The organism is Rhodanobacter denitrificans, assembly GCF_003335105.1.
Lineage (GTDB): Bacteria > Pseudomonadota > Gammaproteobacteria > Xanthomonadales > Rhodanobacteraceae > Rhodanobacter > Rhodanobacter denitrificans_A.
Map to the genome: position 1 here is coordinate 447,422 of NZ_QFWQ01000005.1, position 57,671 is coordinate 505,092.

At 61.5% G+C, this 57,671-nt stretch carries 49 protein-coding genes and 3 pseudogenes (2 of these 52 running past the window's edge); 35 read left to right on the top strand and 17 right to left on the bottom strand.

Translation table 11 applies throughout. The features are described 5' to 3' along the window. On the bottom strand, positions 1-1,430 hold the 5' portion of the coding sequence (locus DEO45_RS09315; protein ID WP_223250833.1) for a hypothetical protein. 817 nt of this gene lie to the left of the window's left edge; the window shows 1,430 of its 2,247 coding nt (coding positions 1-1,430); the start codon lies at positions 1,428-1,430; the stop codon falls past the left edge of the window. 791 nt (positions 1,431-2,221) lie between these two features. On the opposite strand from DEO45_RS09315, the gene DEO45_RS09320 reads away from it, so the two are divergent. The 7 genes from DEO45_RS09320 (at position 2,222) to prsT (ending at position 12,270) form a co-directional block, all read left to right on the top strand. Further along, positions 2,222-2,911, top strand: coding sequence for a phosphatidylserine decarboxylase (locus DEO45_RS09320; RefSeq protein WP_114342846.1), 690 nt, complete (start codon positions 2,222-2,224; stop codon positions 2,909-2,911). Beyond that, the gene (locus DEO45_RS09325) at positions 2,908-3,111 is read left to right on the top strand and encodes a hypothetical protein (protein WP_114342848.1); all 204 of its coding nucleotides are present in this window, start codon (positions 2,908-2,910) and stop codon (positions 3,109-3,111) included. The genes DEO45_RS09320 and DEO45_RS09325 overlap by 4 nt, the downstream gene beginning before the upstream one ends. 212 nt (positions 3,112-3,323) lie before the next feature. After that, positions 3,324-4,052: a phosphatase PAP2 family protein gene (locus DEO45_RS09330; protein WP_114342850.1), complete on the top strand. Its 729-nt coding sequence runs from the start codon at positions 3,324-3,326 to the stop codon at positions 4,050-4,052. Between the two features lie 668 nt (positions 4,053-4,720). Further along, positions 4,721-5,890: a non-hydrolyzing UDP-N-acetylglucosamine 2-epimerase gene (gene wecB / locus DEO45_RS09335; protein ID WP_114342852.1), complete on the top strand. Its 1,170-nt coding sequence runs from the start codon at positions 4,721-4,723 to the stop codon at positions 5,888-5,890. Positions 5,891-5,952: 62 nt separating this feature from the next. Beyond that, positions 5,953-8,034 carry an XrtA/PEP-CTERM system histidine kinase PrsK gene (gene prsK / locus DEO45_RS09340; protein WP_114342854.1) on the top strand — a complete coding sequence of 694 codons (2,082 nt, stop codon included), beginning with the start codon at positions 5,953-5,955 and terminating at the stop codon, positions 8,032-8,034. Beyond that, the gene (gene prsR / locus DEO45_RS09345) at positions 8,031-9,395 is read left to right on the top strand and encodes a PEP-CTERM-box response regulator transcription factor (RefSeq protein WP_114342856.1); all 1,365 of its coding nucleotides are present in this window, start codon (positions 8,031-8,033) and stop codon (positions 9,393-9,395) included. The genes prsK and prsR overlap by 4 nt, the downstream gene beginning before the upstream one ends. Positions 9,396-9,435: 40 nt before the next feature. Continuing rightward, on the top strand, positions 9,436-12,270 hold the full coding sequence (prsT, locus tag DEO45_RS09350) for an XrtA/PEP-CTERM system TPR-repeat protein PrsT (RefSeq protein WP_114342858.1): 2,835 nt from the start codon (positions 9,436-9,438) through the stop codon (positions 12,268-12,270). 299 nt (positions 12,271-12,569) lie between these two features. Here the strand turns inward: prsT and DEO45_RS09355 are convergent, their stop codons facing one another. Continuing rightward, positions 12,570-13,415: an N-acyl amino acid synthase FeeM domain-containing protein gene (locus DEO45_RS09355; RefSeq protein ID WP_223250834.1), complete on the bottom strand. Its 846-nt coding sequence runs from the start codon at positions 13,413-13,415 to the stop codon at positions 12,570-12,572. An 853-nt stretch (positions 13,416-14,268) separates the two neighbouring features. Between DEO45_RS09355 and DEO45_RS09360 the strand changes: the two genes are divergently transcribed. The 4 genes from DEO45_RS09360 to DEO45_RS09375 all read left to right on the top strand — a co-directional run bounded on the left by DEO45_RS09360 (position 14,269) and on the right by DEO45_RS09375 (position 19,025). Continuing rightward, a complete protein-coding gene (locus tag DEO45_RS09360; RefSeq protein WP_114342860.1) occupies positions 14,269-15,324 on the top strand; it encodes a hypothetical protein in 1,056 nt (351 codons plus the stop codon). 475 nt (positions 15,325-15,799) lie between these two features. Further along, positions 15,800-16,624, top strand: coding sequence for a PEP-CTERM sorting domain-containing protein (locus DEO45_RS09365; protein ID WP_114342862.1), 825 nt, complete (start codon positions 15,800-15,802; stop codon positions 16,622-16,624). A 546-nt stretch (positions 16,625-17,170) separates the two neighbouring features. After that, positions 17,171-18,052 carry a ThiF family adenylyltransferase gene (locus DEO45_RS09370; protein ID WP_223250835.1) on the top strand — a complete coding sequence of 294 codons (882 nt, stop codon included), beginning with the start codon at positions 17,171-17,173 and terminating at the stop codon, positions 18,050-18,052. Between the two features lie 295 nt (positions 18,053-18,347). Continuing rightward, positions 18,348-19,025 (top strand): PEP-CTERM sorting domain-containing protein, encoded by a 678-nt coding sequence (locus DEO45_RS09375; RefSeq protein ID WP_223250836.1) that lies wholly within the window; start codon positions 18,348-18,350, stop codon positions 19,023-19,025. A gap of 154 nt (positions 19,026-19,179) precedes the next feature. Here DEO45_RS09375 and DEO45_RS16695 read toward each other — a convergent pair. Both DEO45_RS16695 and DEO45_RS09385 read right to left on the bottom strand, forming a co-directional pair. Next, positions 19,180-19,518 (bottom strand): annotated as a pseudogene (locus DEO45_RS16695) (integrase); the annotation flags it as partial. Between the two features lie 87 nt (positions 19,519-19,605). Then, on the bottom strand, positions 19,606-20,655 hold the full coding sequence (locus tag DEO45_RS09385; RefSeq protein ID WP_108473220.1) for a DNA-binding protein: 1,050 nt from the start codon (positions 20,653-20,655) through the stop codon (positions 19,606-19,608). Between the two features lie 434 nt (positions 20,656-21,089). On the opposite strand from DEO45_RS09385, the gene DEO45_RS09390 reads away from it, so the two are divergent. The 5 genes from DEO45_RS09390 (at position 21,090) to DEO45_RS09410 (ending at position 24,146) form a co-directional block, all read left to right on the top strand. Beyond that, complete coding sequence (locus DEO45_RS09390; RefSeq protein ID WP_108473221.1) at positions 21,090-21,356, top strand: thioredoxin family protein; 267 nt, start codon at positions 21,090-21,092, stop codon at positions 21,354-21,356. Between the two features lie 95 nt (positions 21,357-21,451). Continuing rightward, on the top strand, positions 21,452-21,871 hold the full coding sequence (locus tag DEO45_RS09395) for a heavy metal-responsive transcriptional regulator (RefSeq protein WP_108473222.1): 420 nt from the start codon (positions 21,452-21,454) through the stop codon (positions 21,869-21,871). A 4-nt stretch (positions 21,872-21,875) separates the two neighbouring features. Then, on the top strand, positions 21,876-22,136 hold the full coding sequence (locus tag DEO45_RS09400) for a thioredoxin family protein (RefSeq protein ID WP_108473223.1): 261 nt from the start codon (positions 21,876-21,878) through the stop codon (positions 22,134-22,136). Position 22,137: 1 nt separating this feature from the next. Beyond that, positions 22,138-22,833, top strand: a complete 696-nt coding sequence (locus DEO45_RS09405; RefSeq protein WP_199909891.1) for a cytochrome c biogenesis CcdA family protein — start codon at positions 22,138-22,140, stop codon at positions 22,831-22,833. A gap of 86 nt (positions 22,834-22,919) precedes the next feature. Next, positions 22,920-24,146 (top strand): MFS transporter, encoded by a 1,227-nt coding sequence (locus tag DEO45_RS09410; protein ID WP_108473225.1) that lies wholly within the window; start codon positions 22,920-22,922, stop codon positions 24,144-24,146. Positions 24,147-24,326: 180 nt separating this feature from the next. On the opposite strand, the gene arsC is transcribed toward DEO45_RS09410, so the two are convergent. Further along, entirely contained in the window at positions 24,327-24,731 is a 405-nt protein-coding gene (gene arsC, locus DEO45_RS09415) for an arsenate reductase (glutaredoxin) (RefSeq protein WP_108473226.1), read from the bottom strand. Positions 24,732-24,751: 20 nt separating this feature from the next. Next, entirely contained in the window at positions 24,752-25,537 is a 786-nt protein-coding gene (gene arsH / locus DEO45_RS09420) for an arsenical resistance protein ArsH (RefSeq protein WP_189339712.1), read from the bottom strand. A 72-nt stretch (positions 25,538-25,609) separates the two neighbouring features. Here arsH and DEO45_RS09425 point away from each other — a divergent pair, with 72 nt between their 5' ends. The 4 genes from DEO45_RS09425 to DEO45_RS09440 all read left to right on the top strand — a co-directional run bounded on the left by DEO45_RS09425 (position 25,610) and on the right by DEO45_RS09440 (position 28,172). Further along, positions 25,610-26,119, top strand: coding sequence for an arsenate reductase ArsC (locus DEO45_RS09425; protein ID WP_108473227.1), 510 nt, complete (start codon positions 25,610-25,612; stop codon positions 26,117-26,119). Further along, complete coding sequence (arsB, locus tag DEO45_RS09430) at positions 26,116-27,204, top strand: ACR3 family arsenite efflux transporter (protein ID WP_108473228.1); 1,089 nt, start codon at positions 26,116-26,118, stop codon at positions 27,202-27,204. The genes DEO45_RS09425 and arsB overlap by 4 nt, the downstream gene beginning before the upstream one ends. A 13-nt stretch (positions 27,205-27,217) precedes the next feature. Beyond that, the gene (locus tag DEO45_RS09435; RefSeq protein WP_108473229.1) at positions 27,218-27,730 is read left to right on the top strand and encodes an arsenate reductase ArsC; all 513 of its coding nucleotides are present in this window, start codon (positions 27,218-27,220) and stop codon (positions 27,728-27,730) included. Positions 27,731-27,803: 73 nt separating this feature from the next. After that, complete coding sequence (locus tag DEO45_RS09440) at positions 27,804-28,172, top strand: ArsR/SmtB family transcription factor (RefSeq protein WP_108473236.1); 369 nt, start codon at positions 27,804-27,806, stop codon at positions 28,170-28,172. A gap of 73 nt (positions 28,173-28,245) precedes the next feature. Here DEO45_RS09440 and DEO45_RS09445 read toward each other — a convergent pair whose 3' ends face one another. From DEO45_RS09445 to DEO45_RS09470, 6 genes are all read right to left on the bottom strand, one after another. Next, on the bottom strand, positions 28,246-29,592 hold the full coding sequence (locus DEO45_RS09445; protein ID WP_108473230.1) for a dihydrolipoyl dehydrogenase family protein: 1,347 nt from the start codon (positions 29,590-29,592) through the stop codon (positions 28,246-28,248). A gap of 122 nt (positions 29,593-29,714) precedes the next feature. Continuing rightward, entirely contained in the window at positions 29,715-31,436 is a 1,722-nt protein-coding gene (gene merA / locus DEO45_RS09450; protein ID WP_114342866.1) for a mercury(II) reductase, read from the bottom strand. 298 nt (positions 31,437-31,734) lie between these two features. Next, complete coding sequence (merC, locus tag DEO45_RS09455; protein WP_114342868.1) at positions 31,735-32,163, bottom strand: organomercurial transporter MerC; 429 nt, start codon at positions 32,161-32,163, stop codon at positions 31,735-31,737. Between the two features lie 19 nt (positions 32,164-32,182). Continuing rightward, a complete protein-coding gene (gene merP / locus DEO45_RS09460; RefSeq protein WP_108473237.1) occupies positions 32,183-32,461 on the bottom strand; it encodes a mercury resistance system periplasmic binding protein MerP in 279 nt (92 codons plus the stop codon). 19 nt (positions 32,462-32,480) lie between these two features. Beyond that, positions 32,481-32,843 carry a mercuric ion transporter MerT gene (merT, locus tag DEO45_RS09465; protein WP_108473238.1) on the bottom strand — a complete coding sequence of 121 codons (363 nt, stop codon included), beginning with the start codon at positions 32,841-32,843 and terminating at the stop codon, positions 32,481-32,483. A 78-nt stretch (positions 32,844-32,921) separates the two neighbouring features. After that, complete coding sequence (locus DEO45_RS09470) at positions 32,922-33,533, bottom strand: hypothetical protein (protein WP_223250837.1); 612 nt, start codon at positions 33,531-33,533, stop codon at positions 32,922-32,924. Positions 33,534-33,598: 65 nt separating this feature from the next. On the opposite strand from DEO45_RS09470, the gene merR reads away from it, so the two are divergent. From merR to DEO45_RS09485, 3 genes and pseudogenes are all read left to right on the top strand, one after another. Beyond that, on the top strand, positions 33,599-34,006 hold the full coding sequence (gene merR / locus DEO45_RS09475) for an Hg(II)-responsive transcriptional regulator (RefSeq protein ID WP_108473240.1): 408 nt from the start codon (positions 33,599-33,601) through the stop codon (positions 34,004-34,006). A gap of 1 nt (position 34,007) precedes the next feature. Further along, a pseudogene (locus DEO45_RS09480) lies at positions 34,008-34,955 on the top strand (site-specific integrase); the annotation flags it as partial. Positions 34,956-34,986: 31 nt separating this feature from the next. After that, a pseudogene (locus DEO45_RS09485) lies at positions 34,987-38,069 on the top strand (Tn3 family transposase). A gap of 34 nt (positions 38,070-38,103) precedes the next feature. Here the strand turns inward: DEO45_RS09485 and DEO45_RS16830 are convergent. From DEO45_RS16830 to DEO45_RS09500, 3 genes are all read right to left on the bottom strand, one after another. Then, positions 38,104-38,487 (bottom strand): hypothetical protein, encoded by a 384-nt coding sequence (locus DEO45_RS16830; RefSeq protein ID WP_428992436.1) that lies wholly within the window; start codon positions 38,485-38,487, stop codon positions 38,104-38,106. Positions 38,488-38,961: 474 nt separating this feature from the next. Next, entirely contained in the window at positions 38,962-40,362 is a 1,401-nt protein-coding gene (locus DEO45_RS09495) for an MFS transporter (RefSeq protein ID WP_114342949.1), read from the bottom strand. Positions 40,363-40,495: 133 nt separating this feature from the next. Next, a complete protein-coding gene (locus tag DEO45_RS09500) occupies positions 40,496-41,581 on the bottom strand; it encodes a YncE family protein (RefSeq protein WP_223250838.1) in 1,086 nt (361 codons plus the stop codon). A 611-nt stretch (positions 41,582-42,192) separates the two neighbouring features. On the opposite strand from DEO45_RS09500, the gene DEO45_RS09505 reads away from it, so the two are divergent. From DEO45_RS09505 to DEO45_RS09520, 5 genes are all read left to right on the top strand, one after another. Continuing rightward, entirely contained in the window at positions 42,193-42,852 is a 660-nt protein-coding gene (locus DEO45_RS09505; protein ID WP_114342870.1) for a response regulator transcription factor, read from the top strand. Continuing rightward, positions 42,849-44,228: a HAMP domain-containing sensor histidine kinase gene (locus DEO45_RS09510; RefSeq protein WP_114342872.1), complete on the top strand. Its 1,380-nt coding sequence runs from the start codon at positions 42,849-42,851 to the stop codon at positions 44,226-44,228. Before DEO45_RS09505 ends, DEO45_RS09510 begins: the two co-directional genes overlap by 4 nt. A 133-nt stretch (positions 44,229-44,361) precedes the next feature. Next, positions 44,362-44,628: a transposase gene (locus tag DEO45_RS16775; protein WP_262982190.1), complete on the top strand. Its 267-nt coding sequence runs from the start codon at positions 44,362-44,364 to the stop codon at positions 44,626-44,628. A 14-nt stretch (positions 44,629-44,642) separates the two neighbouring features. Next, a complete protein-coding gene (locus DEO45_RS16835) occupies positions 44,643-44,792 on the top strand; it encodes a hypothetical protein (RefSeq protein ID WP_428992435.1) in 150 nt (49 codons plus the stop codon). 410 nt (positions 44,793-45,202) lie between these two features. Continuing rightward, positions 45,203-48,502, top strand: a complete 3,300-nt coding sequence (locus DEO45_RS09520) for a TonB-dependent receptor domain-containing protein (protein WP_114342874.1) — start codon at positions 45,203-45,205, stop codon at positions 48,500-48,502. Positions 48,503-49,152: 650 nt separating this feature from the next. Here DEO45_RS09520 and DEO45_RS09525 read toward each other — a convergent pair. Beyond that, on the bottom strand, positions 49,153-50,073 hold the full coding sequence (locus DEO45_RS09525; protein WP_114342876.1) for a LysR family transcriptional regulator: 921 nt from the start codon (positions 50,071-50,073) through the stop codon (positions 49,153-49,155). A 124-nt stretch (positions 50,074-50,197) separates the two neighbouring features. Between DEO45_RS09525 and DEO45_RS09530 the strand changes: the two genes are divergently transcribed. After that, positions 50,198-50,944 (top strand): alpha/beta hydrolase, encoded by a 747-nt coding sequence (locus DEO45_RS09530; protein ID WP_114342878.1) that lies wholly within the window; start codon positions 50,198-50,200, stop codon positions 50,942-50,944. Here DEO45_RS09530 and DEO45_RS09535 read toward each other — a convergent pair. Continuing rightward, positions 50,880-51,887 (bottom strand): DNA-binding protein, encoded by a 1,008-nt coding sequence (locus DEO45_RS09535; RefSeq protein WP_027485184.1) that lies wholly within the window; start codon positions 51,885-51,887, stop codon positions 50,880-50,882. The two genes, DEO45_RS09530 and DEO45_RS09535, sit on opposite strands and share 65 nt — an antisense overlap. Positions 51,888-52,055: 168 nt before the next feature. Here DEO45_RS09535 and DEO45_RS09540 point away from each other — a divergent pair, with 168 nt between their 5' ends. The 6 genes from DEO45_RS09540 to DEO45_RS09565 form a co-directional block, all read left to right on the top strand. Further along, positions 52,056-53,219: a tyrosine-type recombinase/integrase gene (locus tag DEO45_RS09540; protein WP_027485185.1), complete on the top strand. Its 1,164-nt coding sequence runs from the start codon at positions 52,056-52,058 to the stop codon at positions 53,217-53,219. Beyond that, the gene (locus tag DEO45_RS09545; protein ID WP_027485186.1) at positions 53,216-53,524 is read left to right on the top strand and encodes a hypothetical protein; all 309 of its coding nucleotides are present in this window, start codon (positions 53,216-53,218) and stop codon (positions 53,522-53,524) included. The genes DEO45_RS09540 and DEO45_RS09545 overlap by 4 nt, the downstream gene beginning before the upstream one ends. A 112-nt stretch (positions 53,525-53,636) precedes the next feature. Continuing rightward, positions 53,637-53,966 carry a hypothetical protein gene (locus DEO45_RS09550; protein WP_027485187.1) on the top strand — a complete coding sequence of 110 codons (330 nt, stop codon included), beginning with the start codon at positions 53,637-53,639 and terminating at the stop codon, positions 53,964-53,966. Between the two features lie 577 nt (positions 53,967-54,543). Then, positions 54,544-56,331, top strand: a complete 1,788-nt coding sequence (locus tag DEO45_RS09555; protein WP_027485188.1) for a copper resistance system multicopper oxidase — start codon at positions 54,544-54,546, stop codon at positions 56,329-56,331. Next, positions 56,328-57,611 (top strand): copper resistance protein B, encoded by a 1,284-nt coding sequence (locus tag DEO45_RS16700; protein ID WP_027485189.1) that lies wholly within the window; start codon positions 56,328-56,330, stop codon positions 57,609-57,611. Before DEO45_RS09555 ends, DEO45_RS16700 begins: the two co-directional genes overlap by 4 nt. 11 nt (positions 57,612-57,622) lie before the next feature. Then, on the top strand, positions 57,623-57,671 hold the 5' end (the start) of the coding sequence (locus DEO45_RS09565; RefSeq protein WP_027485190.1) for a c-type cytochrome. It continues 1,061 nt past the right edge of the window; 49 of the gene's 1,110 nt are visible here — the first part of the coding sequence; its start codon is at positions 57,623-57,625; its stop codon lies off the right edge, out of view.

The window sequence follows — 57,671 nt, forward strand, 5'->3', positions numbered from 1 at the left end:
AATCCCAGCGAGTAACCACGGTAAACAGGATTCGGCGAAAGCTCGTTGCGCGAAGCAGCAAAGGCCAACTCGGACATGTAATAGTACGAACCCGTCACCATGTACGGTACGTACGCTTGCGCCGGCTGGTGCGCGTTGTCCCACAACGTCGGGCTTCCCGTTCCGTAAGACCCAGTGGTGCACCCCGTCACCACCGCGTTGTTCACGCAGTTTGGGAGCAAGTCACGCCGATAGGCGGCAATCTTCGCCTGGTTGGCCAAAGACCCTGTCATCGGTTGCTGAGCAACGCCTTGCGCGTACGCCCAGGCCGCGGTCGTGATGTTGGGGTGCTTCTGGATGCTGACGGGCCAGCCGGTTGCCGCATCCCGGTAATGGATGTCATACGCACCGAGCGCATCGGTGTTGGCCAGCATCCAGTTGTAGGCCCGCACATCCGGGTCGATGATGTACACGCTGGTCCAGCGCGGCAGCGGACCGATCGCTGCCTGTGCGCCGGTCATGTGCATCTTCTGGGTCTGATCACAGTGATCCAGGGGTGCGCAGGTCTGGCGCAAGCTGGCCAGAAAGGTCTCGTCAGGCGTCAACGACATGTAGCGGGACACTGCCTTGCTCGCCTGAATGTACCCGGTGTTCTGCTGCAAATAGGCTTGTGGCTGGACTTGGTTCCACCACAGCACCTGGTGCCAGCGCGTGTAGGCGTACTGCGTCAGCGCGGGGCTGGTGTAAACCGCGTTTCCGGACGTCAGGGTCGCGGTGTATTGCGGCTGCGCCTGTGGCGTGTAGGCCGAGGTGTTTTCCACGATGACATCGGTTTGTACCTGGCGCACGGTGCCATGCGAGCCGTCTGCGTAGGCTCGCACCGCGAAGTAGATTCTCAAGTTCGGGTTGGTCGTGCCATCCGCCGCCGTCACGGGGCCGTTGACGATCCACTCGCTGGTCTGGGGGCCGGAAAGCCACTGGTTGCATTGGGTGCCCCAGGGCTTGCACGCATTCGTGGCATTGGCGGTCTGTAACAGTGCGCGGGCATTTGCGGTGTATCTGCGGCCGCCGATATTGAGCGATACGTTGGCGTCGTAGCTTGTCGCAAGCAATTGCGACAAACTGACCGGACCCAGTCCGGTCACCGCTGGCGAGGGTCCTGCGGAAAGGGTCAACGGCAACGTCGCATTAGCCGGCAGCGCCGGAACCATCGCTGTCAGTACCGCGTGACGCAAACTGCCGTCAGGATGGGTAGCCTTGCTGTCCACCTGCAAGGCTACCGGCTGGCCATTGAGTGTGGCGGTAACCGTCCCGCCCCGGGGTACGTCGCCAGCCTTGAAGATCTGGCCGAAGGTAATGGGAACATTGGTCTGCGCTTGCGCGACTGTGCTGATCACGTGGTCCGTCACCACCGTTCCCGCTCGTACCGGTACCGCACTGAGCAGCAACACGCAGCCTGCGCATCCACTTAGCATCTTTGCAGCGGCTTGACCAAGCCAGTTTCCTTGTCTGAATCGTCCAATGTGCTCGCTTATACGCATTATTTTGTAATCCTGCTGTTCTTGGGATTGCCGAACCAGATGTCTCGGGGCTGGTCGCATTGGAGTCAGGCCGCGTCGACAAATGCGGCCCGTTGCTGACCATGTGGCTGCCCCGCGATGTTGCCCAAAAGCCCTGACGCCGCCGGTCGCAGGACCAGCCCACGCGCGCCGGCGTGGCTGCTTTTGGACTTCACGGTTCCTCCATGACCCGCCATGCCTGACGCAAAAGTCGTCACGCCTTGAGCGCCACGCAACTTGCCCGTCAGAGCCCGCTTCCAAAGGTGGAAACGCGGTATATCGTTGACCAGTTAGCCGGCTAGTCTCTAAATTATCTGTTAAGGCAGAGTGGAGAAACCATAGGGCGTGACCCAGTTCACGCAACGCGCGAAAGGTCTCCAGGAGGGCCTCATTCCGTGGTACCGACAAGCTCCAGGGCGGCAGTCAACCGACCGGCTTTGCTTCGGAACACCTGCCGGGATGGCAGCAGGTCCGCACCTACGCTAACCTCATAACCAAGCCGTCGCCTTGGTTCCCGGGTCGTGATATCTCGCAATGTCACTTACCGAAGCGAAGCGGTGGCTTCGTTTGCAGCAGTGCGGATTTGATCCATATCTGAACGAGGGATCGAACTTGAGCATTTCGTTGTGTTGCACGGCGTGTCGCCAGCAAGAAGTCAGACATGATGTCCGGCACGCAATGAAATGACGATACTTGTTCTGCAAATCGTGATCTTATGCCTGGTGGCCGCGGCCGTCGTGCTCTGGGCGCTTTATTTTCCGTATCCATCGCCGCTGATACGGCGCTGGCTTCCGCCGCGCAAGCGCTGGCCGGAAACGCAAATCCGCGCGTGGCTGCAGCGGGGAGAATTCCAGCGTGCGTTTCTGCGCCATTTTTACAGTGATCCGGAGCGTATCGCGCCTCCCGGCACCAGCATGCTGGCTCCGGCGGATGGGCTGGTGACGAGTGCGGACGTGCATGGAGAGGTGCGCTATCTGGTGATTGCGCTGAGTTTCTGGGACATGCATGTACAGCGCAGTCCGGTGTCCGGGACGGTACTCAAGGTGGAATCGCACGGTGACGGCTTCATGGACGGGGAGGGGCGTGAGTTTGCGTTTCTGCGGGAAAAAAACTCTCCGGTGCAAAAGCGCCTCATGATCGCAACTGATTGCGGGCAAGTCGCGGTGCGCTTGATTACCAGTCTCGCGGCGCGGCGTATCGAGACTTGGGTTCGGGATGGGGAGGAGGTCGCGCGTGGCCAGAGGATCGGCAGGATATTGCTGGGCAGTACGGTGGTGCTCGAATTGCCTGCCACCACAAAGCTGCTGGTTCGCACGGGCGATCGTGTCTGGGCCGGAGAAACCGCTGTAGCGGAAGGCTTGACCGCCCGATGAATGGATTCTTCTGGACCTCCGGTCACCTGGGTTGGGGCATTTTCGCGCTTGCCGTCTTCACCAGCCTGTGGTGGTTGCTGTCTGATCTGGTCTGGCGATCGAGCAACGTCAGGATTGGTCGGCTCGCGGTGGCGATGTTGCTCGGCTGGGTCGTCGGGGTCGGCTTGATTCTGTTGAGGTTTTATCTCGGCAATCGGTAAGGCTGCTGCGGGCCCGTCTGCCTTGCCGCAGATGAGTCCCCGACAGAAGGAAAGCCGGTCGAGGAAGGCCATTTGATGCCGGATCATGCGCATATGATGCTGCGCATTCCGCGTGTTGCAGGGGCGAGGCGAACAGGTTGGCAGGCGCGGTCACGGTCTCCAATGATGCCGCCACCGGGTGAGGACTCGGCCAGATCAGGCAATGGTTTGAAATGACGATGCTCAGCGTCTGGCATGCATTGATCTATATCGGCGACGGTGCCGTGCTGCTGCCAGGCGCGCTGCTGCTTCTTGCGTGGTTGCTCGCGTCCCCGGCCACCCGACGAGTCGGGTGGTGGTGGCTGGCAGCCGTGCTGCTGGTGAGCGGTGACGTGGCGCTGAGCAAGGTGTGGTACATGGTTTCGGGATGGCACCCGGCCGGATGGAACTTCATCGGCTTGAGCGGACATGCTGCCCTGTCGTTTCTGTTCTGGCCCTCAGTCGCCGCGCTCGTCACCGGTCGCCACCAGACCGGGCTGCGTGTCGTCGCTGTGGGTCTGGGCGCGGCCCTCGCGCTCGCCATCTCGATATCGAGTTGGGTGTTGCGGGATCATTCGCTGTCGGAAGTCGTTCTGGGAGCCCTGTGGGGCACGGTCGTCGCCACGGTCTTCCTGGCACTCACGTGGCGGCGCCTGGTCCAAGCGCCACTGGCAAGCAGCTGGATGATCGCGAGCATGTTGTTGTTGATGTTCCTCGCCGTCGGGCACGAATTTCCATCCGAGCGCGTTCTAGGCTGGATCGCACTGCGGGTGAGCGGGCATGCGGCCATCGACAGGCGTCCCAATCCAGGCCCACAGGCACAGTTGCCAAAAATGGAGGCGGATGGCCGGCAGACGGGCTTGCCTATCGCGCACGCGCATCCCGCTTCGAACGATTCCGTGAATGGCGCTCACCAGGAATAAACTGTCACGCGGGACAGATACTCATTGGCGCCGTGCTGTCCGTGTGCGGTGATCGCCGGCCACGCGGAGCTTAGTCCTCGTCGGGCGCTTGCTCGGGTCGCCCATGCATGGGCGCGGATTCATTCGAGCCAGCTTCGCTGGTCCTCCGGCGCGCCGAGCTGCCTATGGAGCACTTGCGCGCCCCCAAAATTCTCTGACCGGAGGTTGTCGCAAGACCACTGCGAGAGGATTCGTGGAGGCTTTGCAGGTGTCGAATTTCTTTACACTTTCGTGCTTCGCCGTGAGCCGTCCGAAGCCGTCAGTTTTCAACCGGTACCAACACTGCTCCGTTGCAACCAGCCCCGATTGCACTCCACACTTGGACGATGTCGGCCCGATGCAGGTGAAGCAACACTGGCTGGGCGGCCACGCCAAACAGGCCAGCTCATGGCCTGGTGATGGATGCGCAATTCGAGCCGGGCTCAATAGCCTGAACGAGGTGAGCGTCAGGGATCATGCAGCCCGACCCAGCTCGCAAGCTGACGCAGCGATCGCGTGGATCTCGAGATACGCCCAGGCAAAGCGGGTGTTGGCGCCGGAATGATCCCGCAACCTGCCTGCAGGCACGCTGGAACGCAGGCGGTGTCTTGCTACACTCAACACACCTAAGGAACCGGGGGTGCCTTGTCATGCAGCGGCTTAGGATAGATTTGATTGCGGCTGCGCGGCCGAACTTCATGAAGGTCGCGCCGCTGTTTCACGCATTGCATGCGCAACCCTGGTGCCACCTGCGACTGGTACACACCGGCCAGCACTACGACCAGAACATGTCGGGAGCTTTCTTCCGTGACCTGGGTTTGCCGTCGCCGAATCTGCATCTGGGTGTAGGCAGCGGCAGCCATGCGGAACAGACCGCCAATGTGATGCTTGCCTATGAAGGCGCCTGCGCCGCGGATCGAGCAGACCTGATTGTGGTGGTCGGGGATGTCAATGCAACGCTCGCCTGCGCACTGGTCGGCGCGAAGTTGTGCATTCCGGTGGCGCATCTGGAGGCAGGGTTGCGCAGCCGCGACCGCAACATGCCCGAAGAGATCAACCGACTGGTGACCGATACGCTGGCCGACATCCTGTGGACGCCGTCGCCTGACGCGGATGAGAATCTCGCGGCCGAAGGCGTGGCGCCGGAAAGGGTCACGCGCGTCGGCAACATCATGATCGATTCCTACGAACTGATGCGCGAGCGCATTGATGCCAGCGGCGAGCGGCGGCGACTCGGGCTGGAGAAGCGCGAGTACGCGGTGGTGACCTTGCACCGTCCTGCCAACGTGGACACCCCCGCACCGCTCGCTTCACTGGTCAGTCAACTAACGCGCATCGCGGCCAGATTGCCGCTGGTGTTTCCGGTGCATCCGCGCACCCGCAAGAATCTTGAAGCCTTCAGCCTCTGGACAGACCTGGTGGCAACGAGCGGCATGCAAGTCGTCGAGCCGCTGGGCTATGTGGATTTCATGAACCTTGTCTGTGGCGCGCGCCTCGCCATCACGGATTCGGGCGGTATCCAGGAGGAAACCACCTATCTGGGCATACCCTGCCTGACGTTGCGCAACACCACCGAGCGGCCGATCACCGTCACCGAGGGCAGCAACCGGCTGGTGACGGTCACCGAACTGGAGCGAACAGTGGAAGAGGTTCTCGCTGGTCGCTGGACGCACGGACGCAAGCCCGAACTCTGGGACGGGCAGGCCGCAGCGCGCGTAGTGGACGATATCCGTCGACGACTGTCGATCGCGCCGGAGCGCTCGGTCGAGGAAGCAGGGGTTGTCGGGTTCCCCAGTCAGCAAGCGCTGGGCAATGCCTGAATCCGAGGGAGAGCGGCGTCCGGCTGAGCGCAGACAGCCGGGTCGCCAGCGATCGCCACGCCATGCATATCATCGTCGTCATCAGTTACCTGGCTGCCGCTGTCGCGTACCTAGCGGGCTCGACGCTGCTTGCAGTTAGTTGGCGCGGCCAGCGTACCGGAGGCCGGCTGATCCTGGCTACAGCGGTCTCGGCCTTGTGGGCTGCGTTTCTGGTTTACACCGAATGGCAGCGCAGCGTGGCTGTCAATTGGTTACTTATGGCCGAAGTGCTGCGCTACGGCGCGTGGCTCGTGTTCCTGAGCGCCCTCATCGGCACCGGACAGATGGCGGGGCTACTGGGCCGCTTCCGCATCGGTGCACACGCGCTCTGGATCGCACTCGCGCTTTATTGCATGTTGCCGGCGACCGACTTATTCCAAACCGTCGTGCTGCCATTGAGCGTCAATGTCCCGCTGGTCGGGGTGTTGATCCTGGCCTTGCTCGGCGTGGTGTTTCTCGAACAGATCTACCGCAACACCGCGCCGGAACGGCGCTGGGCGCTCAAGTTTCTGGTGATTGCGCTTGGCGTGTTGTTCGCCTATGACATCTTTTTGTATTCCTACGCTGTGCTGTACCGGCAGTTCAACCCCAGCGCCTGGGCAGCGCGCGGCTTCATCGACGCGTTGCTGGTGCCGCTGTTGCTGGTAGCGGCGGTGCGCAACCCGAAGTGGTCACTGGAGGTCGGGGTTTCGCGGCGCGTGGTGTTCTATTCCACGAGTCTGATGGTGGTCGCGTTCTACATCCTTGCCACGGCGGTCGGCGGTTATTACGTGCGGCTGTACGGGGGAGACTGGGGCAGGGTCGCGGAAATCACACTCGTCTGTTTTTCGCTGCTGAGCGCGGTGTCGATTGTGTTCTCCGGACGGGCGCGCTCGCATCTGCGGGTATTCCTGTCCAAGAATTTCTTCAGTTTTCGGCACGACTACCGCGAGGAATGGTTGCGGCTGACCGTCACGTTGTCGACCGGCGATGCCGACCTGCGGTTGCGCGCTCTTCGCGCGATGGCGCAGACCATGGACAGTCCGGCGGGCGTGCTGTTCATGCGTGGCGACACCGACGATTTTGTGCCGGAAGCGAGCCTGAACATGCCCACGCCGGCTGGGCTGAAACTCCCGGCATGTGCGCCTGCGTTGGAGTTCATGCGGGGGCGCCGCTGGATTTACGATCTGGACCAGCCACCTCCGCTGGGCGACGAAGAGCTGCGGGCGCCCGCGGAATTGATCAGCTTGCCGCGAGCGTGGCTGGCGGCCCCGCTGGTGCTGGAAGACCGCCTCATCGGCTTCGTGGTGCTGGCGCAGGCGCGCGCACGCCGCGCGTTCGATTGGGAGGATATTGATTTGCTGAGGGCCGCCGGCAGCCAGGTAGCCAGCACCCTGGCGCAGGCGGCGGACGCGCAGCGCCTGGCCGAAGCGCGCCAGTTCGAGGGCTTCAACCAGCTCACCGCTTTCCTGATGCATGACCTCAAGAATGTCGCGGCCCAGCAATCGCTGCTGCTGCAGAATGCCGAGCGCCACAAGCACAATCCGGCGTTCATGGACGACATGCTTGCGACCGTGGGGAATTCAGTGCAGCGCATCTCGATGCTGCTCGACCAATTGTGCGGCGACGCGACGCCAGCTGCGAGCGGTCGCGTGCAACTCGGGGTGGTAATCGACAAGGCGCTCGCCGAGTGCAGCGCGCAGTCGCCTCGACCGGAGTACCGGCCCAGCGCGGAGGACCTGTGGGTGCGCGCCGACGCTGACCAGCTTGCCACGGTGCTGGGCCACGTGATCCGCAACGCCCAGGACGCGGCGCAGGTCCGCGGCCATGTTACGCTCAGGGTAGAGCGCGCTGCGGGCGATGCCGCGATCGAAATCGAGGACGACGGACCCGGCATGGACGAGGATTTTATCCGCAACCAGCTGTTCAAGCCGTTTTTCACCACCAAGGCAAGCAAGGGTATGGGCATCGGCGCCTACCAGGCTCGCAAGTACGTGCATTCGCTGGGCGGAGCGATGAGCGTGCGCAGCATCCCCAGCCAGGGGACGGTATTCGCAATCCGGTTACCGCTGGCCAAGCCCGCCGGGGATGCAACTTCGGACAGCAAGCTGAGGGCTGCGTCATGAGCGAGTGGCAGCGCCGCCTTTTGATCGTCGAGGATGACGTCGGCCTGCAGCGCCAGCTGCGCTGGAGCTTCGAGGATTACGACGTGGTCATGGCCGGCGACCGGGCCGCCGCGCTCTCCCTGCTGCGCAGCCACGAGCCTGCCGTCGTACTGCAGGATCTCGGTCTGCCGCCGGATGCGGCGGGCACCACCGAGGGCTTCGCCACGATCACGGATATCCTGCAGCAGGCGCCCCATACCAAGATCATCGTGGTCACCGGCAACGGCGATCGCGACAACGCCGTCAAGTCGATCGGATGCGGCGCCTACGATTTCTGTTCCAAGCCGCTGGATCTCGATGTCCTGCGCCTGATCGTGGATCGCGCCTTCCGGGTTTACGAACTCGAAGCCGAGAACCGCCAGCTCAAAAGCCAGTCGGCCGCGACACTCGACGGCATCATCGGCAGCAGTGAAGTCATGCGCGCCGCCTGCCGGCTGGTGGAAAAGGTAAGCCCTTCGAACGCCACTGTCCTGCTGCTCGGCGAAACCGGGACCGGAAAGGAGCTGTTCGCACGTGCAGTGCATCGCCTGAGCAAACGGCGCGACGGTCCGTTCGTGGCGATCAACTGCGCGGCGATTCCGGAGCCGCTGCTTGAAGCCGAGTTGTTCGGCTACGAGAAAGGTGCCTACACGGGCGCCCACAAGCAAACCAAGGGCAAGATCGAGCTGGCCGCTGACGGCAGCTTGCTGCTCGATGAGATCGGCGACATGCCGGTTGCGTTGCAGGCGAAGCTGCTGCGCTTCTTTCAGCAGCGCGTGGTGGAACGCATCGGCGGCCGCGAGCTGATCCCGGTGGATGTGCGCGTCATCTGCGCGACCCATCAGGACCTGCACGCGCTGATCCGTGCAGGGCGCTTCCGTGAGGACCTCTTCTACCGCGTCAGCGAAGTGAGCATCCTGCTTCCGCCCTTGCGCGACCGGGTTGGCGACGTGGCGCTCCTCGCACGGTATTTTCTTGAGCAGGCCGCCAGTCGCCACGGGCGCAATATCCACGGCTTTACTCCCAAGGCACTCAAGGCAATCGAGGCATACCCTTGGCGCGGCAACGTGCGCGAGCTGGAGAACGCGGTAAACAGCGCGGTCATCATGGCGGAGGGCAAGCAAATCGGGGTCGAGGAGTTGCACTTCGGCGCGATCAGCGGCGGCGATGCCCTGAACCTGCATGAGGTGCGGGCCGTCGCCGAAAAGCGAGCCATCGAGAGGGCCTTGAGCCAGGCCGGCGGCAACCTCACGCGGGTGGCGGACTTGCTCGGTGTCAGCCGGCCGACACTGTACGATCTTTTGGACAAGTACGACTTGAAGAAGCCTGCCCACGCAGACTGACTCCGCGCACCGCGCGGCGGTAAGCCAAAGGGGTGACGATATGCGCTTGACCAAGCTCAATACTGGAGCCGTCCGCCACGGTTTGGCGCTGCTTTGCATCAGCCTGTTGCTGGTCGGCTGCGGCTTGGCGAAAGGACGGGGAAGCCTGGACGCCGGCGCAAAGTACCAAGCCAATGGAGAGTATCGCGCGGCCTATATCGAGGCCAAAAAAGTCCTGCAACGCGACAGCCAGAACGGCAACGCCTGGCTGCTGCTCGGGCAGGCTTCGCTGATGCTCGGAGATCCGGCGGGCGCCCTGGGCAGCCTGCAAAAAGCCAAGGATAACGGCGTGCCGAAAGCACGCTGGGTGGTGCCGATGGGGCGGGCGCTGCTGGTAACACGGCAATACGACAAGCTGCTCGTCACCGTGTCTTCCGAAAAGTCTTTCGAACGTCCGGTCGCTGCAAGCGTGGAGGCCCTGAGGGGCGACGCCCATCGTGCGCTAACGCAAAACGACCAGGCCCTACAATCGTACAAGACGGCACTGACACTGGACCCCAGGAATCCCCGCGCACTGGTAGGGCTCGCTACGCTGGCCGCCATCGCCAACGATCCGGTTTCGGCCGACCAGTACCTGCAGCAGGCGCTGGCGGCCTCGCCGGAAAGCCCCCAGGCGTGGGTTGCCAAGGGTGATCTGGCATTCGAAAGCGGTGATTTTGCGGGCGCTGAGTCGGATTATCAGAACGTGCTCGGCTTCAAGAACCCCGACTGGATGCCGCAGGAGCATTTTTACGCGCTGACCCGGCTCGCCAACGCCCAGGTGCAGCAGAACCAATTGGACAAGGCCTTGGCCAGCATCAAGACGCTGGAGGAAATGACGCCGCAGCAGCCGTATCCCCGCTATCTGCACGCCGTGGTGTTGTACAAGCAGGGACATTTCGACGACGCGATTTTCCAGCTCCAGCAGTTGCTCAAGGTGTCGCCCGACAATCCGCAAGCGCAAATGCTCACCGGCGCAGTCAACTACGCGCAGGGCAACTACAGCCAGGCGGAGATGTACCTCAGCAACGTCATGGGTACGGACCCGAAGAACGTCGAAGCACGCAAGTTGCTGGCACTGACGTTGTACCGTGAAGGACGCTCACGCCAAGCACTGGACATGCTGCGCCCGGCCATACCGGGCACACCGTCCGACACCGAGCTGTTGGCTCTGTTGCAGCGGGCTTCTGCCGAGGGGACATCGGGGACGGCAGTTTCAGCAGCGCGGTCGGGCGTTCCCGCAATGGAGGAAAGCCATCCTTCCGACACCCGGTTCGCCCAGGCCGGCAAGGCGCTCGCCGGCGGGAATGCTTTCGAGGCCATACGCCTGCTGCAGAAGATTCCCGCGGGCGACGCAGCCAGCGAGGCGCAACGCGCGCCCATGCTGGCCATGGCCTATATCCGTGAGAACCATCCAGACGAAGCGGTCCGGACAGCAGCCGAATACGCCAGGAAGAATCCGCAAAACAGCGCCGCGCACCTGCTGTATGGGACCACGCTGGTTGCCGCCGGCAAGCGTGCCGAAGCGCGCGCCCAGTATCTCGAAGCGTACAAGCTGGATCCGAAGAATATCAACGCGCTGCTGAGCCTCGGCAGCCTGGATTCACTTGATGGCCATTACAAGGACGCTGTGGGCCGCTACGAAACGGTATTGAAACAGGACCCGCAAAACGCCCTGGCCATGACGGCACTGGGTCGGCTCGCCATGGCGCAAAACGACAAGGCGCAAGCGGCGAAATGGTTCAGGCAAGCCATCAAGGCGGCGCCGAAGGCCGGTGCTGCGTACGTCGGATTAGTGCTGCTGTACAGCGAAAGCGGTCAATTTGAAGAGGCCGCCGGCACCGCCAGGCAGTTTGTAGACGCCGCTCCCGACAATCCGGCGGCGCTCAATGCCTTCGGCGCGGCAGAACTCAACGCCGGCCATCACAACGAGGCGTTGAAACCGTTGCAGCAGGCGGTGAACCTTGCGCCGCAGGTCCCCTTGTACCGCACCAATCTGGCGCGTGCGCAAATCCTCAACAATGACATCAAGACTGCTGCAGGCAATCTCGACGAGGTGATCAAGGCGGATCCGGGAGAGCTGGGCGCGGTGACGTTGCGGGCATTCATGAAGTTGCATGACCACGATCCGCGCGGCGCAATCTCCATGGCACAAACGCTGCAAAAGCAGCCAGCGACCAGGGTGGCGGGCTTCAGCCTGGAAGGGGACCTGTACATGGCTGAGAAGTCCTGGAGCAAGGCCGCCCTGGCCTACCAGCAAGGATTGAAGATCGACAACGTGCGCCCGCTGGTGGTCAAGAGCTTCATGGCGCTGAGCGAAAGTGGCGCCGGGCAACCGGATGGCGTACTGCGCGATTGGCTGGCCAAGCACCCTGACGATGCGTCCATGCGCCTGTTGTTGGCCCAGTACTACATGGGCCACGCGCAAAATGCGCCGGCTGCCACGCAGTACGAACAGGTGTTGAAGTCTTATCCAACCAATGTTGACGCGCTCAACAACCTCGCCTGGATCTACACCGAGCAGCACAATCCCAAGGCTTTGGCGCTCGCGGAGCAGGCTTACAAACTGGCGCCTGGCCCGCCCGGCGTTGCGGACACTTATGCCTGGGCGTTGATCGCCGACAACCAGCCCAAGACCGCGTTGCCACTCCTGGTGAACGCGGCCAAGGCGGCGCCGAATGTGCCGACCATTCAATATCACCTGGCAGTGGCGCAGGCGCGCACGGGCGACAGAGCCAGCGCTCGAACCACGCTCGAGACGCTGCAAAAATCAGGTGCCGACTTTCAGGACAAGCCAGCCGCGGAAAAACTGTACCGCGCGTTGAGCAGGGCAGGTGGTGGCGGTCCTGGCAGGTAGTGCCATTTATCATCTTGTTGTTGGCGGCATTGTGTCTGGTCGACCACAGGATCAAGGCGCATGTGTTCGATCATATCGAGGTTGATTACGATCGAACCCCGCTCCACTCGAGTTTGGGCTACCTCAACCCGGAGCAGTTCGAGCTGCCCCACGTCGCATAACCGGATGTCTGGGGAACAGGGGCCAGATCAGCCGCGGCACCCGCCCGCTTGCAGACAAATGACGCAGATGAGGTCTCATGTGCCCGCCCGCGCGCCCGACGCGGAATGGCTTCTCAGTCGGTAGAGTCTGGCTAAAACCTAGGCTGATAAAGCGATATCGCGGTCGGCGAGGCGAGGGGCAGGCTCGCGACCCGGATCAATACCATAGCGGTCTTTCAAAAAGCCCTCTATCGCGGAATCACGCAGTTGCTCCGGCTCAAACGCGAAGCGATGCGAGAACGCACTGGCGGGTACCGGGTTGTCGCGCGCATCAGCGAGCCCCCGGGGCAACTCGTCTTTCGCCAATTCTTCGCGCAGACGGAGGCGCAAGGGTACCACCGGGTTGTTGCGCACCAGCGGGTAGCTTGTCGGTGGCGCGAATTTCCCGAAGCCGTAACAGCGTTCGTAGAACTGGGCATGTCGTGGATGCACGCCGATAACGATATCGGTCAAATCGGTGTGCAATCCATAGTGAATGGCCCAGCGCATCATGCTGAACAGGGCCCCGACGCCGCGTGAAGCAGACTGGCGACGATCAGCCAGCATCCCCACCTCAAGCAGGCGGCCCCCTTTTCGTCGCAGCTCATCCAGATGTCGCCCATATACGCTATCCAGCGCGAGCCCCATGGGGTTATCGCGGAACAACGTCATCGTATAGCCGACCTCCGGCCCTTCCGGCCCCCATATCACAGCTGCATGGTGCCCCACAGCAGCCGGAGCGGCATGAATGCCAAACGAATTTTCGTCGATCAGGCCCATTTGCGAGTAGCGTTGATACACCAACCGCCAAGCCGACTCCACCTGCTCTAGGCTGGTCGCGCATGAACACGGCGGTTCGCTGCTGCGCACGGCTGAACGCGGAAGGCGCGCCGTGATGTCGATGACTGTCTTGCTCTCCGGCCATGCTTGGCCGGAGGCGGTTTTCGAGTTGTCGGAAACTTTCATGGCTGTAACGAAACCTGATCAGGCCTGGACCGCGGACAACATCCATGCCTTCGGTCGTTCAGAGACGGTCAGTGTCCATAGTGGACGCTGTTCCCCTTCCGTTACATCTTGTCACGGCTTTGTGAAATATAAGGTAGGAGCAAGCTATGATTGTGTGAGCTGCATACGAAAAAAGCGGATCAAGATACGGAAAATCCGGCTTTTTTCGTGAATTGTGTGGTTGGTCCGCCGCCAAACTTAGGGGCTACCCCAGGCGGCCTCGCTGACGGGACGGAAACGCTCTTCACGCAACCTCTCGGGTTGTCCGCGGCGTGGCGCGTGGTCAAGTCGACTTTCGGCCGTCGGAGGGCGCATCGTGTTTCAGATCGAGAACACGGCGAACCGGCTCGTCTGTCCGGCGTGCGGGGCGGCCGACCAGCCATCAACCGGCAGTTGCGGCGCGGTCGGCATCTTAACTTTTACGGAGCTGGGAGCCTGCATGCCCACATGCCATGCGTGGGCTGCCGGGTTGCGAAAAGACGCAGGTCTAGGTGCCGTGGTCGCACCCCGACCCGGACTCACGCGGACGCCGGAAGTCTCCGTGGTGGTCGTACGCGCGGAAGTATGGGGTTCAGGTCAGCCCGCGAGGCAACCATCCAGCGTGCTCGGGATGGCGGAAGCCTTCCGTTTGACATCGATGATTTAAGGTTTTGCTTCTTGAAGGACGGTTCCGGGGGCGGCCTTTATCCCCGGTACGGTGGTTGGACCGGCGAGCTGAATGTTCGGTGTAATCTCGATTGGCCGGAATACCTCACCGATCTCGGGGTGTTTTGGGTCAACTCACACAACTGTGCATATATGAAGGGCGCGGGCCGTGAACCGGGAGACCAAAGCAGCCATCCTGTGCGCGGGCATAGCCGCGCCCTCGGCGGACAATTCGCAGCCATGGCGGTTTGAATGGTGCGGCGACGATCTGGATCTTCGAATCGACGCGGGCCGTAGCGGTCGCGTATCGGATTCCCGATATGTCCTGAGCGACCTGGCCGCCGGCGCATGCGTTGAAAACATGATCATCCACGCCCGCTCGCTCGGTTATGCGGGGGACGTGCAGACTTTTCCGCGCCTCGACGACGAGCTGTGGGCCGCCCGCATCCGTTGGTATCGCGATCCCGAGCGCGATCAACCCGAGCCGCTGGCTGGTGCGATCGAACAGCGTCGCACCGACCGCCGCTTTCCCTGGCGTGGCCCGATCACGCCCGAAACGCAGGCGCGCCTGAATGCCCAGGCCGAGCTGATTCCCGGGCAGCGGCTTTATTGGCCGCAGACCTCGCGCGAGAGAAAAGCAGCACTCGGCGTCATCAGGCAGGCCGAGACGCTGCGTTTCCGGAGCCCGACGCTGCATGCGGAACTGTTTTCGAGCATCCGTTTTTCCGCTGGCTGGCACACCACCTGCGAAGAGGGGTTGGCCCCGGCCACGCTGGCCGTGGAAGCACCGGTGCGCCCGATCTTCCAGGCGCTGCGTCATCCTGCGCTAATGCGCATGCTCAACCGGCTGGGCACGGCGTCTGTTCTGGGGTGGCGCTCGGCCTGGCTGCCCATCCGGCTGTCGCCCGGGCTGTGTCTGCTCGTCATTCCGTCCACGGCGCGATCGGATGTGCTCGCGGGCGGCCGGGCTTTGGAGCGAGTGTGGCTTCAGGCAAGCCTGGACGGTCTGTCGGTCCAGCCGTATGCCGCGGCGGGAGTGCTCGGCCTGGGATTTGTACCCGTCGAACCGGCCTTTCAGCGGTCTGTTTCGCGGCTGGGTGCCTCACTGGGCGAGTTGTGCGGGCCGGGTTACGGCTTGGTGTTCTTGCGGCTCGGCTACTCGCGATCCGCACCGCCCACTCGCAGTGGGAGGCGCGTGCCGGGAAGTTTCGCCGCGCCGCCATAACTGGCCATGCACGATCTTCGTTCGTGTGCGATGGCTTCGCCCACGGCGCGCCCTTGGTTCGTGCCCATCCGCCGCGCGTTCTGCAGGCCTTGATAGTCGCGCGTCGCAAAGGTCACCTGCGGGCATTGCCCTGGCCAAAGTTCGCGGCTTCCCATCGATGAAGTGAAGGGCAGGTGATTTCCGCTGTACGTCGAAATCCTTTACTAGCGCGGCTTGATGTCAATGCCACCGGACACACTGCAACAAAAACAGTTTGTTACATGAATTTCGGCGGTGCGCGGAGACTCATGCCGCCGTTTCGGTGTCGGAATACCTTACAAATACCGAGTAAACCCGACAGTTTTTAGCGACTAATTCAATTAAAAACAGCATGTTGCATCTCTGGCATCCCCTTTGCTTTATTCGGCTTACAGCGCAAGCACACTCTGGGCTGCTGTCCGTGATTGTTTTTTAGATCGGCTAGGAGGAGAGGAACATGTTGAAGAAAAAGACTATCGGAGTCGCACTCGCATGCGCGCTGGCGCTGGGTGCGTGGAGTGGATCAACACTTGCCACTCCCATAAATGTGGGCGGCGTCGTGTGGGATCCCAGCAGTCCGTTGGACCTGACCGTCCAGGCAGTCAATTTCCGCGAAACGAGCGTTTCGATGGTCGGCAACGTGCTGACCGGCTACGGGGAGATTGCCTCGTTCAACGGGACAAGTCAGTCAACGTTTTGTCCGGGTTGCGACCTCAACTTCACCTTCCAGTACACGGTGTCGAACATCACCGGTAACCAGGTTGAGTTCAGCCCGGGATCCATCAGCTTTTTCGTTGACAACACCAACAGCTTCAATGTGCTGAATCCGGCTACGGCCGGCGTCGGTACGCCGTGGCTCACGTTGTCCGGCCATACGGGTGCGGTGCTCGGCTTTGGGGGCACAGCGCAGCTTTTCTCCACGATCGTTGGCACTGTCGCCAATCCCCTGACTGGATCCAACGGACTCGGGTTCTTGGACGCCACCGGAGGTCCTGCAGCCGACTACTTCCAGACCCATACCCAAGCCGACGGGCTGGGAGGACTCGCGGACTTTACGCTTAATTCGGAGTTCCTGGAGTCGATAGTCAGAGGGTGCTCGAGTACCCCTTCACCGGATCCAACCAACATCTGCCACTATCCGATTACGGGAACGGCCACGTTGATCGGCAGGACCGCAGTACCCGAGCCGGGTGAGATCGGTTTGCTGGGCCTTGGGCTGACCGCCCTGGGCTTGCTTGTCCGGCGGCGCGGCAAAGAAAGAGAGACCGGGCGGCGCGCATAGAGCTGGCCTCCTGATGCGTGCGGTTTGACGTTCGATGGCACCGCTTTGCGAAGCGGTGCCATTTTCTGGGTGCCGCTTGCGCTGAACGGCTTCGCAGGCCAGTCGGCGCAACCCGGTTCCTGCACCACATGCGGCTCCTATCCGAGGTCGTGACACATCAAGGCACGGTTCGGAACAGGCAAGCGACACCACAGCGGAAGTGGCTGCATCGGTCGTCCGAACCTGGCCCAAGGTCCAGTGCCGGCAATGTTTCCGCACAACGCCAGACCATCTTGCGCGACCCATCTCTCGTCGATGGCTTCAAGCCGATGGGCAGTTTCCTCTGCGCCAGCCTCGGGAGCAGTCCCGTCGATGATGAGCCGCCAGGTCTGCGCAAGCTTTACGTCGCATACCCACAGATTTTCCATCCATGTATCCACCATGCATGCACCCGATCAATCGCGACCCCTGGGGCGCAATGGCGGGAATGTGTAGCGCCGCCAGCCGGTATTGCCGTACCGGCTTGGCAGCAGCTTTACGCAATAATGCCGAGGGCGGATGTCCATGATGTCTGATGCACCGGTCACGCCTGAGCCGTTCGACTACGCAACGGCATTCAGCCGGACGATCGGCTGGATAACCGCGACCGAGCAGGCGAAGCTGCGCTCCAAGCGAGTGGCGATTGCTGGACTCGGCGGTGTGGGTGGCAGCCATCTGTTGACCCTGACCCGACTCGGCATCCAGTCGTTCAACCTGGCGGATCTCGACCGTTTTGGCACGGAAAATTTCAATCGACAGGCCGGGGCGTTCCAGTCGACCATCGACCAGCCCAAGGTCGACGTCATGGCACGGATGGCGCGGGACATCAATCCGGATCTGGACATCAACAAATTTCCCGGCGGCGTCACTCTTGACAACATGGAACAATTTCTGTCGGGGGTCGACCTGTACGTCGACGGGCTGGACTTTTTTGTACTTGATATCCGCGCCCGGCTATTCGCCCTGTGCGCCGAACGCGGTATCCCGGCGATTACCGCGGCGCCGTTGGGCATGGGTGCCGCGGTGCTGGCGTTCCTGCCGGGCCACATGACATTCGAAGAGTATTTTCGACTGGAAGGCAGCACGCCGAACGAGCAGTTGCTGCGCTTTATGGTGGGACTGGCACCCGCCGTGCTGCATCAAGGCTATCTGGTCGATCCCTCCGCGGTGGACCTGGTCCATCAGCGGGGACCGTCGACGCCCATGGCGTGTGAAATCTGCGCCGGAATAGCCGGCACACAGGCGTTGAAGATCCTGCTTGGCCGGGGCGAGTTGATCGCGGCACCTCACGGCCTGCACTTCGACGCCTACCGCAACAAGCTCGTACGCACGTGGCGGCCGGGGGGCAACAACAATCCACTGCAACGACTGCTTCTTTCCCTGGCGCGTCGCCGTTTCATGCGCCGGTAAGCACTGCACGCACAGACAAGCGAAGGGAAGGGAAGGGGACGTCTAGCTGTGTAAGCCCAACGGGTTGTTCCTAGCACCCGGGATGCGGGAAATGTGACGTTGCCGGTTGGTCCCAAATCGGCGTTTCCACGATTCGGCAGTGTCGGAAAATCTTACGCTTTTGAGCTTTATTCCGGCACATAAAAAGCAAATAGTGCATTTGAATCAGTCATATATGATTTGGCACGGAGAGTGCTTGATTTATTGGCAGAGAGCATCCTGCCAGTTTCCCAATTTCAAGCGCGGAGTCAGTCACGTGAAGAAGATCATCCCCATCCTGTTGTTCGGTCTGGTAGCAGTCACAAGCCCGCTGACTTACGCCACGCCAATCTCGACGACCATAGAGCTGGGTACAGTTTTCACCGGCACATCACCGAGCGGGAGTGCGCCGTGGCTGACCGCCACTTTCACCTCCAACACGGGCGCTCACACCGGTACGCTGGTGTTGACCTCCCATCTAAATGGCTCCGACTTTGTCGGCGGCCCCAATATTGGCTGGGGATTTTTCCTGAATACCGGAACTTCGAGCATTACATGCACCGGGGGAAACTGCGCCGACAACACGTTTTCGGGTGGCAGTTACAACGCTGGCCCGCTCGGAAAGAACTGGAATCTGGCCTTTGAGTGGCTGGCTGGAGATCGGTTCGTAAGCGGTAATACGGCGGCCTACGACATCACCTTCAACAGTGGTCTGACAGGTTCACCGTTCATTGCCAATCCCGATCCCAAGGCCGAGAGCTGGCGGTCGGTTGCACATGTTCAGAACATTGGTAAATCCGGCGCCAGTGGCTGGATCACTGGAACCGATGCGCCTACCAACGTACCGGAACCGTCGGTGCTCGGCATGTTCGGGCTCGGCACACTCCTAATCGGATTATTTGTGGGTTTGCGTCGGCGCTCCCGCAGCGAGGCCACTAATTCAAGTTCGTTCTAAGGCCAGCAATTCTTCGACAAGTAACCTCCGGCGACGGGGGGCTTTTTTATTGCTGCGCTGAGATCGATTGATCGAAGTGAACCGCTCCCGGTTTCGCGGAGACTGTCTGGTTTAAGTCAGGTCGCCACCATGGTGCCCTGACGGGAGAGATGCGGGGAGTAGTTTGCTTGCCCACCTCGGTGACAAAGCCCACCCGACGCTGCGTACCCCAAAGTCCCCCTCCAATCCCGCCAATACGGCCCGTCGTTTGACGATCGCCGCCATTAAGCCGGGGAGGAGGACAGGGCCCACCCGATCCATCCAGATCATCCGAAAAATCACCCTCGTGGATCCTTGCCACCTCGAGCCACGCTGACAGCGCCAGAGCGCCATGGCCCAGGATCGGTTTGTCCGGCGTCGAATCCGCTTTCACCTTCGCTTGCTGCGTCTTCGAATACTCCAGCCGGTAGATATAACCCTCGTCGCCCGTCTTGCGCAGATTGGCTATTTGTGCCCATCCCCCGATAGTATAAAATAAGCGCAAAAATCTCTTATATAACAATTAGCTATCTTCGTCGTGACTAGGGCGTCGGATGTTCGCTCACGCCGGATTCCCACGAGGTACCGCTTCAGCCTCATGGGCGCCAGAGGTACTGACGGTGCGCAGTTGAGCAAATGTTTCTTCCAGTACGTCCAGCCGACCTTGGCTGGCGGCGCGCTGGGCCTCTGCCTCTCGCCGGTGGTCCCGTTCGGTAGTCAGTTGAGTTTCGGCCGCCGCGAGCTGGGTTTGCAGTTGCACCTGCCCTTGTTCGGCCTGGGCCAACCGGATCTGCAAGGTCGGATGCTCCTTGGCCAGCGGCAGATTCGCGTCGTAGGCGTACTGCAGTTTCTGATGCTCGGTGCGGAACTGGCGGAACTCCTTGTCGAGCTGATTGATATGCTCGGTCATCCGAGCATTTTCGCGGTTGAGCTGCAGTAGTTCGTGATTCTTGCTCGTGATGGTGTCGTTGGCTTGTCGCAGCTCGACCTGCAGTCCCTGCACCTGGTGTTCGTGCCGGCGCTGCTCTTGGTCGCGCTGTTCCTTGACGGCCGTCCGATAGTGCTCCAAGGCATCGCGGGCATGTTGGTGTTTGTCCTCCAGCGACTGAATGTGCGTTTCGTGCTCAGTCAATCGAGCGGTCATGCCCGCGACCCGCTCCTCCAGCTGTTGGACGAGCAACGCGCGATCGCGAAGCCCCTGCTGGGCCTGCTCGTGGGCAGCTTTTTCGTCGTGCAGAGCGATATCGGTGCGCTGCAGCTGCGTACTGAGCGCCGTGGTCTCTTGACGGTGCTGCTCGATGGTCGCCGTTAGTGTTTGGCGTTCGGCAGTGAAACGCTCCTGTGCTGCGGTGATCCGGACTTCGGCCTCCTCGTGCAGGCGTTCAGCCAGCCGGCCAACCAGATCCTGCAAGGCATCGCTGATCGCCACCGTCGCGCCGACGCGTGGTCCGTCCTCGGCTTCCAGCTCCTTCAGGTAGCGGTGGATGGTGGTCTTGGAGCCGGTATTGCCCAACGCCACCCGTAGCGCATCTATCGAAGGATGCTTTCCCTGCGCCAGCAGACTGGCTCGCGCCTTCTGGACCTCGGTCTTGTACAAGCCGCCACGCGCCATGCCGTTCTCCGATGGATTTCGTAATGCATTACATACCATGTAATTACATACCACTCAACAGCGAAAAACGCTAAGAAAAGGTGCTATTTATCAGGCGGGATAATGTTTGATTATCCCGCCTGAGTCCCGTAAACCATAGCCCGCACCCGTCAGACAATACGTATGACCTGATTTCGTCCGCATCCGGGCCGGCGGCAAGAAATGGATCATTGCTAAGTGCCGTGAAGTGATGCGGCGGCGGCTGGTGCCGAACGATACAAACGCTCGATAGCAAAGGGGCAAAGTGGTACCCCTCCCCAAAGATCAAATCGAACCTCTTGACTTTGGAGTTACCTTCAAGGTTTAGCCTGTGACTATCGCGATGTGGCACGACGGTGGTTCGCCCCGCTGTCGCGCCGAGAGAGTCGAGGGCGCTTGTCATTGAGGAGCAAATCATGAACACGAAACGCAAAGTGGAAGTATTCAGTGCCGGCTGTGCCGTGTGCGACGAGGCGGTGGCGCTGGTCGAGCGTGTGGCCTGCTCGTCCTGCGAGGTCACCGTGCACGACATGAAGGACATCAACGCTGCCAAACGGGCGAAGACACTGGGTATTCGATCGGTGCCCGCCGTCGTCATTGATGGGAAGCTCGCCGCCTGCTGTGAAGGACGTGGGATCGACGAGGCGATCCTGCGCGTTGCAGGTCTGGGTCGGTCCGCGTAACGGGTGGATGACCGGCCACGGAGTCGCCCAAAAGAGCTCTTCGGCCGGCCATCACTTACTTTCTTCGAATCATCCAACACACCATCGAGATCATCATGTTCACGATCGGCAAACTGGCCGGCCTCGCCTCCATCAGTACCGAAGCCCTGCGCTATTACGAGCAGGAAGGACTGATCGTACCGGACGCGAAGAGCGACGCCGGCTATCGGCTCTACCGGCCGGAGTCAGTGCAACGCGTCGGCTTCATTAGGCAAGCGCAGCAGTGCGGTTTTACGCTGGCCGAAATTCGCGAGCTGCTGGCGTTGCGCGTCGAGCAGGCCGCGTGCTGTGGGGACGTACGTCGACTCGCCATCGAAAAAAAGTTGCAGATCGAAGGCAAGATTCGCGTCATGAAATCGATGTCGAAAGCACTCGACGTACTGATCCATGATTGCAACCAGGAACGTCATCCCGTCGTCGAGTGCCCGATCCTCGCGGCGTTGGAAAAACCCAACGCTGCGCCGGTTGGCGGATGACGGCATGAAGCTTGAACTTTTCTACTCGCCCGGCTGCGTCCGCTGTGCCCAGGCGCGCGATGGCCTCAAGACCACTGCGTTTGAGATCGTCGCGGACTTGGATTGGCGAGAACTCAATGTTCTCGATGAACTGGACTACGCCGTGCAATTAGGTGTTCTGACGCTGCCTGCGGTGGCCATCGACGGCGTGCTGGTCTTCACTTCGTTACCCACCAAACGGCAACTCTGTGCAGCGCTTTCCAAACGCTGCAAGGCTGTGAACTGACGTGGATATCGACTCACTTCGCCATGCCGTTGCACATGCCGGTCCGGCGGCCGTCATGGCCAGTTTTCTTGCCGGTCTGGTTTTCAGTTTCAATCCGGTGGCGATGGCTGCCATCCCGGTCTCGCTGGCCTATGTGACCAAAGCTCGCACGAGTCGGCAGGCGTTTGTCTTCGCTGGCATGTTCATTCTCGGCATGATCGTGATCCATGTTGCGCTCGGCCTCGTCGCCGGATTCGGCGGCCTGGGCGTGCAGAAGCTGTTGGATCGCAAGTGGGGCGTGCTGATGGGGCCTGTGCTCATCGTGCTCGGGTTGATGTGGCCGGGATGGATGCGCATTCCGCTGCCAGCGTTCGCCTTCAAAGTGAAGCGTCCGAACAGTTCCTTCGGCGCGTTCCTGCTGGGCATCCCTTTTTCCATCGCGATCTGTCCGATCTGCACGCCAGCGTTGGCCGTGCTGCTCGGTGTAGTCGCCAGCTTGGGTTCGCCTTGGCTTGGCGTATTGCTTTTGCTGGCATTCGCGTTGGGGCGCGCTGTACCGCTGGCGGTGGGTGCGTGGTCACTGGGATGGCTGGAGAATCTCCGTTTCGTCTCGGCCTACCGTCGGGTCTTCGAGATTATCGGTGCGATGACCCTCGTCGCTGCAGGGCTGTACATGCTCAATGCGTACTTTTTCTGGGTACCGGGATTGGCGAGCTGAATCTACGTCAAGCGCACCAGCTACCCGTAGAGCTCTGCAGGGAGTCCATCCCGCATGAGTTTCATTACACACATAGGCGAAACCTGATGCTGACCACAACCGATGAACGCGAACGCCTGCTCAAGGCGCTCGCGTTGGCGACCTTTATCATCTTTTTTCAGGCTTACATGGTGGCGCCGATCATTCCGGTGCTATCGGCGAGCTTTGGAACATCCGTCCAAACGGTGGGTTTGATTGTTCCGGCGTACCTGATCCCCTACGGTTTGGCGACGCTGGCTTTCGGCCTCCTTGCCGATCGTGTCGGCATTCAGCGCCTCATGTTGACCTCACTTGTCATCTTTGCGGTGCTCACAGCAATCACGGCGGCAGCGCAATCGATCGGGCAGTTGACGCTGGGGCGGATACTGACCGGTCTGGGTGCCAGTGGCGTCGTGCCACTCGCCTTGGTACTCATCAGCAGCCTGTTTCCGTACGAGCAGCGCGGACGCCCGCTCGGCTGGCTGTTTGGGGCGATGGCCGGCGGCATGGCTTTCGGCTCGACCTTCGGTGCCGTGCTGGAACCAATCATCGGTTGGCGTGGCCTCTTTCTTCTGGTCTCTTTAGCAGCCGTCGGTGTGCTTCTGGTGCTCTTGCCGCACCGCGCGCTCATTGCGTCGACGAAAAAACCTGTTCCCGGAACGCTGCGAGAGCTATTTCGGGGATATCGCAATCTCCTCGGCACACCGCGAGGACAGCGAACCTATGGCTATGTCTTCGTCAATTCGATATTTCACTCGGGCGTCTTCACGTGGCTCGGCGTCTATTTCGAGCAGCGTTACGGCCTCGGCCCAGTAGGGATTGGCGTGGCGCTGCTCGGTTATGGGGTTCCCGGCTTCCTGTTTGGTCCACTGATTGGGAGGGCCGCCGATCGCTGGGGGCGCGCCCGACTTTTACCCATCGGACTGGGACTCGGCGCACTGGGCGCCGCTGCCCTGATTTTGAATGGCCCCCTGATCTTCGCGATTCTGGCCGTGACCGTCCTTTCTCTGGGCTACGACATGACACAGCCGCTCTTCGCGGGCATCGTCACCGTGCTCGGAGGAAAGCGCCCAGGACAGGCGATGGGCTTGAACGTCTTCGCCCTGTTCGCCGGATTCGGTCTAGGGAGCCTTCTGTTTGGGGAAGCACTTCGATTGGGGTTCGGGGTGGCGCTTAGTGTCTTCGTTGCTGTTCAAGCGCTGGCAACCGCACTGTCCATCAGGTGGTTCCGCTCCGAGATTCCGCTCAGTAGCGCGCCGGAAGAGGCCAACACGAAGGCGGAGGGCATACACTGAATGCAGCTCACGTGTTCTGGTTCAGGCGGTCGAGCAGCGCCGTCGTCGCCGAAGACGGTAGCGGTGCCGTGTCCGCCCATCCAGCTGAATCGAAGCTGTTGCGTCACGCCTTGATCGAAGCAGTATCCGAGCTCGTCATACTGATACTGGAATTCAAGATGACCCATGCTACCGCTCCGACTACGACTGGCTGACCACAACCTCACCGTCCTCCTTGGTAAACGGTTGCGTGATCGGCGGAAGGATGTCGAGCACGACTTCCGAGGGACGACACAGCCGCGCGCCCAGAGCGGTCACCACAAAGGGGCGGTTGATCAGGATCGGATGCTTCAACATGGCATCGAGGATGACGTCATCGGTGATGCCGGCCTCGCCCAATCCCAGCTCGGCGAAGGGCGTTCCCTTTTCACGCAAGGCCTCACGCGGCTTGAGCATGGCTTCGTCAATGAGCTTGATCAGTTGCTCGCGGCTCGGCGGCGACTTGAGATACTCGATCACGGTGGGCTCGATGCCGGCATGGCGGATCAGAGCCAAGGTGTTGCGCGAGGTGCCGCAGTCGGGGTTGTGATAGATCGTGGCGCTCATCGGTGTCGCAGTTCTCATCGTCAGCAGGCTCCACTGGTACAGCAGCTGGTCTTGGCCGATTCCACCACAACCGGAGCCGGCATAGCCACTTCGATCGCGCCGGCGGCCACCAACAAGGCGTGCGCCTCGGCCGCACCCTTGCGCTCGCTGTAGCGGTCGACCAGGTAGTCGCTGCGATCGCGCACCATCAGGGTGAACTTGAACAGCTCTTCCATGACGTCCACAACACGATCGTAGAACGGGGAGGGTTTCATCCGACCGGTGTCGTCGAATTCCTGCCAAGCTTTGGCGACCGACGATTGATTCGGGATGACCACCATGCGCATCCAGCGGCCGAGTACGCGCAATGCATTGACGACGTTGAAGGATTGCGATCCGCCACTGACCTGCATCACGGCGAGGGTGCGTCCCTGCGTCGGGCGCACGCTACCGTCTTCCAGCGGCAGCCAGTCGATCTGATTCTTGAAGACACCGGTCACTGAGCCGTGGCGTTCCGGGCTGACCCAGACTTGGCCTTCGGACCACAGCGACAGCGCACGCAATTCCTGCACCTTGGGATGATTGGCCGGCACGCTGTCCAGGATCGGCAGCTCGTGCGGGTCGAACACCCGCGTCTCGGCGCCGAACTGCCGCAGGATGCGCTCCGCTTCCAGGGCCAGCTTCCGGCTGAACGACTGAGGTCGCAGCGAGCCGTATAGGATCAGGATGCGCGGCGGGTGGCTGGAGTCCGCCGGCAACGCCAGTTTGGCCAAGGTCGGGGTATCCAGCACATCGGCAGCAATGTGGGGCAGATCCAGCATCGTCATGGAAACGGTTCCTGTTGCTTTGATTCAATGATTCTATCATTATGGAAATATAGAATCCAAGCCGAGACCTCCATGCATCCGTGTCGCGTTTTATTCATCTGCACGGGCAATTCCGCCCGCAGCATCCTGTCCGAAGCGACCCTCAATCATCTGGGCAAAGGCCGCTTTGAAGCCTTCAGCGCCGGCAGTCAGCCGACGGGCCGCGTCAATCCCTATGCGATCGAAGAGCTCAAGGCTCTTGGTATTCCCACCGAAGGTCTCAGCAGCAAGTCCTGGGATCGCTTTACGGGGGAAGGTGCGCCGCCGCTGGATATCGTGATCACCGTCTGCGACAACGCCGCGAATGAGACGTGCCCGGTGCTGTTCGGCGATTTCGTGAAGGCCCATTGGGGTCAGCCCGATCCGGCGGCCGCCCAAGGTGCCGGTGCTGCGATCGAGGCCTTCCGGCTAGCCCATACGCTCGTGCTTTATCGAGTCACCGCGTTGGTGAACCTGCCGGTGGAAACGATGAGTCGGGACGAGTTGAAGCAGGCGCTGGATCACATCGGCACCCTCACCGACGCTGAAGAGGAACACGCATGAACCAGCTGTCTGCTGAAGTGGTCGACGCCGATCTGGATACGGCCAGTGGCAATCGCATCGGCTTCTTCGAGCGTTACCTCACGGTCTGGGTCTTGCTGTGCATCGTGGCGGGCACGGTCCTGGGGCATTGGCTGCCGGGCACCTTTGAAACCTTGGGAGGCATGCAGGTCGCCCAGGTCAATCTGCCGGTGGCGGTCCTCATCTGGCTGATGATCATCCCGATGTTGCTGAAGATCGACTTCGGCGCGCTCGGTGGCGTGCGCCGCCAGTGGAAAGGCATCGGTGTCACACTCTTCATCAACTGGGCCGTCAAACCGTTCTCGATGGCGCTGCTGGGATGGATTTTCATCCGCCACGTCTTCGCCGGCTACCTTCCTGCCGCTCAGCTCGACTCCTACATTGCCGGGCTGATCCTGCTGGCCGCTGCACCATGCACGGCGATGGTGTTCGTCTGGAGCAACCTTTGCCACGGCGAGCCGAACTTCACGCTGAGCCAGGTCGCCTTGAACGACACCATCATGGTGGTGGCGTTCGCGCCCATCGTGGCGCTGCTGCTGGGCATATCTTCAATCACGGTGCCATGGAACACGCTGCTGTTGTCGGTGCTGCTCTACATCGTGGTGCCGGTGGCCATCAGCGTGGTGCTGCGCCGCTGGGTGCTTTCACAAGGCGGCGAGCCGCAGCTACAGAAACTGCTTCATCGCCTGGGACCGGTATCCCTGTTCGCACTGCTGGCGACCCTCGTGCTGCTGTTCGGTTTCCAGGGCCAACAGATCCTCGCCCAGCCGGCGGTGATCGCGATGCTGGCCGTGCCGATCCTGATCCAGGTGTATTTCAACTCCGGACTGGCCTATGTGCTCAACCGTCGGTTCGGCGTGCCCCATTGCGTGGCTGGCCCCTCGGCGCTGATCGGTGCCAGCAACTTCTTCGAGCTGGCCGTCGCCACTGCGGTGGGTCTGTTCGGTGTGCACTCCGGCGCCGCGCTGGCCACCGTGGTCGGCGTATTGATCGAAGTACCGGTGATGTTGTCGGTAGTTCGGATCGTCAACGGCAGTAAGCGCTGGTACGAAGCGCCACAGACTTGATCGGAGCATCGTCATGCAAGGTCACTACAACGTGTTGTTCGTTTGCACCGGCAATTCGGCGCGCAGCATTCTGGCCGAAGCGACGGTTCACCACTTTGGCCGCGATCGCTTTCATGGCTACAGCGCCGGAAGCCAGCCCAAAGGCTTCATCTACCCACAGACGCTGGACGTGCTCAAGGCTGTCGATCTCCCGATCGACGGGCTGCGCAGCAAGAGCTGGGCGGAGTTCACGACACCGGATGCCCCCGTGATGGATTTCGTAATCACCGTGTGTGACCAGGTAGCTGGCGAGGTTTGCCCCGCGTGGCCGGGTGCGCCCATCACCGCACACTGGAGCATCCCCGATCCGGCCAAGGCACAAGGCGATGAGGCCACCGTTTATAAAGCCTTCGTGCTGGCCAGAAATCTTCTCCAACAACGAATCAGCCTGTTGCTCAATCTGAACGTGGCGGCCCTGGATCGGCTCGCGCTATCAAGTCGGCTCGATGCGATGGGAAAAGTGCCCAGCAACGACACGGCCGGCTGATCCCGTGATGAGCGCAAGCATTACACTGACCGCGAAGATCACCTCACACGGTGCTGAGACTGCCACCCGCGCCATGCAGACCAAACAAGTCCTCACGATCCTTTCGGCGCTTGCTCAAGAGTCGCGGTTAGCGGTCTATCGGCTGCTGATAGAGCACGCGCCGGACGGTCTCGCCGCCAGTGTGATTGCTGAAAAGTTGGGTTTGCCCAACGCCACGCTTTCCTTTCATCTGAAGGAGCTGTCGCACGCCGGCCTCGTGACCAGCCAACAAAGTGGCCGTTTCATTTACTACGCGCCGGTGATCGAGGCGATGAACGATCTAATCGGCTACCTGACCGACCATTGCTGCAGTCAGTCCGACGGCAACTGCGCAGTCGCCACGACCTCATGCAAGCCAACGGTTGCCGCTACCAAACCAAAGCGTAAATTCCGGGCTTCATAGCACAAACGTCTCGCATATCGCCACCAGATCAATCGGTCAGCAACGCCAACACGAAAGTGATCGAGACGTGCGCTCAGACTATGTAGCCAATGTCGGAGGCGCCGGTTGGGTAGGCGAATATCGTGCCCTTCAGGTCCGCAGCGGTGAGATCGTGGCGGATCGCGAGTGCGAAGAGATTGATGACTTCTTCGGCATGCGGACCCACGAGATGGGCGCCCAAAATGCGATCGCTGGCCTCGTCGACCAACACCTTGTATCCGTAGACGGGCTCGGCCGCTTGGCGTGCCGTGAACCAGTCTGAGGCCTTTTGCGATTTCATCTTGAACTTCAGCCCTTGTTCGCGGGCTTTGGCTTCGCTCAGCCCTACGGTCGCCATGGGCGGGATCGTGAAGACGACGCTCGGCACGCCTCGATAATCAGGTTGCCGATGATTGCCTTTGAGGAGATTCGCGGCCACCACATGGGCGTCGTGGCTCGACACGGGCGTCAACGGCGGCCCTACTTGGGCGGCGTCCCCCGCCGCGAAAACGGCAGGATTGGAAACGCTCTGCAGGTACTCGTTGAGAATCAGACGGCCGTGATCATTGGCGATTCCCGCCGCTTCGAGGTCAAGTGACGCCAGTGCAGGCGCTCGCCCGGCGGCGTGGACGACGAGATCGGCATCGATCGTTGTTGTCTCACCATGGGAAGTTGAACGCACGCGGTAGCCGGCGGCTGTTTTTTCGATCGCGGTGACCGTGGTCTCCAGTTGGACATCCACGCCGAGGGTGCCGAACGCCGGCATGAGCCAGCCGACGAGGTCGGGGTCAAAGCCATTCAACAGGCGCGCGCCATGCTGAAGAATGGTCACTTGCGCACCGGCGCGAGCAGCGATATGCGAGAACTCGGCAGCGATGTAGCCGCCCCCGACGAGCACGATGCGTCGTGGTAGGGCCGGCAACGCCAGGAAGTCCTCGTTGGTGACCAGATGCTCCTCGCCGGGTATATGCAGTTTGATGGGTTCTGCACCCGAGGCAATCAGTACGTGTTTGGCGTTGAGGAGGTCATCATTGACCTTGATGGTGTTGGGCCCCGTGAAACGGGCTCGCCCATGGTAGGTATCGATGCCTTTTTCGCGATAGCGCTGCTCATGGTTCGCTGGCACAGGATCGGTGAAGCTACGCTTGAACGCCATCAAGTCGGGCCAATCGATCGTGACGTTTCCGGCCACGCCCTTGCCATGCATCCGACGGATGTGATCGATGGCCTCCACACCGCCGATGAGCGTCTTTTTGGGATCACAACCACGCAACGCACAGGTGCCACCGAAGGGACGGCAATCAATGACCGCAACGTGCCAGCCGGCGGCGCGTGTCTTCATCGCAGCCACCATGGCGGCTGTTCCGGTCCCAATCACCACAAGATCGTATGGCGTGGCCATGGCGCTTCTCCAGTTAATTAACGGTAAGCAAATCGTTGCTGGGAACGCGTGAAGGCCATTTCAATTCAATCTTATTCCCAGCGCCAATGATCGAGATTTCGACATCGATGGGCGCCTCGCTTTTATCCCGCGCAACACGAAAGTTGCTTCACATCCTTGGTGAAGGTTTGCGCCGCCAGCTTCAGGCCCTCGACCATCGTCAGGTACGGGAACAACTGGTCGGCGAGCTCCTGCACCGTCATGCGTGCCCGGATGGCCAGTGCGGCGGCTTGGATGATCTCGCCCGCTTCGGGCGTGACCGCCTGCACACCAATGAGCCGGCCGCTGCCGGCCTCGGCGACCAGTTTGATAAACCCGTGGGTGTCGAAGTTGACCAGCGCCCGCGGCACGTTATCCAGCGCAAGCGTGCGGCTATCGGTCTCGATGCCTTTCAGGTGCGCCTCCGCTTCGCTGTAGCCCACGGTCGCCACTTGGGGCTCGGTGAACACCACCGCCGGCATGGTCGTGAGATCCAGGGTCGCTTCACCACCGGTCATATTGATGGCCGCGCGCGTGCCGGCGGCCGCCGCCACGTAGACGAACTGCGGCTGGTCGGTGCAATCGCCAGCGGCGTAGATGTGCGACACATGGGTGCGCATCCCGCGGTCGATCACGATGGCGTTCTGTGCATTGACCGTAATGCCCGCCGTCTCCAGCGCGAGGCCGCGCGTATTGGCAGTGCGGCCGGTAGCGACGAGCAGTTGATCGGTACGCACTTCGCCATACCCGGTGGTGAGCACGAATTCCCCGTTCGCATAGGCGACCCGGCTCGCTTGCGTGTGCTCCAAGACCTCGATGCCTTCGGCGCGGAACGCAGTCGTGATGGCCTCACCAATGGCCGGATCTTCACGAAAAAACAGCGTGCTGCGCGCCAGGATCGTCACGTGGCTGCCCAGCCGAGCAAACGCCTGCGCCAGTTCCACCGCAACCACCGACGAGCCGATGACGGCAAGCCGTGGCGGAATGGCGCCGCTCACCAGTGCCTGGGTGGACGTCCAGTAGGGCGTTTCCTTCAAGCCCGGGATGGGCGGAACCGCCGCGCTGGCACCGGTGGCGATCAGGCAGCGATCGAAGGACACCTCCGATTCATCCCCCGCCGTCGACTTGACGACCAGAGTGTGTGCGTTCTTGAAACGCGCTTCGCCACGCAGCAGCTTAATGTTGGGGCTGGTGTCGAGAATGCCCTCGTACTTGGCGTGACGCAGTTCGTCGACACGACCTTGCTGTTGGGCGAGCAGTCGGTCACGCCGAACCACCGGCGCCGTACTGGAGATGCCGTCATCGAACGGACTGGTCCGGCGCAGGTGCGCCACGTGCGCGGCACGGATCATGATCTTTGAGGGCACGCAACCGACATTGACGCAGGTGCCGCCGATGGTGCCGCGCTCGATGATCGTCACGTGAGCGCCGAGTTCCGCGGCCTTCAGTGCCGAAGCCATGGCGGCGCCGCCGGTGCCGATGACAGCGACACGCAGACGCAGCTCTGCATTGGTGGGCTTGGTGCCGACATCGCCGCGGGGCTTGAACAGACCGCCCAACGAGTCCAGCGCCTGGTTGAGCCTGGACGGCTTGGCCGCGGGTGTGTCGGCGTGCGATGACGGAGCTGCGGCGACACGGTAGTTTTTCGGCAAGGTCGCGTTGAGTTGATCCAGACTCAAGGGCTGGATGCTGCGGATGTGCGCCACGCTTTGTGGGTAGGCGACGTCAACCGCGACGATGTCAGTGAGCGTCTTGAGCGCTTTTTCGACATGCCGAGCACAATCCGCGCACGTCATGCCGGTCACGGAGAGGGTTTGTTCGTTCATGATGTTCCTGACAAATGAGGACATGCCGTCGCTAGGGTTTCGAGCAGAGCGCACACCGTAAAGTCGCGCCGCAAGACATACGGTCACGACACTGCCCCGATCAGCAGCAATAGGGCACCACGACGATCAACAGAAGCACGATGCCGATGACGATCGCCGCTGTGATGAGGTCGGTTTTCTTGGCCATCAGCCACGCTTTCATGTTTTCTTTCTCCGACGCTATGCCGTGGATCGCTGATCACTGGCTATTCGCTGGCCGCGATCCAGGATCACGGTTAGCGGGAGACGTACCGACCACTCAACAACAGGTCGGGCCTTGGTTCGCTCCGCCGTGAACTTTTCCCGGCGGGGATACCAAATCCCAGATCGATACCACGACCATCAACACCAGACCGGGATAGAGCAACCACGCCGTGGGCATCCCCATGGTGCTCATGAGCAAGGCGGCCGCCAGCACCAGGACGGGACCAATCATGCCAAGGACCATCCGCGGCCACTGCCGATGACGAAGTCCGCCGATCAGGTTGGCCAGCAAGGCGATGACGGCGAACAGTGGCAGCAGGTAACGGATGAACACGCCCTCGTACTGGCTCAAAAAGCCCAGCCCGATGGCGGCACCCAGGCTGGCGAGGGCGGGAAAGCACGCCGCGCAGCCCATCGCCGTGACGATGGCACCGATCACGCCGGCTTTGTCGGCCGTGCGCGTCAGAGGATTACGGATGGGCATAGGAATAACCTCGAAAGCTTCAGTTCTTGACGGTGGCGGGGTAGCCCGCATCGGTCGTGGCACTGACGAGTGCCTGGGTACTGGTCTTGGCATCATCGAAGGTCACGACGGCTTCCTTCTTGTCGAACAGGATCTCGGTCTTTTCGACACCGGGAACCTTGGACAGCGCTTTCTTGACGGTGATGGGACACGCGGCACACGTCATACCGGACACCGACAGGGTGGCGGTCTTCGTGGCCGCCCAGGCAGGTGCAGTGAAGGCGGTGGCAAGGGCGATGAGGGCGATGAGTTTGTTCATGGATGGATCCTCCAGCGGGTCAGTAAAACAACGGGGCGAGATAGGGAAAGGTCAGTGCCAGTAACACCAAGGCTGCGACGATCCAGAACAACACTTTGTAGGCCGTCTTGACGTGCGGCACGGCGCAGACGTCACCGGGCGCGCAGGCCGTGGCGGGCCGGTAGATGCGACGCCAGGCGAAGACCATCGCGATCAGCGCCGCACCGATAAAGAGCGGCCGGTACGGTTCGAGCGCCGTCAGGTTGCCGATCCAGGCGCCACTGAACCCGAGGGTGATCAGCACCAGTGGGCCGAGGCAGCAGGTCGACGCTAGGAGCGCGGCGATCCCGCCGGCCAGAAGCGCGCCAGAACCGGCCTTCTTGGAGTCTTGGGTGTTTTCCATGGATGCGGTACCGATGGCTGAAGAATCGACACGTGCACTGTATTCACGTACATAGGTACAGAGTCAAGCGTGTGGATGTCAGGGGCCTCGGGATACGTCAACCTGCGCCGCCGGCAAGAGCGCTGCGGGCGTCAACCACGCATCGAGCTGCGGCAGCGCATTCGGTCCAAGATGGTGCTGGAATGTGTTTCCCGCCACCACAAGCAGCCGGGCAAGCCGGCCTTCAATGGTCATGGTCTCGTCCGATACAAGAACCTCTTGCAGCGCACACGCGAGATCGCATTGCAGCGCAGCCCCATCGGGCAGCGGAACGCGTGCGTGCGACAGCCGCTGGAGGAGACGGGCAGCGATGGTGTGCGCCTCTTCCTGACTGAGCTGATCGACCGTCTCGCGCTGGTACCAGTACGAAGGATTCGGAAAAGTGGCAAGCAACGTCGCCGCCGAGGGGTCAGCCACCAACGCAACCTTGCTGTCGCCGCCGAGGGCAGCACGCAGGAGGCCGACCTGCCGACCGACCTCAAGCTCACGCAACCACTCGATCGCGATCACGCCGCCGTGATGGTGCAACCAGGCCCGTGCAATATCGGGGTGATCGCCCAATTGGGTCAGTACGGGTTTGGCGAGACACCCGCAACCGATCTGCGGCACCGCCTCGCACACCAGCGGTACAGCGTAGAGACCAACGGCCATGGGCTTCTCCAAAGGGATGAACCGGGCGTAAGCTACTTCCGTAGTCATATACGGAGTCAACCGGTATGGGAAGCCATTCGGAGCAAGTGACCATTGGCGCATTTGCCAAAGCCGCCGGGGTCAACCTGGAAACCATTCGATTCTACCAACGCAAGGGCCTGCTCCCGGAACCGGATAAACCGTATGGCAGCATTCGTCGCTACGGTGGTGTGGATATCGCTCGGGTGAAATTCATCAAATCAGCCCAGCGGCTGGGTTTCAGCCTCGACGAAATCGCGCAGCTGCTCACGTTGGAGGATGGCACCCATTGCAGCGAGGCGGCGGAGTTCGCCGCGCGGCATCTGGTCGACGTGCGCGCGCGCCTGAAAGACCTCAAGCGCATGGAGACGGTCCTGTCCCGTCTGGTGGCTCAGTGCGATTCGCATCGCGGCACGATTGCCTGTCCCCTGATTGCCTCACTGCACAGTGGCTGAGATGAGTGCTTCTCCGCCACCTCCGTCGATCGATCGGTACCTCGCCGCCGCCACGCGCGCCAATACCCGGCGCAGCTATGCGTCGGCGGTGCGTCATTTCGAAATTACCTGGGGTGGTCACTTGCCGGCCACGGCTGACAGCGTGGCGCGCTATCTGGCCGCCTATGCCGGCACGCTGTCGATCAATACGCTCAAACAGCGCCTCGCTGCGCTTGCGCAATGGCACACGGCGCAGGGCTTTGTCGATCCGACCGGCGCACCCGTCGTCAAACAGGTGCTCAAGGGAATCCAGGCCCTGCATCCAGCGATGGAAAAGCGGGCCGAGCCGTTGCAACTGACCCAACTGGCCAAGGTTGTCGATTGGCTCGACCTAGTCATCGAAGGTGCGCTTGAACGGAGCGATGGAATCGCAGCTCTTCGCTATCGGCGCGACCGCGCCCTGATTCTGCTCGGCTTCTGGCGAGGCTTTCGCAGCGACGAGCTGATTGGCCTGCAGGTCGAGCATCTTCAGCTCGTGCCGGGTCAGGGGATGACCTGCTTCCTTCCACGCACGAAGGGCGATCGCCAGCACGCGGGCACCATGTTTCGCGTTCCGGCGCTGTCGCGCTGGTGCCCAGTCACGGCCACGATGGAGTGGATCGCCGCCGCGCAGCTTACCCATGGACCGTTATTTCGCCAGGTCGATCGTTGGGGGCACGTGCCGGAGCGCCCGCTGCACGCCAATAGCATCATTCCCCTATTGCGCCGCTTGTTCACCCTGGCCGGCCTGTCCACCCCGGATCTCTACAGCGGTCACTCGCTGCGCCGGGGCTTCGCCGGCTGGGCCAACACCAACGGCTGGGATGTGAAAGCGTTGATGGAATACGTCGGCTGGAAAGACGTGCATTCGGCCATGCGCTACCTCGATGGAAACGACCCGTTTGCGCAAGCTCGCATCGAACGCGGATTAGCCGATGGGGCTACCTTGCACGTGGGGCACGATGACGGCTAACCCACACCGCCTGGCCATCCTCACCGGCGAAGAAATCGATGACCTGTACGGCTTGCCACGTTTCACAGAAGACGAACGGTTGCTGTACTTCGACCTGAGTGCCGACGAGCACGCGGCGGTAGCAGCGCGTCGGGGGACGACTGGCGTGTATCTGGTGCTGCAGCTGGGTTATTTCAAAGCCAAGCGGCAGTTCTTCGACGTCGAACCGGAAGCCGTTCGCGAGGATGTGAATCACATCCTCGCGCGGCATTTCCCGGATATTCCCTGGAAGGCCATTCGGTCCCCCACGCAACCGACGCGTGCTGCCCTGCAGAAGCTCGTTCTGCAGCTACTCGATGTTCGCCCGTGGAATCGTTCCGCACGGGCAGCACTGGTTGAGCGCATCCAGCATATCGCCATGCGCTCGACTCAACCGCGCTACCTGCTGCGCGAAGCGCTCCATTACGTGGAGCGAGAGCGCCTCGTCACACCAGCGTACAGCACGTTCCAAGACATCATCGGTTTGGTGGTCACCAACGAGCGCACGCGGTTGGCGGGTTTGCTGGAACAGGCGCTGACGCCCGACATGCGCAGCCAGCTCGACGCCTTGCTGCAAGCCGATGAATCCATGTATCGAATCAGCACGCTCAAACACGAGCCGAACGATTTCAGTTACAAGGCGCTGAAGCAAGAAGTTGAACGACGCCAGCTCTTCCAACCGCTGCATGCGTTCGCGCAGCAATTTTTGGCAGCGGCAGGTATCTCGCAGGAAAGTGGCAAATATTTCGCTTCCCTGGTGATGTACTACACCGTCTACAAGTTGCAGCGCATGGCGCCGGCAACCACACGGCTATACCTGCTGTGTTTCGCCTACCATCGCTATCGGCAGATCAACGACCATTTGATCGAAGCGTTCATGGTTCGCGTGGAGGGTTACGGCAAACAAGCCAAGCTGGCCAGTGAAGAGGCGATGCGGCAAGCACTGACCGACGCGAGTGAGCATCTGCAGGCCGCCGGTGAGGTACTTCACCTGTTTGTCGACGACACCATTCCTGACGATGCTGCGTTCGCGACGGTGAAAGCCAAAGCGTTTAGCTACCTCGGTCCCGAACGCATTCCGCTGGTGGCCGACTACATGCGCAACATCGCCTTCGACAAGGTCGGTTTCCAGTGGGCGTACTACACCACGCTCTCTGCGACCTTCAAGCGAAACCTGCGTCACCTATTCACCGATCTGGATTTCGCTGGCCGGGTCGAGCATGCGCCACTCATGGCGGCCGTCGACTTCCTGCAAGGCCATCTGCGGCTGGGACATACCCCACGACAGATCGACCCGACCACGTTTCCGGTCGACCTCATCCCCAAGCGGTTGCGTGGCTATCTGTTCACCACTGCCGAAGAGAAAGGGCGAGCCAAGCGGCTCGACGTCGATCGGTACGAATTTCTAGTCTATCGCTTGTTGTGCGACGCGATGGAGGCCGGTGATGTATTCGTCAAGGACAGCAACGAATACCGGCGCTTCGAGGATGATCTGATCAGTGATGAGCGCTGGGTCGACAAAGAGGCGGTACTGCGCGACCTGGATGCCCCGATCCTGCAGGCTCCTATTGAGGACACCTTGGCCGCGCTACGCACTCAGCTGGACGCGAAGTTTCAAACGGTGAACGCCCACATCGCCGATGGCGACAACGCACACATCACGGTGCGCGGCAAGGGCGACAAACGACGCTGGAATCTGATCTATCCTGCTCTGGACGAGTCCCTCAATAGCCCGTTCTATGCGCAAATTCCGGGCATTGGCATTGCCGATCTGTTGTGGTTTGTAGCCGGGAACACGGGGTTTCTGGGAGCGTTCACGCATGTGCTGGAACGCTACGTCAAACAGCCACCAGACCCCCGCGAGATTCTCGCCTGCATCGTCGCCATGGGTACCAACATGGGATTGTGGAAGATGGCCGAAGTCTCCGGTCTCAGCCACGCCTCCTTGTTGGCCACCGCCCGCAGCTTCCTGCGGCAGGAAACCATACGCGGCGCCAACGACGCCATCAGCAATGCCACAGCACAGTTGTCGGCGTTCCATCTTTTCAATATTGGCAACCATTTGCATTCGAGCAGCGACGGTCAGAGGATCGAAACCCAGATCGACACGATCAACGCGCGGCACTCACCGAAGTACTTCGGCATGAAAAAAGGTGTCAGTGTTTGCACGGTGGTGGCCAACCATGTACCGATCAACGGGCAGGTCATCGGTGCCCACGAGCACGAGAGTCATTACGTGTTCGACCTGTTGTTCAACAATACCTCCGAGATCAAGCCCGAACAGCATTCGACCGATACTCACGGCACCAATCAGGTCAACTTCTGGGCGCTGCATGCGTACGGCTACCGTTTCGCGCCGCGCTACCGCGACCTGCGTCGCAAAGTCGATTCCCTGGTCAGCTTTAAGTCGCCGAATCAGTACGACAAATTTCTCATCAAGCCGTCGCGCAAGGTCAAGGAAGCCCTGATCGTGGCCGAATGGCCGAACATCCAACGCATCATGGCCTCGTTGGGTCAGAAGGATGTGACCCAGGCCACGATCATCCGAAAGCTGAGCAGCTACGCCCGGCAGAACCAGACCAAGAAGGCCCTGTGGGAACTGGACAACATCTACCGGACGCTCTACATCCTCGATTTCATCGACGATGTCGGCTTGCGTCAGAGCGTGCAGAAGGCTCTCAATCGAGGGGAGGCCTACCATCGCTTCCGCCGCGCGATCGCCTACGTCAACAGCGGGAAATTTCGCGTGCAAACCGAAGCAGAGCAGCAGATCTGGAACGACTGCTCGCGCCTGATAGCCAACGCGATCATTTACTACAACACTGCCTTGCTGTCTCGCATTTATGACCAAAAGCTCGCTGCGGGAGACGAGGCCGCCATCGAAATACTCAGAGGCATGTCACCGGTGGCTTGGCAGAACATCAATTTGTTCGGCACCTTCGAGTTCAGTCCTGGCGAGACGAGGGTTGACCTCGATGCGTTAGCCGCGCGCTTGGTGGACTTGGTCAACTGGAACCAGTCGATAGATGACCTCATGATCCCGGAATAGGCTAGAATTGATCGTCAACATATTGATGTGAAAGCTATTTTATACTATCGGGGGATGGGCACAAATAGCCAGATTGCACAGGGCCGCCGCGGCGAGTTCGCTGTGCCGGCGCCTACCACTGGCGAAGCCGAAACAGGGCAAGGCAGGATCACGCAGGCCTTCCAGCGAACTGTCACGGGTCGCCTGCATGACCTCGAGCTCCAGGCGCGTGATGGCGGTCTTCTTGGTCGGACGCTCCCGGCGCGTGCATGTCTGCCGTCGGTACTGACAAATGATCTTGATTTGGGCTTGCGAAGCCTTTTCGAACGAGAGCCAGCTGTAAGGTCCGCGTATCTGGTCGATGTCCATCGCCCAGGCGAACTCGCAGAGGTATTTCTCTTGCTGACGATTGTCGCCACGCCGGCTCTCCAAGAACGAATCCAACAGCTCGCGCTTTTGGCATTGAGGGACGCGTCGGTGAAACTGGACTCGCCGTTGAGCATCACGTTTGCGGCGCCGGATGCACCGCTCCCGGAAATTTGCCACAAAGGGTATAGTTCCACGGCACATGAAGCCTTCGGGCGGATTTCTCGCACTGCGCCATCAATCTGTACGGGTACGACCGGCCGCAGATTGCGTCACTGCCCAAATTGACGATGAGTCGGAGGCATGCGCCGCGAAGTGATTAGGGCGCGTTATCGAGGGCAGGGCAGTCGCGCTTTCGATCGAACCTGTTCAGGAACAACTGCTACCTATGCAGGGCCGCCGAGCCATCGGCACGAAGAAAGGCATCAGTCGGGGATTTCTCATTTCCACGTGTTGGGTCGAGGGAAGGTTTTCGGGTTTCCCATCTTCCATTGGGCTCCCCCGTACGTAGGCGTGCATCTCCGACGTCTTCCCCAGGAAAGTCTTAAAACTTCAGTGGCTGATTTCTTCCAGTGCCACACCCTTGGTCTGCGGGCCAAAAATGCCGATCATTGCAATGCCGACCACCATGGCGATTGCGATGAACATCGCCACTGCCAGCACGCCGCCTGCATGGAGCAGATATCCGACGGCCAGGCCGGCAAATGCGGCCGCAATGCGGCTCCACGAATAGACGAAGCCCACCGCTCTGGAGCGTATGCGGGTCGGATAAAGCTCTGCCTGGTAGTTGTGGTAGGCATACGACATCACGTTGGCCGCCAGCGTGAACACCACACCGAGCGCGATCAGCGTGACCGGGTTGTCCACCAAGGCGAAGGCCAGCATGCTCAGGCCCATCACCACCAGCCCCAGCATGATCTGCAGCTTGCGCTCGATGCGGTCGGCAAAGAGCACGCCGAGTAGCGGCCCCAGCGGATTGGCGATGGCGATGATGAAGGAGTATTCGAGGCTGTGCGTGACGGTGATGCCGCGCGCTATCAGCAGAGTCGGTACCCATGCCGCGAAGCCGTAGAAGCCGATCACCTGCGCCATGTTGAATACCGACAGCATCAGCGTGCGCTTGCGGTATTGCGGCGAGAAGATCTCGGCGAAGTGCCCACGGCCGGTCTCCTCGGCGTGCGCCAGCGCAGCCGGCGGCAGCGGCTTGCCCGTCTCCGCGACCACCCGTTGCTCGATCGCCGCCATGATGGCTTCCGCCTCGTCGGTGCGACCCTGCAGGGCCAGCCAGCGGGGGCTCTCCGGAATCCCCTGCACCAGCAGCCACACCAGCACGGCGCCCATCGAGCCGATCAGCACCACCCAGCGCCAGCCGTCGATGCCGAGCGGGCTCAGGGGCACCAGCAGCCAGGCCAGCAGCGCCACCAGCGGCACCACAGCGAACGTGATGAACTGGTTGACGGAGAACGCGCGGCCGCGCTCCGCACCCGGGATCAGTTCGGAGATATAGGTGTCGATGGTGACCAGCTGCACCGCGAAACCCACGCCGGCGACGAAGCGCCAGACGTTGAGCATTTCACCGCTGTGCTGAAACGCCATGATCGCGGTGCAGGCCACATACCACACCAGCGACCAGGTGAACACCGGCCGCCGGCCGTAGCGGTCCGCCATATGGCCGAACAGCACCACGCCCACCCACAGGCCCGCGAAGGTGCTGAAGACGAAGGTGCCGAAACCGGCGATCTTGATCGAGTCCAGGCTGGCGAAAAAGCCCAGCGATTGCGAGGTGAAGAGACCCGATTTCATCATGCCCGGAGCAACGTAGGCGGTGAAGAACAGGTCGTAGAACTCGAACACGCCGCCCAGGGAGATCCACAGCACGATCTTCCATATCGTGCGCGATGGCGGCAGCCGGTCGAGGCGGGCGGCGATCCTGGCGGAGGCAATTTCAGACACGTTGTTCACCTGTCAGCGGTGGAGATGATCCCCGGCGAGGCAATGCGGCACATGCACCACGCCAGCGAGGTCGTGCAAAGTCCGGCATGAAGCACAGGAGCCGGCAACGCGGGCCTGTCTTTCGTTACCTGTTTCAGTTCCCTTGGTACGTCAGTACGGTGAAGCTATTGTCGAAATAGAAGTTCGGATAGAACGGCGCCACCGCGGTATCCACCTTCCTTGTCGGATCGACGCCCCCCTCGGCGGCGACCAAGTACACCCGGTCGCGCTGCGGGTCGATCGCCAGCGTGCGCGCCATCGGGCGGGTGGTGACCGCTTGCTCCAGCCGGTAGCTGTCGGGGCCTAGCTGGTCAATCACCACCAAGTTGGCGTCAATGCCATTGGCGGTGTAGATGCGATGGGTAGCTGGGTCGTAGACCACGCCGTCGTTGCCGCGCCCGATCGGGAGCGTGGTTACTAGGGCTCCGTTTGCAGCGTTGAGCACAGCCAGCACCGGCCGGTCGCTGCGGCAACCGACGAGGATGCGCTGATTGCTGGCGTCGTAGTCCAGTCCGGTAGGCTGGCGGCACGGTGCGGTCGGCCAGCTGGCGGTGACCTCGTGCGTGCGGGCGTCGATGCGCAGCACCACGTCACGGTCGCGCTCGGCCACGAACAGGTTGCCGTGGCTGTCTGGCGCCGACGCCTCGACGTGGTGGCTGAACATCGGCAGCGACGCCCGCAGCCTGCCGCTGCGGGCGTCCACGAAGGCGACCTTGCCGCTGTCACCCATGGTGAACATCAGCTGCCCGGTCACCGGCTCGTAGCTGCCGGCGTCGGCGTCGTGGCCGAAACGGATGTGCCGAATGGTTTTCAAGGACGACAGCGTGAACTCGGTGCTCGTGCCGTCGCCGTTCACGCTGAACCCGCGGTCCAGCCTGGGGACCAGGATTGCCTTGTTCGCCCCTTCGGTGCCCGCAATCGTGGCGACTACCTTGCGCGTCGCCACGTCGTACACGGTGACGCCGTTCTGGCGGCGGCCGATGAACAGGTGCGAGTGCGCGGCGTCATAGCTCAGATAATCCCATCCTGGCGCCTCGCCCGGCAAGGTCACTGCCGAGTGCAGCCGATAGAAGTGGGCGGCGTGGCCCGGCGTGGGCAGCGCCGCCAGGCACAGCAATGCGATCACCCATGCCCGCGAGGCACGCCGCCGTGGCTGTTCGAGTGGAACGGACGGTGACATGGGGTGGCCTCCTACTTGCCCGGCGTGAACCACAGCGTGCCGTGATCCTCCGCCGCCAGCCAAAGGCGGTTGCTCTTGAGATCGAAGCCGAAGTGGTCGAAGTCGCCTGGATACCCGGGCTTCCAGTCGGTGCTTCGCCCGATCAGGGTGGCGGCGGAGTGGGGGAGTCACCTTGGCCGGTCGCGCCAGCAGCGGCGACACCAACAGGGCAGTCGTCAGGAGCAGTGCATAACGAACCATAGATTCTGTCTTCGACGATGGATGCGAAATGAAGTGAATGTCAGCGTGTCATACGGGATGGTGCGGGCAGGAATGGGTGGTGGGACGCAGTGACCAGCGATTGTCCCCGTCCCCCTCACACCTGACTCGGCCGGCATGGCACGCACCCTAGGGCAAGCACCTGACGGATACCTGTAACGATTCTTAAAATTCTTTCAGATCAGCACGGCGGCAGCACCTGTCGCGCCGCGGCGCGACAGGCACGGATTCCCCTAGCGCTCTGGAGCATTCAGCGACGCTCCGGCGCGTGGCATATGCTTTGTGCGTCGCGTCACTGGTTGCGTTCGAGGCTGGCATACACTCACCGCGCAATGTCGGCAGACAGGCGCGCCATGAAGATTCTCATCGTCGAAGACCAGCAGCGCCTTGGCCAGTTTCTCAAGCAGGGGCTCAGCGAATGCGCGTACACGGTGTGCTGGGTCGGCACCTGCAGGGAGGCCCGTGATGAGCTGGCCGATACCAACTACGACGTGATCATCCTCGACCTGAGCCTGCCTGACGGCGATGGACTGCAGCTGCTCGCCGAGTGGCGCCGTTCGGGCTTCAACGAAGCGGTGCTGATCCTCAGCGCGCGCGACACGGTGGAGGACCGCATCAAGGGTCTGGACATCGGCGCCGACGATTACTTGCCCAAGCCTTTCAGCTTCGATGAGCTGCTGGCCCACGTGCGTTCCCTGTTGCGCCGCCAGTCGACGGTCAAGCAAACGGTCATCACCCACCGTTGCGTGCGAATCGACCTGCTCGGCCACACCGTCAAGCTGAAAGAGCAGCCGGTGAATCTGACCAGTCGCGAGTTCGCCCTGCTGGAGATCTTCATGCAGAACGCGGGACGCACGCTTACGCGTTCGTACATTTCCGAGCGTATCTGGCCCGGACTTGCCGACACCAATCTGCTGGACGTCTACATGAGCCGGCTGCGCAACAAGCTGGAAGCCGGCCTGGGTGAGCCGCTGTTCAAGACACTGCGAGGCGTCGGCTATCAGCTGGTATGAAATCGATCGGGGCGCGCATCACGTTCTGGTTCGTGCTGAGCGTCACGCTCACGCTGGCCTGCCTGTTCACTGCCGGCTATCACCTGCTTCAGGGCTACATGATCCATGACCTGGATCTGCTGAACGCCACCGAATTCCGGCAGATAAAGGCACGTCTGGGGCCGGACTACGCGACGCTGAACCAGGCGACCATCGACGAGCGGATCCGCCAGACCACGGAATACGCATCGGTGCTCTTCTACATCAGCATCGATGCGCCAGGGCATGGCAACCTTTTCCGTTCCAAGAACCTGGCCGGCAACCCGTTGCCCGACGTGAAGGGCAAACGGGTCTTCAACGGCAAGATGCCCGGTGTCGGCGAATTGCGCATCGCAGAGTTCCTGCTGCCGCCGTTCGACGTCAGCATCGGTACACCGGTGGGCCAGATGCAGCGCGCCATGGTGGCCTATACCGAAGTCAGCTTGGCGCTGCTATTGGGCATGATCCTGGCCAGCATGGTGATCGGACTGGGACTTTCCCGCATGATGCTGCGCCCGGTACGACTGATCGGCGAGACAGCCAACCGCATACGCTCCGACAACCTTACCGAGCGCATCAGCGTCACCGGTATCGACGATGAGATTTCCGATCTCGCCCGGCTGTTGAACCAGATGTTCGACCGGCTTGAGTCCTCCTTCAATCAAGTTCGCCAGTTCAGCGCTGAGGTGTCCCACGAGCTCAAGACACCTCTGTCACTGGTGCGACTGCATGCCGAAAAACTGCTGGTCGACGGCAACCTGAGTTCGGCGCAGGAGGATGCCGTGCAGGTACAGCTGGAAGAGCTGGCGCGCATCAACCAGATGGTGGATGAGCTGCTGTTTCTCTCGCGCGCCGAGGCTCAGGGTATCCACATGAATCTGGTCGTGCAGAATCCGCACCGCTTTCTGCAGAGCTTCGAACAGGACGTCTGCGCCTTGGCCGAGCACCAGGGACGACGCCTGCGCTGCACGTGTCGCGGCCAAGGTTGGGTGGCGTTCGAGGAACGCTGGCTGCGGCAGGTCGTCCTCAACATTCTCACCAACGCTCTGCGAGCCTCGCCGCCGGGCGGCTCGATCACACTGCGGTCGGAATTTGTACCCCGTTACTGGCGCGTCAGCATTGAGGACGAGGGACCGGGCCTGACCCGTGATCAGTGCGAGCGTGCCTTCGAACGCTTCGTGCGCTTCCACCAGAGCAGCGAGGAAGATCGTGGTAGCGGCCTGGGTCTGGCCATCTGTCGCAGCATCATCCAGCTGCACAACGGGCGCATCCACGCGGAGCCGCGCGCAGAGGGCGGGGGCTTGCGGGTGGTGTTCGAGCTGCCTGCGAGCGACGAGCGTGTACAGAATCTTGTGTAATCCGAATTCTTTTCTGGAGGAAGAGTGGGTGATTAGCAGGCTGTTGAGAAACGCCCCGTAGCGGCGACAATCATAGCCACCATCAATCATCAGGGTCGTGGCAGTGCGCGGAGCGGATATCCAGCAGTTGGGCATGTTTTCGTATGTGTCGGTGGATGCGCGCGTGCCGGGCGACCATCCGATCCGCAAGTTGCGGGTGTTGGTCGATACGATCCCGAAGGAACTCGATGAGGTGCTGGCCTCCCGTTATGCCGCCAGCGGCCGAACGTCGATCCCGCCGGAGCGGTTACTGCGCGCCTCGGTGCTGCAAGTGGTCTACAGCGTACGCAGCGAGCGGTTGCTGATGGAGCAGTTGAACTACAACTTGCTGTTCCGCTGTTCCGCTGGTTCGCGGGTCTGAACATCGACGACCAGGTGTGGGATCACTCGACCTTTACCGTCAACCGGTATCGACTGTTCGACGCCGAGATCGCCCAGTGCTTCTTCGCACACACCGTGCGGCTGGCCCGGCTCTGGCGAAGGTCAATGCATGGGTGCACTGGAACTTCGCGGCATACAACCTGATCCGACTTGGTGGCATCGGCGAGTGGTGGAACCCCTCGCCGACGTGAGGGAACGTGCGTCTGCTGGCCGGGAAATATCGCCGAATCCGACGATGATGAGCCTCGAGCGATCAATCCCTTCTATCACGCAATGTTCAAGCCGTCGCTTCTCAACAGCCTGCTAAGCCCAGGCTCCCAGGTCGCTGCAAATTGCACAAAGTCAAGATGCCACGAAATGGGATGTCTGCGAATTCCATTAACGAAAATTTATTTTAGTTTCAGGTTGCTTTTAGGTCGAGCGGCTATAGGTGGCGACGATTTCGCGTAGTCGAAGTTACCGGGGGAGAAAATCGTCGTTGTTGGGCGACCGGGATCTTTGATCGTAGTGTCCCGTCCGGAACAATTCGGACATACCGTGGAAGGGGTTAAATCATGAAGAGCAAGCATACCGCCGCATCTGCGATGCTGCCGGTTGTGACGGCATTTTCGTCACGGTCTGTCTCCGCGCCTAAGTTTGTGGATGATCCTGAGTCGCTATCGGGTATGGGTACCCACACCCGACCATTCGTACAGCGGCCACTCGCGCGCGCCATATTCATGATCGTGGTGGGGCTCATGGCCACCACCGCCGCTGCGCACGCCGCGGATCTCACGAGCGATCCCCTGACCGCCGCGGCCGCGGGCGGGACGAGCCTTCCGGATGCTGACTCCGCGCCGCAGCTCGCTGTGGCGAGCTCGGTCGCGCCGCCCGTCAAGCAGCCAAAAGTCAAGCGGCTAGAAGCCGTCACGGTCACCGGTAGCCTGCTCCAGGTCCACAGCCGCAGCGAAGTTTCCTCCAGCCCACTGGCGACGATCGGCATCGGCCAGATCGTCGCCGCCGGCCAGGTCTCGCTCGATTCGGCGATTGGCCGGATGCCACAGTTCGCGGCCGCGCAGGGCCAGAGCGAGGTCGGCGACGTGCAGGGTGCCACCGGCTTTCAGGGCGGCCAGTCCTACGCCGACCTGCGCGGCCTCGGCGCCGAGCGTACCTTGGTACTGCTCGACGGGCAGCGCCTGGTGCCGACCAACCCGAACGGCGCGGTCGACCTGAACTTGATTCCGATGGCGCTGCTCGAGAACGTGGATGTGATCACCGGCGGCGCCTCGGCCACGTACGGCTCGGACGCCGTAGCGGGTGTCGTCAACTTCCGCCTGCGTGAGGACTTCCAGGGCATCCAGCTCTCCGCCCAGACTGGGGGGAGCACCAAAGGCGGTGGCCAGGAAAACAGCGCCAGCGTCCTTATGGGCAGCAAGTTCGCGGACAACAAGGGCAACGCGGTCATCGACCTCGAGTACAACAAGCGCGATGCAATCACCGGTGCGGATCGAACCTTCTTCTCCGACCCCGTGAATTTCAATCGTGGCGTGCCGCGCGCACCGGAAGGTATCTTCAACGCCGGCGAGCTCGGCGGAAATATTCCGATTTCCGCAGTCAACTCCGTCCTGGCCGGCTACCCTGGCACGACGCCGATCGCCGGCACTGGCAACTACGGTGGCTACGTCGGTGTAAACAGTGACGGCACCCTGTTCACTACGCGTGCGCCAGGCAACTGCGTGCAGAACTACAAGGGGCCGGTGGGCGAGATCCCGGGGCTCGCGATTTCCCCGGACTGCACGACGATCAAGGACTACCTCGGCAAATACTTCTTCGTGCAGGTCCCATCGCATCGGATCAATCTGTTCTCGAAGGTCACCTACAACGTCAACGAATCCCTTCAGGCCTACGCACAGGTCAACTTCATGAGCTCGACTGCCACGGACAACAACGGCCCCGCGTTCGCCGGTCCGGGCAAGTTCGTCTACGTGCCGCAGAACAATCCATTTGTGACGGGCAATGCGGCGCTGATGTCCCTGCTCAATTCCCGCACGGCGTCGACCGCTGGCGGCACCCCGAGCACCGGGCCGCTCGAGATGGAAGCCTGGTTGACCGGGCTCGGGCCGCGCATCGAGAGCTTCCATTACAACAACTACCAGCTGACCGCCGGACTCAATGGCTGGTTCGGCTGGTCGAGCTGGAAGTGGAACGCGTTCGCCTCCTACGGCCAGACCAACTTCAACAACGATCAGCGGAACAACATCAATCTGCCGGCTCTCGAGACGATGTTGTATGGCACGGCGAACTACATTGGTTCCAATGGCAACAACTGCGTCGGTTACGCCTGGAATCCGCTCGGTAACCACCAGATGAGCCCCGGCTGTCTGGCGTACGTCACGGGCACCGCGCACAACCACATGGTGCTCTCGCAGGATTACTTCCAGGGCACCGTGAGCGGGGAGCTCGGGGATCTGTGGGCAGGGACTGTTGAGGCCGCATTCGGCGTCGATTACCGCGCTGATCGGTTCAGCTACCAGGCCGACTCGGCTCTGAATCCGGCGTTCAACGTGATGCCCTCGCCGATCCCTCCGGACATCATTTCTCCGTCGTACGACCTGATCGGTTCGACGGGCGGCTCGATGAACGTGGGCGAAGTGTTCGGCGAGCTGAGTGTGCCGCTGCTGAGCGACAAGCCGTTCGCGAAGAACCTTTCGCTCGACCTCGGCGAACGTTATTCGCACTACGATCTTTTCGGCGGCGAGAACACCTGGAAGGTGGGTCTGCGCTGGCAGGTTGACGATGCGTTGATGTTCCGTGGCGGGTTCAACCGCGCGATTCGCGCGCCGAGCCTGCAGGAGCTGTACAACCCGACCGTGCAGGCGCAGGACAGCATCAATGGCGATCCGTGCGAAGTCGGCAGTCCGCAGCGCAGCGGTTCGAACGCCTCCCAAGTTGCGGCCCTGTGCCAGGCACAGGGCGTGCCCGCGTCGGTGTATCCGTCGTTCACCTACGGTCTCAATTCGGCGAACGGCATCATCACCGGCAACACGGATCTGCAGCCCGAGAAGTCCGATACCTACACGTTAGGCTGGGTGCTGACGCCGCACTTTGATGCGCCGATGGTGCGTGACCTCGGCATGTCCGTTGACTACTACCACACAGCGATCAAGGGCGCGATCGCGGGCGTGACTCTCGATACGGTCCTGCAGAACTGCTTCAACGCCAACAACTCGAATCCGAGCTACTCGGAAAGCAACGCCTTCTGCCAGCGGATCACGCGTGATCCGAACACCGGAGCCATCACGCTTGGCCGGGAGTCTTCGGAGAACATCGGTTCGTATGTCACGACCGGCGTCGACATGGAGGCTCACTGGGGATTCCCGCTGCATGACCTGGTTTCCCCCTTGGGTGGCCAGGTGAAGCTGCAGACGTTCATCTCATACGTGCACTCGCTGACGATCTCCGGCGTGCCTGGTATTGCGGCCAGTAACTACGCGGGCTCGGTCGCCGACACCAGTACGGCGTTGGCCGCTGATGGCTCAAGCATCTCCGATCTGTCGCATCCGAGGTGGAAGGCCAACACGACGCTCGGTTACTCCGTTGGGCCGGTGTCGGCGGCGCTGCACTGGCGCTACATCTCTGCGATGACCGACTTGATGGACGGCACCGGAAGCGGCGATCGTGGAGTGCCGGCCTACAACTACTTCGACTTGGATGCTCACTGGCAGGTATCGCACAACATTATGCTCACAGCGGGCGTTACAAACCTGACTGACAAGGCTCCGCCGCGGATCGCGGGTGCACCCGTACTGACGGATGCCGCGACCTACGATGTCGTGGGACGCACGTACTTCGTCGGTATCAAGGCCAAGCTATGAAGTAAGGCGCATGTCCCGGTTCCGGCTGCGTGTCCCTCACGCAGTCGGAGCCGAGCGAAAGCGGCTTCATGGCAACGCTGAAAATCTCCCACACCAGCGAAATCAACAGTGGATTTTACCGATGAGGGAAGTGAGTCAATTTGCGAGTCAACATCTCATGCTTGCTTATTCAGTTATCCATGGCGTATCGACCTAAAGATGGTCTGATCAATCGCCGCCCAGTCACTTCCGCGCGTGATCGAGCCAGATAAGTGCAAAAATCGTACGTTCCTCGACCGATTGCCGCACCTTCCGTGTCGCCATGGATCCCGTAGGGCCACGGCGGGCGCAGTGATCCTATCTCGGCCGCAGCAATGTCCTGCGTACCATCCACACGTTGACCAGCGCGCAGCAGCATAAATTTTGTCGACGTTGTGGCCATCGTTGCCAATTGATGCTGAGCGCTTTTTTCGTCTACGAAGCGCTCTCCTCGGGCACTGGCCACAACTAGCCTCTAGATTGCCGTTTGTTCTAACTCCGGGTCAGCGTCACTGCCTATGGTCTTAGGCTGGAGTGGGCATGGGGCAAGCGATTAGGGCAAATTATCGAGGGTAGGGAAGGGCGTCGGCTTTCACCCAAGCGAGCATCGAGAACACCGGCCCAACCATTATCTACACGAGCGCGATCGCTTTCCGCTTCTCAACCAGAAAGTCCAGAAGCGCCCGCACTTTCGATGGCATCTGCTCGCGCGTGGGCGTGTATAGATAGAAACCGGCTTGCGTGTGGGCCCAATCGCGAAGGACACGCACAAGGCGCCCATCTGCCAAGTATGGGTGAATCGCGATGTCGATGTTCTGGATCAGGCCAAGGCTTTGCAATGCAGCCCGAGTCATGCCCTCGTCGTCGTTGGTGGTGAGATTTCCGGTGACGGCTTGCGTGAAGTGCTGCCCACGTTTGCCGCGCTCGTTGAAATCCCAGTCGTGCAGGGCGCCGCTGCCGGAATAGCGATAGTTGATGCAGTTGTGGTGGGCCAGATCGCTCGGTGTCTTCGGCACACCGTGCCGCTTGAAGTAGTCGGGTGTCCCCACCACGGCCATCGACAACACCGGCGTCACCGGCACAGCGACTACATGATCAGCCAGGCTGCGCCCAAGGCGGATGCCAGCATCGCAACCGTCGGCGATGATGTTCGACAAAGGCTCGGCCATGATCAGTTCGAGCCTGAGCTTCGGATAGCGCGCATAAAACTCCGGCAAGTGCGGCTCGATCAAAGCCTTGGCTGCCATGCGCGAGGTATTGACCCTGATCAAGCCCGACGGCTCACCGTTTGCGTCACCCAGATTTCGAACCGCGTGTTCAATCTCGCCCAGCGTGGGCTGCAGGGTGTCGAACAATTGCTGGCCCGCCTCGGTCAGCGACATGTCCCGCGTGGTGCGGTAGAGCAGCTTCACGCCGAGTTGTTTCTCGAGCGCCTTGAGGTTCTGCGAAAGAGCCGCGCGCGAAACCCCCATCTCCTCCGCCGCCCGGGTGAAGCTGCGGTGGTGAGCAATGTGGGCGAACCACGCCAGGGAAGGCAGCAGGGAAGGATCCATTCGCTGATTGTAAACACATGCTTAGCACTCATGTGTTCATTGTGGCCTTCCGAAAGCCCAATTCGGGGCGTAGCTTGATCCTCGTCCAGCCGGTGTCGGCTCGGTTCCAGACGGGAGATCCGCTATGCAATCCATCAAGTTCCGAAACCGCGACATGGCGTGGGATATCGCAGCACTGATTCTGCTCCCGCCAGACTTCGACGAGGCCAGGAAGTACCCCGCGCTCGTCAGCGTGCACCCCTTCGGGAGCTGCAAAGAGCAGACCTCCAGCAAGGTCTATGGCGCGGCATTGGCGAAGGAAGGTTTCGTGGTGATCGCGTATGACGCCAGCTACCAGGGTGCTTCGGGGGGCGAGCCGCGCTGGGTCGAGGATCCGACGCAGCGCGTCGAAGACATCAGCCATGTCATCGACTACGCGGTGACGCTGCCCTATGTCGATGCCGACCGCATCGGTGTCGTCGGTATTTGCGGCGGTGGCGGCTATGCGCTGAATGCCACGCTGACCGACAAACGGATCAAGGCGGTGGTCGGCGTCACCCCGGTGAACATCGGCAGGCTGTTTCGCGAAGGCTTCAGCGGCTACAACCCGATAGGCGCCCTGGAGGCCATGGCCGCGCAGCGCACCAAGGAAGCGCGTGGCAATGAACTGCAGGTCAACGAATTGCTGCCCGCCAGCCCGGAAGCCGCCAAAGCCGCTGGCCTTGTCGAGCGCGACGTGTGGGAAGCGACCGACTACTACAAAACCCGGGGTCGTGCCCGGATAAGGGTAAAATTGGGTCATAAGCCTCAAACAAGGCTTACGCGTCTCACTTCTTGCCCTGTTTCTTCCGAGGCGTTGCTGGCGACTTCCGTTCGTCCAGCAGCGTACTGATACGCGACTCGGCGGTGATAGCCCGAGTTTCGAGCGACTGCATCGCCGTTCCCAAACCTTCCAATTGCCCGCGAGCTGCGGCCAGTTCGATGGCCATGCGATCGCGATCCGCGACAGCCGCGGCCAATGCCCCCAAGCGGGTATCACGCTCGGCCAGTTCACGACGGTGATGTCCTGCTTCGGTGCGCAGCTCCGCCAAACTGGCTTGTTGTCGCTCCAGTCGTTCTCGCGTTTTGACCATCTGCTGTTCTGCGCGCCGCTGGCCTTCGCGAGCTGTATCGATCTCCTGCAGCATGCGGGCTTGGGCGGCCTCCAGCCGCTCGTTCGCTGTATCACGTTCGACCTGAAAAGCCGCATCCCGGCTCGCAATCACGGCTTGGAATTCTTCGGCCTGGTCAGTTTGCGCTTGACGGATGCGTTCGATCTGTTCGGCGGTGTCGGTCTGGAGTGCGATGAGTTTCTGCTGCAGTGCCTGGCCATCCTGAAGCGCTTGATTCTTCGCGGTGGCCTCGAACTCCACTCGCGTTTGCAGCGTGGTGATCTGCTGTCGAAGTGTTTCGCACTGTTCGGTCAGTGTCGTTGAGGTCGCCAATGCGTCGTCGCGCGCCTGCGTAACCGTAGCGTGCTGCTGCTCCGCATCTGCCACGGCAGCTTCCAAAGTGCTCCGCTGTTCGGCGAACACCACCTCGCCCTGTTCGACGGCCACCACCCACAGGGCACGCATGGCGTCGGCCACAGCAGCCGGGAGATCAGCACCGAGCGCATCGGCCTTCGTACGTTCGTCCTTCCACTGCTTCAGCTCGTCATTGATCGTCGTACGGCTGCCTTGCTGGATGACGGCGTAGATCTGGTCGACGGTGATTTCGTGCGGCCGCTTCGCACCGGCAACGAGTTGGGCGGCGGCTTCACGGGTACGCTGACGGGTATCGCTGACACGGCTCATGGCAAATTCCCAGTCGCTCGGAGGGTCAATTTCGAAGGATAAGAGAATGTATATCATAGTATTACGTTATATACGTAATGATTAAATCAAGAAATTTACGATAACTCCTATAATCGAAAGTCTTTTGGCAGTACGCTGTGTTTTCCGTGGCGTCGGACATCGGAAAGCATGACTGAGCCTGCAGTGACCCTTTTGGCGTTGCCCCAAGCCTTGCCGCCCGCCCTGTCGGGAGGTGTCGGCACCAACCGCGCACCGGCCAGTGTGGCGCGGCAGATCGCCGCCAACGACGACGTGGCCGCGATCGGCCTGTGGCTGGCGGAATATCACGACTCGCCGCATACCTTCCGCAGCTACCGCAAGGAGGCCGAGCGATTGCTGCTTTGGGCCACCCAAGTGCGTGGCAAGCCGGTGTCCAGTCTCACCCGCGAGGATGTCATCGCCTATGAGGCGTTTCTTGCCCAGCCACCGGCGACCTGGTGCGACGCCGGTCTCGCCCGTCGCGGTGAGCATCGGCGACTGTTCATCGGGCCGCTGGCCGAGCGCAGTCGCCGGCAGGCCTTGGGCATCCTGGCGGGGCTGTTCAATTACCTCGTGCGCGCTGGCTATCTCGCGGGCAGTCCGTTTGTGCTGCAGCGCCGACGGGCACGCCGCGGCCCCCGCCGCACGATCGAACGCTACCTGGACCGTGCCCTCTGGGACCAGGTGCTACGCGTCGTCGACGGCTGGCCACAGACAACTGCGCGGGAACGGCAGCGCTACGAACGCGTTCGCTGGATCCTTCGCTTTCTCTATGAAACCGCCTTGCGGGCCGCCGAAGCCGCGGCCGCCAGCGAGGGCGATTTTCAGCCTATTCGTGGCCGGTGGTGGCTGCATACCGTGGGGAAAGGCGGCGTCGAGGGCACGATTCCCCTAAGCGACGGTCTCATGGAAGACTTTGCACGCTATCGGCGCTTCCATGGACTGCCGGCGTTGCCTTCGGGCGACGGCACAGCCCCGGCCATTCTGGGCATCGCCGGACGGTCTTCCCCGCTGACACCCACGGCGGTCTACCAGATCGTCAAGGACACCTTCCGGCGCGTGGCCGACGAGCTGCAAAAGCACGATGGTGCCCAAGCCGCGCGGGTGCGGCGGGCCTCGACCCATTGGCTGCGGCATACGGCCGCCACGCACCAGGCCGAGGACGGCACCCCGATCCACCACATCCAGCAGAATCTGCGTCACAGCTCCATTGGTACGACCTCGATCTATATTCATGCGGAAGAGGATGCGCGACATGCCAGCACCACGAAGCCACGCATCGAGCCATCGGTGTCCCACGGAGACGTGCCATGACTGACCCCGACGACCGCTTTGGCATGCCAGACAGTGCGTTCAAGGCCGCCCGGAAAAGCCACGGCGTGAATAGCCCGGTTTTTCGGGCGGGCATGTATGTCCCGACTCGGCAGGAAGTAGCTACCCTTTCTGCCGCCAAACTCCTCCCGATCGTGGTCGACTGGATGTGGGAAAGCCCGTCGGAGTTGATCCCGAACAACGACCAGATTTCGCAGCTTCGCGCGATACTTCTGGCGCGTACCGATGCCGGCGAACCCGAGGTACGCGAACTCATTGTGGCCTGTGAGGATTATTTAAAGGTGTAACCACATTGCCCGTAGCAAAGTGGACAATCGGCCGGAATTTCAACTTGCGTACACACAAATGGGCACACGCTCGACACTGTTGCGTTTGGCAACTCATCGTTGGGACAGCCATATGACTACTTCACGCAAATCACTACTTTCGACGCTTGGCTCTCTGGCGCTCGCATTGGCCCTCAGTGGCGTCGCCGTGGCCCAAGACAGCACGCCCACAAGCGGCATGGACAAGATGGGTGCGATGCACTCGGACATGAAGGGCATGCACGACAACATGATGGGCATGCACATGATGCCGGCGACGGTGACGGCGGCCGATACGAAGACCGGCGTGGTTGATGTGACGACTGAGGGCATGGCCTTGAAGGTGCATTTCCCACCGTCCGCCATGGCCAGCCTGAAGGCCGGCGACAAAATCACCTTGCATATGGGTTTCAGCAAGCCGTGAATCCCCTGAACCCACCTCCAGAGTTGAGGGTGTCAGGTCACACGGGTAAGCTCCCCCTATGACCTTCTCGCTACGTCTGCTTGCTCGTTCACGTCGCCTTCGGGCGATGGGCGTGTTGGCGTGGCTGATGCTGGTCATCAACTCATTGGCCGCTGCACCGATGGGCATGACGGGAGGTCCTCACTCCCATCCCATGCACGCAACGGTCGCGGCGGTCAGTGAACACTGTCACCACCATGTGGCCGTCAAGGCATCCCGATCCTGTTGCGACGATCAGGCCGGTTGCTGCGGTGGCATGACGGGACACACCTGCAATTGTGCCGCGATGTGCAGTACCACGTTGCCACCCGGACCAGCAGTTGCCCTGATCTCGACTGCGATCACCGCCCGCTACGCCTTGCCGCTGCCCAGCAGCGCGCCTTCGTTGAATACCGCCCCTCCGTTGCGACCACCGGCGGTCTGACTCTCCCTCGTTGCTAATGAGCTTTGCGTTCGATCGTCGCGTGTCGGCGATCGCAAGCAATCGGCTGTGATCGGTATCGGTAATGTTCGATATCACCTGCCTTGGAGAGATCCCATGAACTTGTTTTCCCCGCCCCCGGCGGATCTGTCGCGGCGTCGTTTCGTGCAAGGCGTGGCCATCGGCGGTGCCGTAGCCGGCCTGGGCCTGCTGCGTCCTTCGAATGCCTGGGCGCTGACCAGCCCCGGCCAGCCCACCGTGCTGAGCGGCACCGATTTCGCACTCGATATTGCCGAAACACCGGTCAACTACACCGGCGCCACGCGTCTGGCGACCACCGTCAATGGCGGCATCCCGGGTCCAATTCTGCGCTGGAAGGAAGGCACTACGGTGAACCTTCGAGTGACCAACCGGTTACGCGTGCCGACCTCGATCCATTGGCACGGCATCATCCTGCCGTTCCAGGAAGATGGGGTGCCGGGTATCAGCTTCGACGGCATCGCTCCCGGCGAAACCTTTCTCTACCAGTTCAAGGTGCGCCAGAGCGGTACCTATTGGTACCACTCGCACTCGGGCTTCCAGGAACAGACGGGTTTGTATGGCCCGTTGGTGATCGAACCGGCCAGCCCGGATCGCCATCCGACCGATCGCGATTACGTGGTGATGCTCAACGACTGGACCGATGAAAATCCCGAGCGCATCTACGCCAAGCTAAAGAAGCAGAGCGACTACTACAACTTCGCCCAGCCCACGGTGCCGGATTTCTTTCGCGATGTGCGCGAGAAGGGGCTGGGCCAGGCCTTGGCCATGCGCAAGATGTGGAACGAGATGCGCATGAACCCGACCGATTTCGGCGACGTCTCCGGCTACACCTACACCTACCTGATGAACGGTGCGGCGCCGGCGGGCAACTGGACCGGCATCTTCAAACCCGGCGAGAAGATCCGGTTGCGCTTCATCAACGGATCGGCGCAGACGATCTTCGACGTGCGCATTCCGGGCCTGAAGATGACGGTGATCTCGGCCGATGGCCAGGACGTCGAGCCGGTGTCGGTCGACGAATTTCGCATCTCGGTGGCCGAAACCTACGACGTGATGGTCGAGCCGCAGGACGAGCGCGCGTACACGCTGTTCGCCCAGTCGATCGATCGCAGCGGCTACGCTCGCGGCACGCTGGCGCCGCGCGCCGGCATGGAAGCAGACGTGCCCAAGCCCGATCCCATTCAGTGGCTGGCCATGCAGGACATGATGGGTGCGATGGCGATGGGTGATGCCGGTCACGGGAACATGCAAGGCATGTCGGGCATGAGCGGCATGCAGGGCATGCAGGGCATGGCCGGCATGGATCACGGTGCGATGCCGGGCATGGCACCTGCGCCAGCGCCTGTGGTGCGCCACGCCCGCACCGAATACGGCCCCGGCGTGGACATGCATGTGGACATGCCGCGTACCAACCTCGACGACCCGGGCATCGGCCTGCGCGACAACGGTCGACGCGTGCTGACCTACGCCGACCTGCACACCATCGGCGGACCGATCGACGCGCGCGAACCCAGCCGGGAGATCGAGCTGCACTTGACCGGCAATATGGATCGCTTCATCTGGTCGTTCGATGGCGTGAAGTTTTCCGACGCCAAGCCGGTGCATTTCAACAGCGGCGAACGGCTGCGCATCGTGCTGGTCAACGACACCATGATGAACCATCCGATCCACCTGCACGGCATGTGGAGCGAGCTGGAGAATCCCGAAGGCCAGTTCCAGGTACGCAAGCACACCATCAACGTGCAGCCGGCGCAGCGCATCACCTATGCGGTGTCGGCCGACAACCCCGGTCGGTGGGCCTACCACTGCCACCTGCTGTATCACATGGAAGCGGGCATGTTCCGCGAAGTGGTGGTGTCATGAAAATGAATCGCCGCAGCACCTCAGTCGTCCCGCTGCGTTCCGCGTTGCTGGCCGCAATATTGCTGGCGTTGCCACCGGTGGTCACGGCGCAGAGTGCACCCGCGTCCAGCAGCACATCGTCGATGGACATGAGCTCCATGCCAGGCATGGATCACGGCAGCATGTCCGGTATGGCCATGCCGGCTGCTGCGAGCAGCACGGCGAAGCCGGCAACGAAACCGCCTGCCAAGAAAGCCAGGAAGAAACCCGTCGCAGCCCCGCCGACGCCGGCTTCCCACAACATGGATGGCATGAAGGGCATGGATCACAGCAGCATGCCTGGCATGGATCACCGCGCGATGTCGGACATGCCCACGCCCGCCAAACCTGCCGCATCGGCAGCACCCGCCGGCGACATGTCGGGGATGGATCACTCGTCGATGCCCGGCATGAGCCCGGAAGCGATGCAGGGGATGGACCACAGCGGCATGGCCGGTATGGATCACGGCGCGATGCCGAAGAAGGATCAAGGCGACATGACCGGCATGGGTGCGATGCCGGGCATGACGATGGGCCCGATGCAGGGCGGGAGTCCGCCAGCGAATGCGCGCAGCTCCGACTACTCCGACGGCGTCGGCTACGGCTCCATGAAAGGCATGGACATGGCCGACAACGCACCGCTGGGCAGGCTGTTGATCGACCAGTTGGAAGCCTTCCACGGCCGCGATGCCAACGGCCAGAGTTGGGAAGCCGAAGGCTGGTACGGCAACGACGAGAACAAGCTGTGGGTACGCACTGAAGGCGAGCGCAGCCGCGGCAAGCTGGAAGACGGCGACCTCGAAGCGTTTTGGAACCACAACATCGCCACGTTCTGGAGCACTCAGCTCGGCGGTCGCCAGGACGTGGGCGAAGGCCCCAAGCGCACGTGGGCGGCCTTTGGCGTGCAGGGCCTGGCACCGTACTGGTTCGAGGTGGAAGCGACGGGTTACGTCGGGGCTTCCGGTCGTACAGCCGCGCGTCTGCGCGCCGAATACGAAATGCTCTTCACCCAGCGCCTGATCCTGCAGCCGGAAGCGGAGATCAACCTGTACGGCAAGAACGATCCGCAACGCCGGATCGGTAGCGGCGTGTCCGACATTCAGTTCGGCTTGCGTCTGCGCTACGAGATCCGTCGTCAGTTCGCGCCGTACATCGGCGTGAACTGGGTGCGTCGCATCGGCACCACCGCCGACTACGCGCGGCAGGATCATCAACCCGTTCTCGACCGGCAGATCGTGGCCGGCGTTCGCATCTGGTTTTAAGGGGAAACATCATGAAACAGCACATCAAGCATCACAGCATCACCGTCGCCGTTGTTCTTG

Excerpts from the sequence above, each read along its gene's own strand:
- DEO45_RS09470 (WP_223250837.1), bottom strand. The coding sequence starts at position 33,533 with ATGGCCGTTGGTCTCTACGCTGTACCGCTGGTGTGCGAGGCGGTGCCG.
- merT (WP_108473238.1), bottom strand. The coding sequence starts at position 32,843 with ATGGAAAACACCCAAGACTCCAAGAAGGCCGGTTCTGGCGCGCTTCTG.
- DEO45_RS09510 (WP_114342872.1), top strand. The coding sequence starts at position 42,849 with ATGAAATCGATCGGGGCGCGCATCACGTTCTGGTTCGTGCTGAGCGTC.
- DEO45_RS09355 (WP_223250834.1), bottom strand. The coding sequence starts at position 13,415 with ATGAAAGTTTCCGACAACTCGAAAACCGCCTCCGGCCAAGCATGGCCG.
- DEO45_RS16775 (WP_262982190.1), top strand. The coding sequence starts at position 44,362 with ATGTTTTCGTATGTGTCGGTGGATGCGCGCGTGCCGGGCGACCATCCG.
- DEO45_RS09370 (WP_223250835.1), top strand. The coding sequence starts at position 17,171 with ATGTCTGATGCACCGGTCACGCCTGAGCCGTTCGACTACGCAACGGCA.
- DEO45_RS16700 (WP_027485189.1), top strand. The coding sequence starts at position 56,328 with ATGAAAATGAATCGCCGCAGCACCTCAGTCGTCCCGCTGCGTTCCGCG.
- DEO45_RS09325 (WP_114342848.1), top strand. The coding sequence starts at position 2,908 with ATGAATGGATTCTTCTGGACCTCCGGTCACCTGGGTTGGGGCATTTTC.
- DEO45_RS09390 (WP_108473221.1), top strand. The coding sequence starts at position 21,090 with ATGAACACGAAACGCAAAGTGGAAGTATTCAGTGCCGGCTGTGCCGTG.
- DEO45_RS09330 (WP_114342850.1), top strand. The coding sequence starts at position 3,324 with ATGACGATGCTCAGCGTCTGGCATGCATTGATCTATATCGGCGACGGT.
- DEO45_RS09440 (WP_108473236.1), top strand. The coding sequence starts at position 27,804 with ATGCAGACCAAACAAGTCCTCACGATCCTTTCGGCGCTTGCTCAAGAG.
- DEO45_RS09435 (WP_108473229.1), top strand. The coding sequence starts at position 27,218 with ATGCAAGGTCACTACAACGTGTTGTTCGTTTGCACCGGCAATTCGGCG.
- DEO45_RS09365 (WP_114342862.1), top strand. The coding sequence starts at position 15,800 with ATGTTGAAGAAAAAGACTATCGGAGTCGCACTCGCATGCGCGCTGGCG.
- DEO45_RS09535 (WP_027485184.1), bottom strand. The coding sequence starts at position 51,887 with ATGAGCCGTGTCAGCGATACCCGTCAGCGTACCCGTGAAGCCGCCGCC.
- merA (WP_114342866.1), bottom strand. The coding sequence starts at position 31,436 with ATGAACGAACAAACCCTCTCCGTGACCGGCATGACGTGCGCGGATTGT.
- DEO45_RS09320 (WP_114342846.1), top strand. The coding sequence starts at position 2,222 with ATGACGATACTTGTTCTGCAAATCGTGATCTTATGCCTGGTGGCCGCG.
- prsK (WP_114342854.1), top strand. The coding sequence starts at position 5,953 with ATGCATATCATCGTCGTCATCAGTTACCTGGCTGCCGCTGTCGCGTAC.
- DEO45_RS09410 (WP_108473225.1), top strand. The coding sequence starts at position 22,920 with ATGCTGACCACAACCGATGAACGCGAACGCCTGCTCAAGGCGCTCGCG.
- prsT (WP_114342858.1), top strand. The coding sequence starts at position 9,436 with ATGCGCTTGACCAAGCTCAATACTGGAGCCGTCCGCCACGGTTTGGCG.
- DEO45_RS09385 (WP_108473220.1), bottom strand. The coding sequence starts at position 20,655 with ATGGCGCGTGGCGGCTTGTACAAGACCGAGGTCCAGAAGGCGCGAGCC.
- DEO45_RS09400 (WP_108473223.1), top strand. The coding sequence starts at position 21,876 with ATGAAGCTTGAACTTTTCTACTCGCCCGGCTGCGTCCGCTGTGCCCAG.
- DEO45_RS09425 (WP_108473227.1), top strand. The coding sequence starts at position 25,610 with ATGCATCCGTGTCGCGTTTTATTCATCTGCACGGGCAATTCCGCCCGC.
- DEO45_RS09520 (WP_114342874.1), top strand. The coding sequence starts at position 45,203 with ATGAAGAGCAAGCATACCGCCGCATCTGCGATGCTGCCGGTTGTGACG.
- DEO45_RS09530 (WP_114342878.1), top strand. The coding sequence starts at position 50,198 with ATGCAATCCATCAAGTTCCGAAACCGCGACATGGCGTGGGATATCGCA.
- DEO45_RS09445 (WP_108473230.1), bottom strand. The coding sequence starts at position 29,592 with ATGGCCACGCCATACGATCTTGTGGTGATTGGGACCGGAACAGCCGCC.
- DEO45_RS09545 (WP_027485186.1), top strand. The coding sequence starts at position 53,216 with ATGACTGACCCCGACGACCGCTTTGGCATGCCAGACAGTGCGTTCAAG.
- prsR (WP_114342856.1), top strand. The coding sequence starts at position 8,031 with ATGAGCGAGTGGCAGCGCCGCCTTTTGATCGTCGAGGATGACGTCGGC.
- DEO45_RS09555 (WP_027485188.1), top strand. The coding sequence starts at position 54,544 with ATGAACTTGTTTTCCCCGCCCCCGGCGGATCTGTCGCGGCGTCGTTTC.
- arsH (WP_189339712.1), bottom strand. The coding sequence starts at position 25,537 with ATGACGATGCTGGATCTGCCCCACATTGCTGCCGATGTGCTGGATACC.
- merR (WP_108473240.1), top strand. The coding sequence starts at position 33,599 with ATGGGAAGCCATTCGGAGCAAGTGACCATTGGCGCATTTGCCAAAGCC.
- arsB (WP_108473228.1), top strand. The coding sequence starts at position 26,116 with ATGAACCAGCTGTCTGCTGAAGTGGTCGACGCCGATCTGGATACGGCC.
- DEO45_RS09550 (WP_027485187.1), top strand. The coding sequence starts at position 53,637 with ATGACTACTTCACGCAAATCACTACTTTCGACGCTTGGCTCTCTGGCG.
- DEO45_RS09505 (WP_114342870.1), top strand. The coding sequence starts at position 42,193 with ATGAAGATTCTCATCGTCGAAGACCAGCAGCGCCTTGGCCAGTTTCTC.
- wecB (WP_114342852.1), top strand. The coding sequence starts at position 4,721 with ATGCAGCGGCTTAGGATAGATTTGATTGCGGCTGCGCGGCCGAACTTC.
- DEO45_RS09525 (WP_114342876.1), bottom strand. The coding sequence starts at position 50,073 with ATGGATCCTTCCCTGCTGCCTTCCCTGGCGTGGTTCGCCCACATTGCT.
- merP (WP_108473237.1), bottom strand. The coding sequence starts at position 32,461 with ATGAACAAACTCATCGCCCTCATCGCCCTTGCCACCGCCTTCACTGCA.
- DEO45_RS09500 (WP_223250838.1), bottom strand. The coding sequence starts at position 41,581 with ATGTCACCGTCCGTTCCACTCGAACAGCCACGGCGGCGTGCCTCGCGG.
- DEO45_RS09395 (WP_108473222.1), top strand. The coding sequence starts at position 21,452 with ATGTTCACGATCGGCAAACTGGCCGGCCTCGCCTCCATCAGTACCGAA.
- DEO45_RS09540 (WP_027485185.1), top strand. The coding sequence starts at position 52,056 with ATGACTGAGCCTGCAGTGACCCTTTTGGCGTTGCCCCAAGCCTTGCCG.
- merC (WP_114342868.1), bottom strand. The coding sequence starts at position 32,163 with ATGCCCATCCGTAATCCTCTGACGCGCACGGCCGACAAAGCCGGCGTG.
- arsC (WP_108473226.1), bottom strand. The coding sequence starts at position 24,731 with ATGAGCGCCACGATCTATCACAACCCCGACTGCGGCACCTCGCGCAAC.